Origin of the sequence: Microbacterium hibisci (assembly GCF_015278255.1) — a bacterium.
In the GTDB taxonomy this organism is placed as follows: domain Bacteria; phylum Actinomycetota; class Actinomycetes; order Actinomycetales; family Microbacteriaceae; genus Microbacterium; species Microbacterium hibisci.
This window is the reverse complement of the sequence record NZ_JADIJC010000011.1, coordinates 57,429-114,940: the sequence shown is the minus strand read 5'-3', so window position 1 is coordinate 114,940 and position 57,512 is coordinate 57,429. Positions and strand designations below refer to the sequence as shown.

The following is a 57,512-nucleotide window of genomic DNA, read 5'->3' as shown; positions in this document are numbered from 1 at the left end:
GAGCGCTCGCTGGACGTGACGACGCCAGGACCGGCCGAGCCGACCGGTGAAGCCGTCCAGGTCCCGCCCGCCCGGTGGGACGCGATCGTCGCAGACCTGGCGGCGCGCGGCGTGACCGCCGCCCCCGAGCTCGTGTCGTCGCACGCGATCACGTGGAGCAACGGCGCCCTCGGCTGCCCGGAGCCCGGGTTCATGTACACGCAGGCGCTCGTCGACGGCATGCGCGTCGTGGTCGTCGTCGACGGCATCGAGTACGACTACCGCTTCGGCCGGGACGACACGCCGCGGCTGTGCACGCGCTGACCGCTTCTGCTGTGAGCGGAACGCCTCGCGGGCTGTGGACTCTCCGTTCTATCGTGACGCCATGGCCGAGATCATCCCGCTGCCGACGAAGGCACCGCGCCCCTCTCGTGAGCCCGAACCGCTCTGGCGCGACGCGCTCGGTGACCGCCTGCGCCGGCTCCGCCACGACCGCGGCGAGCGCCTCGCCGACACCGCGGACCGCGCCGGGGTCTCACCGCAGTACCTGTCCGAGATCGAGCGCGGCCTCAAGGAGCCCTCGAGCGAGATGATCGCCGCCGTCGCGGGAGCGCTTGAAGTGACGCTGATCGAGCTGACCGCGGGCGTCGTGGACGACCTCCGCTCGCGCGCGACCGAGCGTGCGGCGGCCGGATGCCGCGCCGCATTCGCCCTGGCCGCGTGAGCCGCCCTGCGCTCTCCGGGTGAGCGCCGCCCCCTGGCCGATGTCGCAGGGCATCGCTAGCGTGGGCGGGGTGACGCCCGCGAAGTCGGAAGCAGAGATACTCGAGATCGACGGACAGGAGGTGCGCATCTCGAGCCCGACGAAGATGGTGTTCCCCGAGCCGGGCCTCACGAAGCTCGACGTCGTGCGCTACTACCTCTCGGTCGCCGACGGTGCGCTGCGGGGCGCCGGCGGGCGCCCGATGGTGCTCAAGCGCTTCCCCAAGGGCATCGACGCCGAGCCCTTCTTCCAGAAGCGCGTCCCCGAGAACCACCCCGCGTTCATCGACACCGCGACCCTGCACTACGCGCGGGGCACATCGGCCGAAGAGGCGGTGATCCGGGATGCCGCGGGCCTGGCGTGGGTGGTCAACCTCGGCTGCCTCGACCTCAACCCGCATCCCGTGCGCGCCGAGGATCTCGACCGCCCCGACGAGCTGCGCATCGACCTCGATCCGATGCCCGGCGTCGACTGGTCGCAGATCGTCGATGTCGCGTTCGTCGCCCGCGAGGTGCTCGACGACGTCGGCCTGGTCGGCTGGCCCAAGACGAGCGGCTCGCGCGGCATGCACATCCTCGTGCGCATCGCCCCGCAGTGGGACTACAAGCAGGTGCGGCTGGCGGCCGAGACGCTCGCGCGCGAGGTGGAGAACCGCGCGCCCGGCCTCGCCACCGCCCGCTGGTGGAAGGAGGAGCGCGGCGAGAGCGTGTTCGTGGACTTCAACCAGAATGCGAAGGACCGCACGGTGGCGTCGGCGTACTCGATCCGTCCGCTTCCCGACGCGCGGGTGTCGACGCCGCTCGGCTGGGATGAGGTGCGCGATCGGCGCCCCGAGGAGTTCACGGTGCTGACGGTGCCGTCGCGGTACGCCGAGCTCGGCGATTCGCACGCCGGTATCGACGACGCGGTCGGCACCCTCGACGGACTGCTGCGACTCGCCGACGAGCTCGGGCCGGCCGAGAAGCCGCCGCGCGGCGGCACGGCGGACGGTCGCCGGCAGTCGACCATGCCACTCATCGAGGTCGCACGCACGAAGACCAAGCCCGAATCCGTCGCGGCTCTCGACGAGTGGAAGCAGCGGCATCCGTCCGTCGCCGAGCAGCTCCATCCGGCCGACGTGCTCATCGACGGCATGCGGGGTTCGAGCTCGCTCTGGTACCGGGTGCGCGTCAACCTGCAGCACGTGCCCGAGGCCGAGCGCCCGCCGCAGGAGGACCTCATCGCCGACTACGACCCGTGGGAGGGCAAGGTCTGGCCCGGCGCCCCCGCCCGCTGATCCCGCCGCCCGCCCGGTGAGCGGCGAGGAACGAGCGAGACGCCCCCAAGCCGGCGCGCCCACGCCCCCGGCCGTTGAGCGAGCGAGGAACGAGCGAGACGAAACGCCCCCAACCCGGCGCAGTCCCGGATCTCGACGCGTTTCGACTGCGGGCGCCAGAGCGCCCTCCGCTCAACGACCGGGGGTCCGCCGTTACGAGCCCCCACGCCCCGGCCGTTGAGCGAGCGAGGAACGAGCGAGACGAAACGCCCCCAACCCGGCGCAGTCCCGGATCTCGACGCGTTTCGACTGCGGGCGCCAGAGCGGCCTCCGCTCAACGGCCGGGAGTCGCCGCTACGAGCCCCCACGCCCCGGCCGTTGAGCGAGCGAGGAACGAGCGAGACGAAACGCCCCCAACCCGGCGCAGTCCCGGATCTCGACGCGTTTCGACTGCGGGCGCCAGAGCGCCCTCCGCTCAACGACCGGGGGTCCGCCGTTACGAGCCCCCACGCCCCGGCCGTTGAGCGAGCGAGGAACGAGCGAGACGAAACGCCCCCAACCCGGCGCAGTCCCGGATCTCGACGCGTTTCGACTGCGGGCGCCAGAGCGCCCTCCGCTCAACGGCCGGGGACGCGGTCGAGGACGTGGTCGGCGAGGCCGTACGCGACCGCGTCGGCCGCGGTGAAGACGCGGTCGCGATCGGTGTCGGCGCGCAGCTTCGCCGGGTCCTGGCCCGAATGGCGGGCGAGGATCTGCTCCACCTCGCCGCGCACGCGCACGAGCTCGTCGGCCTGCAGGATCAGGTCGGGGATCGCTCCTCTCCCCTGACCCGCGGGCTGGTGCAGGACGACGCGGGCGTGCGGCAGCACCGAGCGCTTGCCGGGCGCGCCGGCGGCGAGCATCACCGCGCCGACGCCGATGGCCTGGCCCACGACCGTGGTCGCGACATCCGGTCTCACGTGCTGCATCGTGTCGTAGACCGCGAGCATCGCGGACGGGTCGCCGCCCTCGCAGTTGATGTACAGCTGGATGTCGCGGTCGGGGCTGTCGGCGTCGAGGTGCAGCAGCTGCGCGATGAGCGCGTTGGCGACGCCGGCGTCGATCCCGGTGCCCAGGTAGACGACGCGCTCGGCCAGCAGATGCGAGTAGACGTCCATGATCCGGTCGCCGCGAGGATGCTGCGCGACGACGTTGGGGATCGTGTACGAGGTCATGCCGCCACCTCCGCCGGTCCGAGGCCGAGACCCGCGGGGCGGCGGCGGCGCGGCACCACCTGGGCGAAGTCGTCGACGATGCCGTCGATGAAGCCGTAGTCGCGGGCCTGCGCGGCCGTGTACCACCGGTCGTGCAGCGAGTCCTCGAAGACCCGCTCGACGCTCTGCCCGGTGTCGGCGGCGATGAGCCCGAGCACGGTGTCGCGCGTGTGCCGCAGGTCGTCGGCCTGCACCTCGACGTCGACCGTCGACCCCCCGATGCCCGACGAGCCCTGGTGCATGAGGATGCGCGCGTGCGGCAGCGCGCGGCGCTTGCCCCGGGCCCCAGCCGACAGCAGGAACTGCCCGGCGCTGCACGCGAGGCCGAGCGCGAGCGTGGCCACGTCGTTGGGGATGAGGTTCATGACGTCGCGGATCGCGAGCATGGACGGAACCGAGCCGCCCGGCGAATGGATCCAGAGCGCGATATCGGATGCCTCGTCCTCCGCCGCGAGTGCCAGCAGCTGCGTCGCGATGAGGGTGCCGTTGTCGTCGTCGAGCGGACCGTCCAGCACGAGCACGCGCTGGTGGAACAGCTCGCGCCGCGCCTCGGCACCGAACTGCGGGATCTTGCCTTCTTCTGCCATGACCTCAGCGTGCGCGATCGCGGCGGTCGCGGCATCCGTTTCCGCTTCCGGCGGCTCTGCTCACGGCGGAGCGTCCGTCCCGCTCGCCCGACCGCCCAGGCCCGAGCCTGCGCTCTCGTCGTTCTCGACGGGTGCGCGCTCTTGATCGTTTGCGGTGGGCGAGGCGGATCGCGTCCGACACTGTCAGCGCACCTGCCGGAGGTGCGTCACCGTTTCGAGGAGGAGATGGATGAAGATCCAGAAGCGTCCCACCAGACGTGCGACCATCCGCAGCCTGGCTGCGCTGTCCGCTTGCGCGATCGCGGGATCGGTGCTGTACGCCGCGCCCGCGGTCGCATCGACGACCACGGAGGAGCGACCCGCACCGGCGCCGTCGACATCTTCCGCCCGCGTCATGGAGTGGCTCGACCGCGGCATCGTCGCCGTGCGCGCGTCGGAGACGACCGTGCATGTCAGCTGGCGTCTGCTGGGTCTCGACCCTGCCGACACCCGCTTCCTCCTGGAGCGCTCGGCCGACGGCGGCCCGTTCATTCCCGTGGGCAAGCCGCTCAGCGGCGGCACGAGCTTCATCGACGACTCGGCCGACCTCAGCGTGACGAACAGCTATCGCGTGCGGCCCCTCGGCTCGAAGCCCGAGTTCGCGCCCGGCGACACGTTCACGCTCCCTGCCGATCACCCGGTCGAGCCGGTCGTGCGCGTGCCGCTTCGCGAGGGCGGCCCGATCAAGTTCGTGTGGGTGGGCGACCTCGACGGCGACGGCGCGTACGACTACGTGCTCGACCGTCAGACCAGCCCGCAATCCATCGAGGCCTACCGCAGCGACGGGACCTTCCTGTGGTCCATGGACCTCGGTCCCAACAGCATCGATCAGAACAACATCGAGGGCGGCTCGTCCACGGTGGACGTCGGGCACAACGACGGCGTGACGGTCTACGACCTCGACAGCGACGGCCGCTCGGAGGTCGCGATCCGGATCGCCAACGGCGTCACTTTCGGAGACGGCGAGGTCTGGAGCGGCGGGGCGACGAACGTCGACCAGCACATGGCCGTCCTCGACGGCGAGACCGGCGCGCTGCGCGCGGCCGCTCCCGTGCCGGCCGACTACCTCCGCGACGGCCCGATGTACGCGCGCCTCGGCGTCGGCCATCTCGACGGCGAGAAGCCGAGCCTCGTGGCGTACATGAAGAACCGCATCGGCGGCTCCGGCAGCGCGTTCAACCTGATGCAGGTGGCGTGGCAGTTCGACGGCTCCGCGCTGAACCAGCAGTGGAAGTTCCTGCGCGGCAGCCAGGATCTGCCCGACGGCCACAACACCCGCATCGTCGACGTCGACGGTGACGGGCGCGACGAGGTGGGCGAGATCGGCTACGTCCTCAACGGCGACGGCACGCTCCGCTACAGTCTCGCGCCGCAGGACATCATCCACGGCGACCGGTGGTTCATCGCCGACATCGATCCCGCGCGTCCGGGCCTGGAGGGCTATGGCATCCAGCAGGACCACCCGCGAAAGCTGCTCGACTACTACTACGACGCGGCGACCGGAGAGATCCTGTGGAAGCACTTCTCGGACCGCCCGCTCGCGGACGCCGGACGCGGCATGGTCGCCGACATCGACCCCCGGTTCCCCGGCATGGAGACCTGGTCCAACGACGGCGAGGTGAACTACCACCAGAGCGTTCCCACCGGGGTGTACAACGCACCGACGAACACGCTCGCCGAGCCCGACACCACGAAGCAGCCGTGGCCGCACATGGGCGTCTGGTGGGATGGCGACCCGCTGCGGGAACTCTTCGACAACAACCCCGTGCCGGCCGATCGCGACGCGCGCATCACGAAGTGGGATCCCGCGAACCCCACAGACCGCGAGTCCGTGCCGCGTGTCCTCACGTTCGGCGACTACGGCGCCGTGACGGCGCTGGGCAACTCCGTCTACCCGACGATGATCGCCGACATCCTCGGTGACTGGCGCGAGGAGGTGGTGCTGCCGAGCGCGGACTTCGATGAGCTGCTGATCTTCACGACCGACCAGGCCACCGACCAGCGGCTCTACACGCTGGCTCACAACCCGGCCTACCGCAACGGCATGACGCTGAAGGGGTACCTGCAGTCGAGCAACGTCGACTACTTCCTCGGCCACGGCATGGAGCAGCCGCCCGCGCCGAACATCCGGTATGCCGGCGAGCCGAAGCCGGGTAGCGGCCGCCCGTAGGCGCCCGACGGCCCCGACCTCTCTCGGCGGCCTGGCCCACCTGGCGGGTCACACGGATGCGGTGGGTCGCGCGGAGACGCGCGACCCACCGCATCACGTGCGCACAGGACTCAGGCGCGACGCGAGGGGCTCTCGACCGCCGAGCGCAGGGCGCCGACCAGGAGGGGCTGCACCGCCTCCGGAGTGAATGTCGCAGCCGCCGCACGCGCCCGCGACGACAGCTCGGCGCGCCGGACGTCGTCCTGCAGGAGGTCGATCACCGCCGCCGCGAGCGCATCGACATCGCCGGGCGGCACGAGCACACCGGCGCCGTCGACCGCCTCGCGCGGACCGTACCGGGCGTCGGTCGAGACGACGGGCAGTCCGCGGGCGAGCGCCTCGGCGATCGACAGTCCCTGGCCCTCGAAGGCCGTGGACGTCACGAACAGCGCGGCGCGGTCGAAGATCGCGTCGCGGTCGGCGGTGGCCCCGTGGAGGGTGACGGATGCCGCCACCCCGAGCTCATCGATCAGCCCCTGCAGCTCGTTCCGCAGCGGGCCGTCGCCGTAGATGTCGAGCCGCGCGTCGGTCACCGCCGCGAGGACCGCCGGCCACGCGCGCACGGCGAGGTCCACCCGCTTCTGCGGCGCCAGCCGGTTGAGCATCACCACGCGGCGCGGGTCGCGCGACGCGGCTCCGGGTGGCTCGGAGCCGAGGGCGATGGTGTTCGGCACGACGTGGAACGTTCCGGGATCGCCGAAGCGCGCGGCGATCTCGTCGCGCTGTGCCGCGGTCGGCCACAGCACCGCGTCGTACGCGTCGAGCGTCGGCAGCCACCGCGCCCACAGGCCGCTCACCGGCGCGGCCGGGTCGTCGTACGGCGCCGGCAGGTGCGAGTTGTGCACGGTGTGCACGACACGAACCCGCGGATCGGCCCAGCCGACAAGCGCCTCGCCGAGCTGGCGCGACTCGCACACCACGACGAACAGCCGCTCGGGGTCGCCCGCCGCGTCGCGTCGCGCGGCGGCGATCGCCTCGAGCCACGCGACGTACAGGCCGCGGAAACCCTGGACCACGCGGTCGCCCTCCGGAGCGTGCACCACGACGTTCGCATTGCGCAGGTGCCACTCGGGATCGTTCTCGAAGACCGGGAGCGACACGATCGGGCGGGCCGCGGCATCCGTCACCGTCCGATACGTCACCCCCGGAGTCGCCGCGCCCGGCTCGCCCGCCTCGAGCAGCCAGGTGGCATCGGCGGAGAGCTCATCGAACAGGTTGCGCACCCGCGACGCCGATGGCACGTGGCCGCCGTCGACGAAGGCCTGCCGCTGCGCCGCGTGGGCCCCGACCGACTGGCCGTCGACGCTCAGCATGAGCGGCTCGGGGGCGCCCGCGGCCTCCAGCAGCCGCAGCCGCGCCGGCACCGCGACCGCGAACCCGCCGTCGAGCCCGAGTGCGACTCGGCTGCCGATGACGACGTAGTCGGCGGGCGGAAGCGTCGTCTCGGAGGTCACCCGTCCATCCTCCCGCACCACGACGAAGACGACGGATGCCGCGGACCCAGGTCCGCGGCATCCGTCACAGCGATCCCCGATCGGGCACCGCCACCCCTCTCGGGGTCACTCCCACTCGATCGTCCCCGGGGGCTTCGACGTGACGTCGAGCACGACCCGGTTGACCTCACGCACCTCGTTCGTGATGCGGTTGGAGATGCGCGACAGGACGTCGTACGGCAGGCGCGTCCAGTCGGCGGTCATCGCGTCTTCGGACGACACCGGGCGGAGCACGATCGGGTGCCCGTAGGTGCGGCCGTCGCCCTGCACGCCCACCGAGCGCACGTCGGCCAGCAGCACGACCGGGCACTGCCAGATCTCGCCGTCCAGGCCGGCGCGGGTCAGCTCTTCGCGGGCGATGGCGTCGGCATCGCGCAGAATCTCGAGGCGGTCAGCGGTGACCTCACCCACGATCCGGATGCCGAGGCCGGGGCCCGGAAACGGCTGGCGGGCGACGATCACCTCAGGCAGGCCGAGTTCGCGGCCGATCGCGCGCACCTCGTCCTTGAACAGCGTGCGCAGCGGCTCGACGAGCTCGAACTGCAGGTCTTCGGGGAGGCCGCCGACGTTGTGGTGCGACTTGATGTTCGCCGTGCCGGTGCCGCCGCCCGACTCGACCACGTCGGGGTAGAGCGTGCCCTGCACGAGGAAGCGGATGGGCTCGCCATCGGCCTCGGCTTCGGCGACGAGCTCGGCCTCGGCCTGCTCGAAGGTGCGGATGAACTCGCGGCCGATGATCTTGCGCTTCTGCTCCGGGTCGCTCACGCCGGCGAGCGCCGTGAGGAAGCGCTCGCGCGCGTCGACCGTGACCAGGCGCACGCCCGTGGAGGCGACGTAGTCCTGCTCGACCTGCTCGCGCTCGTCCTTCCGCAGAAGCCCGTGGTCGACGAAGATGCACACGAGCTGGTCGCCGACGGCCTTGTGCACGAGGGCGGCCGCCACCGCGGAGTCGACGCCGCCCGACAGACCGCAGATCACGCGGCCCGAGCCGACCTGCGCCTGGATCTTGGCGACCTGCTCGGCGATGACGTTGTCGGGGTTCCAATCGGCCGGAAGCCCCGCAGCCTTGTGCAGGAAGTTCTCGATGACGTTCTGGCCGTAGTCCGAGTGCTTCACCTCGGGGTGCCACTGCACGCCGTAGAAGCGGCGCTCGTCGCTGCCGAACGCGGCGACCGGCGTGGCCTGCGTCGAGGCGAGCACGTCGAAGCCCTCGGGCGCCCGCGACACCTGATCGCCGTGGCTCATCCACACGTTCTGGTCGACCGGCTGTCCGCCGAGCAGCACGCCGCCGTCACCCGTGACCGCGGCATCCGTCGCTCCGTACTCGCGGAGTCCGGTGTGCGCGACCTCGCCGCCGAGCGCCTGCGCCATGACCTGGAAGCCGTAGCAGATGCCCAGCGTCGGCACACCGAGGTCGAAGACCTCGGTGTCGAGCGCCGGCGCGCCCTCTTCGTACACCGACGAGGGGCCGCCCGACAGGATGATGCCGACCGGGTTCTTGGCGGCGATGTCGGCCGCGGTCGCCGTGTGAGGGACGATCTCGCTGTAGACGCCGGCCTCGCGGACGCGCCGGGCGATCAGCTGCGCGTACTGCGCGCCGAAGTCGACGACGAGGACGGGGCGCTGCGAGGTTTCGGTCCCTGCTTCTGAAGGGCTCTGGGTCAACGCTTGTTCTCCGTCGGGATCGAGTGGGTGAGGGACGAGTGCTCGGCGCGCGAGTGCAGCTCGGCGGCCTCGCGTTCGTCGAGGTACTTCTTGACGTCGCGGCCGACGCGGGCCTCCATGAAGAACGACAGCAGCGGCACGATGCCGCCCGCCGCCAGCATGGCCAGGCGCAGGAGGTTCCAGCGCATGAGGCTCCACACGCGGAAGCACGAGATGAGGTAGACGACGTAGAACCAGCCGTGGGCGACGAGGATGCCGAGCGACAGGTTGAACCCGTCGCCGGTGGACTCGAGGCCCGAGGCGGTCTCGACGACCGGCGCGAACCAGAGGAACCCGCCGGAGCCGCCCAGGAACAGCTCGTAGCCGAGCCAGTACTTGGCGATCATCTCGGCGACCAGGAGCAGCAGCATCGTGCCCGTGATGATCGAGCAGACCTGGTAGAACCGCAGGGCTCCGCGGATCGCCGGAAAGGAAGCGAGCTTCGGGGCGCGGGGCATGGCCCCCAGTCTACCCGCGCGTCTCCGCGGGGCCTTCCGCGTCAGGATGCCGCGGGCGCGGGTCCGTCGGGCGACCGCCGGCGTTCGTCCTCGTCGTCTTCGAAGTCCTCGAGCTCCTTCTCCCACGCGTCCTTGGCGAGGCGGTACCAGAGGTAGAACGCGAAGCCCGCGAACACCGCCCACTCCACGGCGTAGAAGATGTTGAGCCAGTTCAGGCCGCTGCCGTCCTGCGGCGCCGGCGACGAGATGGCGTCGAGGCCGGCGAAGGCGTCGATCGACGCGATGTACGGGCGGTACACCGACAGCCCGTCGACCTCGTGCCACTGCCCGAGCAGGGCGGCGGGCGACATGCGCGTCATGGTCTGCGGGTCGGCGTCGGCGGGCGGGGGCACCGGACCCTCGTCCGAGATCAGGCGGCCGGTCACCTCGACCTGTTCGACAGCGGATGCCGCGGCCTCGAGCTCCTCGATCGCCGCACGCGCGTCGGCCTCGGTGGCGGCCCACCCGAGCGCGACCGCGACAGAGGTGGGGGCATCCGTCCCGCTCTCCGACGGGTTGATCCGCAGCTGACCGGTCACCCAGTGGCCTTCGACGCCGTCGTTGAAGCGGCCCTCGACGATCAGGAAGTCGCCGGGAACCCAGCGGCCCACGGTCTCGACCCGTTGCCCCACGAGGGGCTCGGGCAGGTACTCGCCCGGCGCGGCCACGTCGGCGAGCGGCTGCACCTCCTCGGTGGCTCCCGGCGGCACCGGGTTGGACACGAGTGCGCGGCCGAGCTGCCACTGGCCGAGCCACGCGAAGACGCCGGCGACGACGAGGCACAGCAGAAGCATGCCGATCCACTGCGGCCGCAGCATGACCTCGCGGAGCGTCGGCGGGAAGGCTTCGACAGGCTCAGCAACCGTGGGGTCGGGTTCCCCGGGGGCGCCGGCCCCCGGGCCTTCGTCCCGCCCGGTCCCTGAGCTCGTCGAGGGGTCGGTCATGGCATCCGTCATCCCGCGGCGTACGGTGCGACGACGACCTCGACGCGCTGGAACTCCTTGAGGTCGGAGTATCCGGTCGTGGCCATCGACTTGCGCAGAGCCCCGATGAGGTTGGCGGTGCCGTCGGCGACCGGCGCGGGACCGTACAGGATCTCCTCGAGCGAGGCAACCTGGTCGACCTTCACGCGCTTGCCGCGCGGCAGCTTGGCGTGGTGGGCCTCGGGACCCCAGTGGAAGCCCTGGCCCGGGGCATCCGTCGCCCGCGCCAGCGCCACGCCGAGCATGACGGCGTCGGCGCCCATCGCGATCGCCTTGACGATGTCGCCCGACGTGCCCACGCCGCCGTCGGCGATGACGTGCACATAGCGACCGCCCGACTCGTCGAGGTAGTCGCGACGTGCGCCGGCGACATCGGCGACTGCGGTCGCCATCGGAGCGTGGAGGCCCAAGGTCGCGCGCGTCGTGGACGCCGCTCCCCCGCCGAAGCCCACGAGCACGCCGGCCGCCCCGGTGCGCATGAGGTGCAGGGCCGCGGTGTAGGTCGAGGCGCCGCCCACGATCACCGGGACGTCGAGGTCGTAGATGAACTTCTTGAGGTTGAGCGGCTGGTCGACGCTCGAGACGTGCTCGGCCGACACGGTGGTGCCGCGGATCACGAACAGGTCGACGCCCGCCGCGACGACCGTCTCGTACAGCTCCTGCGTGCGCTGCGGCGTGAGGGCGCCGGCAACGGTGACACCGGCGGCGCGGACCTCGGCGAGGCGGTCGCGCACGAGCTCGGGCTTGATGGGCTCGGCGTACAGCTCCTGCATGCGGCGGGTCGCGGCGGCCTTCTCGAGGCCGGCGATCTCGGCGAGCAGCGGCTCGGGGTCGTCGTAGCGGGTCCAGAGGCCCTCGAGGTCGAGCACGCCCAGGCCGCCGAGCTGGCCGAGCATGATCGCCGTGCGCGGGCTGACGACCGAGTCCATCGGTGCACCCAGCACCGGGATGTCGAAGCTGAACGCGTCGATCGTCCAGGTCGTCGAGACGTCCTCGGGGTTGCGCGTGCGCCGCGAGGGCACCACCGCGATGTCGTCGAACGTGTAGGCGCGACGCGCCCGCTTGGCCCGGCCGAGTTCGATGTCCATGCTCACGCACCCAGCCTACCCGGCGGGCCTCACGCGCCCGATCCGGCTCCTCACCTCTCGTTCCCGGTTTCGAATCGCGCACTTTGCACCGCGAACGGGCGATTTCCACCAAGTGCGCGGTTCGAAAGGGAGAAGGCGGATGCCTCGGGCCGAGGCATCCGTCGTCTCCTCAGCGTGCGCGCGCGACGCGCGCTTCGTCCCACACGGGTTGATCGGACTCGAAGACCCGCCCGTCGGCACCGAAGACGAGGAAGCGGTCGAAGGACTTCGCCAGCCAGCGGTCGTGCGTGACCGCGAGCACGGTGCCCTCGAATCGCGCGAGGGCGTCCTGCAGCGCCTCGGCCGACACGAGGTCGAGGTTGTCGGTGGGCTCGTCGAGCAGCAGCAGGGTCGCGCCCGACAGCTCGAGCAGCAGGATCTGGAAGCGCGCCTGCTGCCCGCCCGACAGGCTGTCGAACGTCTGCTCGGCCTGGGCCACGAGCCCGTACCGGTCGAGGGCGCCCGACGCAGCCTCGCGCGGCAGCCCGGCGCGCGCGTCCTCGCCGCGGTGCAGGATGTCGAGCAGCGTGCGGCCGTCGAACTCCGGATGCCGATGTGTCTGCGCGAACCAGCCGGGCACGACGCGCGCGCCGAGGGTTCCGCGACCCGTGTGCGCGACGGGCTCGAGCCCGGCGCCGGTGGTGGTGACGTGCCCGAGGCGTCCGTCGGGGTCGGACCCTCCGCGCGCGAGCAGCCGCAGGAAGTGCGACTTGCCCGACCCGTTCGAGCCGAGCACCGCCACCCGGTCGCCGAACCACACCTCGAGGTCGAACGGCTTCATGAGGCCGGTGAGCTCGAGCCGCTCGGCGATGACCGCACGCTTGCCGGTGCGCGCGCCGCGCAGGCGCACGTCGAGGTCCTGCTCGCGCGGCCGCTCCTGCGGCGGGCCGGCCTCCTCGAACTTGCGGAGACGCGTCTGGGCGGCGCGGTAGCGCGAGGTGAAGCTGTCGTTCGCGGTCGCCTTGACCTTGAGCGTCGCCACCAGCTCCTTGAGCTTCGCGTGCTGCTCGTCCCAGCGGCGCCGCAGCTCGTCGAGGCGCGCCATCCGGTCCTCCCGCGCGCGGTGGTACGTGCCGAAGCCGCCGCCGTGCACCCATGCCGTGCTGCCGGCGCCTCCGGCCTCGAGCGTCACGATGCGGTCGGCCGCGCGTGCCAGCAGCTCGCGGTCGTGCGAGACCAGCAGCACGGTCTTCGGCGTCTCGCGCAGTCGCTCCTCGAGCCAGCGCTTGCCGGGCACATCGAGGTAGTTGTCGGGCTCGTCGAGCAGCAGCACCTGGTCGGGGCCCCGCAGCAGCGCTTCGAGCGCGAGCCGCTTCTGCTCGCCGCCCGACAGAGTGGTGAGCTCGCGGAACCGTGCCCGCGAGAACGGGATGCCGAGGGCCGCGGTCGTGCACGTGTCCCACACGGTCTCGTACTCGTACCCGCCGGCCTCGGCGTAGTCGGCGAGCGCACCGGCGTACCGCATCTGGGTGTCGAGGTCGTCGTGCTCGATGATCGCGGCTTCGGCATCGTCGAGCTCGCGCGCCGCCCGACGAACGCGGTCGGGGGCCACGCGGATCAGCAGATCGTGCACCGTCTGCCCGGGCTCGCCGTGGCCGACGAACTGGTCCATGACGCCCAGGCCGCCGTCGATCTGCACGACGCCCGACAGCGGCGCGACCTCGTCGCGGATGATCCTCAGCAGCGTCGTCTTGCCCGCGCCGTTCTGGCCGATCAGCGCGGTGGTCGACCCCTCGCCCACGCGGAACGAGACCTCGTCGAGCAGCGGCCGCCCGTCCGGCAGCGCGTAAGAGACGGCGGCGATGTCGATGTAGCCCACGATTTCCCTGTCTGCTCCGGTGCCGCACTTGCGCTGAGCGAGGAACGAGTCGATGCGTCCGTCGCCGTTCAGGGAGCCGACCAGACTACCTCACCCGCGCCCGGCCGTTGAGCGAGCGAGGAATGTGGTCGTCGAGCGAGCTTGCGAGTCGAAACGCCCCGGACCCGGCCGGTGAGCGAGCTTGTGAGTCGAAACGCCCCGGACCCGGCGTCGACCGTCGGCTGCAGGCGTTGCGCGCCAGAGCGCGCTCCGCTCATCGAGCGGGACGCAGACTCAGGCGGCCGGCGCCGCGTAGCGGCCGGACTTGATGGCGCGCTCACGCGCCTTCGCCGCCTCGACCTCGCGGTTCTTCGGCGGAGAGGTCGCGACGAGGTCGTCGAGCAGGTGCTGGGTGAGGTGCGCGATCTCGTGGACGGCGTGGTCGAACGCCTCCTGGTTCGCCTTCGAGGGCTTCGTCGTGCCCGCGATCTTGCGCACGTACTGGAGCGCGGCGGCGTGGACCTCGTCTGACGTCGCGGCGGGCTCGAAGTTGTGGAGCGTGTGGATGTTCCGGCACATGCCCCCGACCCTACGCCGCGCCTCGGACGGCGGCCAGGGCGCGGCATCCGTCGTCCTCCTCGCACGTCCGTCGCACGTGATGTCGTCGAGGCGACGCGTCGTGAGCACCAAGAGCGGGTGCACTCGGTGCGAGCACGTGATGCGAACGGATGCCGTGTGCCTCGGCACCGGCGCACCGCGGCGACCGAAGGGCTAGAAGCGGTCGGTGCCGCGCGGGAGCACCTCGAGCACGTGCGGCAGCTCGGTCGGGAAGCACGCCCGGAAGAGCTCGGTGATCTGGGGGTCGGACCCGTAGTCGTCGACGATGCGCAGGCCGATCATCGTGCTGATGAGCATGCCCTCGGCCATGAAGGAGCGGGCCTCGTCGGGGTCGAGCCCCATCTCGTCGCGGAAGAAGCGCCACACCGTCGCGAACCCCTGGCGTGCGGCGGCGCCGATGACCGGGTGGCTGCCGAGCAGGTAGGCGTGCGCCAGCGTCTGGTGCAGGCCGCGCACCTCGATCAGGTCGACGTAGGCCTGCCCGATGCGCTTGGCCGCCGCCTTCTCCGCGGTGATCTCGGGGTCCGGCTCGGTCTCGGTCTCGGCGAGCGCCGCGCGGAACCCGGCGAGCATGCGGGCGAGGGCGTCCTCGATCGCCGCGAGGAACAGGTTCTCCTTCGACCCGAAGAGCCGCACGACGTACGGCTGGCTGACGCCGGCGGCGCGGGCCACTTCGTCGGTGGTCGCACCCTCGTATCCGCGGGCGCCGAAGACGGCGAGCGCGGCCTGGATGATCTGGCGCCGACGCTCGTCCGACGACAGGCGCTTTCCGACGCCTTCGGCCACGTCGCCGACGGCGATGGCCGCCCTGCCATCCGTTCCCGCAGAAGTCATCTCGCCAGGTTATCAGCGAATGACTTGACTTTGTAATCAGTCGATTACTACATTTCAGTAATCATTCGATTACAACCGGAGCCCTTCATGACTGACACGACTCTCGCGCCGCCGTCGCGGCGCGCCCGGCCCTTCGCGCTCGTGCTGGCCGCGGCATCCCTGCCGATGTTCATGGCCACCCTCGACAACCTGGTCATGACGAACGCTCTGCCGGTGCTGCACCGCGAGATGGGCGCGAGCGTCGAGGAGCTGCAGTGGTTCGTCAACGCGTACACCCTGGCCTTCGCCGGTGCGATCCTCATCGCATCGGCGCTCGGCGACCGCTTCGGCCGCCGCACGCTCTTCACCATCGGGATCGCCGTCTTCGGCGCGGGATCCGTGTTCGCCGCGCTCAGCACCGATCCCGGGCAGCTCATCGCGGCCCGCGCCGTGCAGGGTCTCGGGGCCGCCGCCGTCATGCCCCTGTCGCTCGCGCTGCTCAGCGGTGCGGTCGCGCCGGCACGCCGCGCGCTGGCGATCGGCATCTGGGGCGGCGTCTCGGGCCTCGGCGTCGCCGTCGGTCCCCTCGTCGGCGGGGCGATCATGGAGGGCTGGGACTGGCAGGCCATCTTCTGGATCAACGTTCCCGTCGCCCTCATCGCCATCCCCCTCGCGCTGATCGTGCTGAACAACGACTTCGGCGCCCGCGCGCGCATCGACGTGCCCGGCGCCCTGCTCGCCGCCGCCGGGGTGCTCGCGCTCGTGCACGCGATCGTGCGCGGCAACGACGACGGCTGGGACTCGGTCGGCGTCGTCGCCGAGATCGTTCTCGGCGCGGTGCTCGTGGCGGCGTTCCTCCTCTGGCAGACCCGCGCGAAGGCGCCGCTCGTTCCGCTGCGACTGTTCCGTGACCGCTCGTTCTCGATCACCAACATCGTCGGCTTCGCGTTCAGCTTCGGCACCTTCGGCGCGGTCTTCATCCTCATCCAGTATCTGCAGGTGGTGCAGGGCTCGACCCCGTTCGAGGCCGCGCTGCAGACCACCCCGTGGACGCTCGCCCCGATGGTCGTCGCGCCGATCGCCGGCATCCTCGCCCCGCGCGTCGGCACGCGCATCCTGCTGGTGCTCGGCCTCGCGCTGCAGGGCGTCGCCCTCACCTGGATCGCCGCGGTCATGTCGATCGACCTCGAGTACCCCGTCCTCATCGCGCCGTTCGTCATGGCCGGCGTGGGAATGGCGCTGGTGTTCGCGCCGTCGGCGACGGCGCTCCTGGCCACACTCGGCCTCATCGATCACGCGAAAGCGTCGGGCGTCAACTCGACCGTCCGCGAGCTCGGCGTCGCCCTCGGCACGGCCGTGATGACCGCGATCTTCGTGAGCGCCGGCGGCGAGCTGCTGCCCGACCTCTACGTCGACGCCGCGCGCCCCGCCGTGTTCACCGGTGCGGCCGTGCTGTTCGCCGCCACCGTGGTGGCGCTGTGGCTCCCCTCCGGAAAGGCGACGGATGCCGCAGCCGCCGCCTCCGCGAGCGACGAGGCGTCAGAGGCCGAGGCCGAGGCATCCGTCTCCCGAGAAGCCGTGTCGGGCGAGCCCACCGCGGCCGAACCGCAGCCCCAGCTCGCCGGACGCTCACGGGCCGGCCGCTGACTCCGCCGTGACAGTGCCGAAAACCTGGCCGGTGACCCGACACGCCGCGAACGGATGCCTCATCCCGGCGCGTCGTCGTCCCCGGCCGGGCTTTCGGACGCCACCTCTTGGCGCCTCGCGCGCCTTGGGGTGCGGCATCCGTTCGGCGATGGGCCGGACGCTGTCAGGCGCCCTTGCCGCGCAGCAGGCGAGTGAGGAGTCCGTCGAGGAAGAACAGCAGGAACGCCGCCGAGCCGATCCACGGGGCGAGGAGCACGACGCCGGCCGAGATCAGGAGGGCGCTGAGCGACGCACGGCCATAAGCGATGGCCTCCTCGCGGCCCATGTCGGGGAGCATCACGTCGCGGCGGCGGACGGCCCAGCCCCACTGCAGCCAGCTCACCAGGATGGCGAGGAAGAACGTCACCGGCATCGCCAGCCGTCCGGCCAGCCATTCCGAGTACTCGGTCGTCAGTCCGGTCGCGAACGGCACCAGCACGATGAACACCAGGCGCACGTTGTTGAGCCAGACCATCGTCGCGTCGACGCGGGCGATGTGCTCGAACTGCTGCACGTGCACCATCCACATCAGGCACAGCAGCACGAAGCTCAGCAGGAAGTTGACGAACAGCTCGTTCATGTCCCACAGCGCGGCCCACATGGCGCCCTCGGAGTCGACCTCGCCGAGCGAGTGCGAGGTGAGGTCGAGCACGAGGAGCGTCGCCGCGATCGCGAAGACCCCATCGGTGAACGCCTCGAGACGCGTCGTGCGCTGCGTCGCCGCCGGATGCCGCCGCTGCCTGATCATGGCGCCAGGTTAGCGAGCGGGCGGGCTTCGTGGCCGGAATCCGTCAGCGCTCCCGCGCGGAGCTCCGGCGTGCGGGAGCGGATGCGAGCCGAGTGACGGATGCCGCGGCCCGGCGCAGTGCGCGGGGCCGCGGCATCCGTCTGCCGAAAGGCTTACTTCTTGTAGTTGGGCGCCTCGACGACGATCTGGACGTCGTGGGGGTGCGACTCCTTGAGTCCGGCGGCGGTGATGCGGACGAACTTGCCCTTGGCCTTGAGCTCGTCGATCGTGCGCGCGCCGACGTAGAACATCGACTGACGCAGACCTCCGACGAGCTGGTAGGCCACGGCCGAGACGGGGCCGCGGTATGCGACCTGGCCCTCGATGCCCTCGGGGATGAGCTTGTCGTCGCTGGGCACGTCGGCCTGGAAGTAGCGGTCCTTCGAGTACGAGGTCTTCTTGCCGCGCGTCTGCAGTGCTCCGAGCGAGCCCATGCCGCGGTACTGCTTGAACTGCTTGCCGCCCTGGAAGACGATCTCGCCCGGCGACTCGTCGGTGCCGGCGAGGAGCGATCCCAGCATGACGGTGTCGGCGCCGGCGACGAGCGCCTTGGCGATGTCGCCCGAGTACTGCAGGCCGCCGTCGGCGATGATCGGGATGCCGGCCTCGCGCGCGGCCAGATAGGCCTCCCAGATCGCGGTGACCTGCGGCACGCCGACACCGGCGACGACGCGGGTCGTGCAGATCGAGCCCGGTCCGACGCCCACCTTGACGGCGTCGACGCCCGCGTCGATGAGCGCCTGCGCGCCCTCACGGGTCGCGACGTTGCCCCCGATGACGTCGATGTGCGCGAAGGACTCGTCGGCCTTCAGACGGCGCACCATGTCGATGACGCCCGCGGACTGGCCGTTCGCGGTGTCGACGACGATCACGTCGACACCGGCGTCGCGCAGGGCCTCGGCGCGCTGCCAGGCATCGCCGAAGAAGCCGATCGCGGCGCCGACCCGGAGGCGGCCCTGCTCGTCCTTGGTGGCGAGCGGGTACTTCTCGCTCTTGTCGAAGTCCTTGATGGTGATGAGGCCGGCCAGCTTGCCGTTCTCGTCGATGAGAGGAAGCTTCTCGACGCGGTGCTGGGCGAAGAGCGCGATGACCTCGCCCGCGCTGATGCCGACGCGACCCGTCACGAGGCCGTCGGTCGTCATCACGTCGCGGACCTTCGTGGTCTGGCGCTCGAAGCCCGACACGAAGCGCATGTCGCGGTTGGTCACGATGCCGACGAGGCGGTCGTCCTCGTCGACGACGGGGAGACCCGAGATGCGGTACTGCGCACAGAGCCCGTCGACCTCTTCGATCGTGGCGTCGGGCGTGGTCGTGATCGGGTCGGTGATCATGCCCGACTCGCTCCGCTTGACGCGGTCCACCATCGAGGCCTGCTCCTCGATGGAGAGGTTGCGGTGGATGATGCCGAGACCGCCCTCGCGTGCGATCGCGATGGCCAGGCGCGCCTCGGTGACGGTGTCCATCGCCGCCGACAGCAGGGGCGTCGCAACCGTGATGCGCCGTGTCACGCGGGACGACGTGTCGGCCTCGCTGGGGATCACGTCCGTGTGGCCGGGCAGCAGCAGCACGTCGTCATACGTCAGTCCGACGAAGCCGAAGGGGTCGTTGTGCTCCATGAGGTCTCCTCGCGCGCGGCGCGTTCTGTTCGGGGTGGACGACGACGGCCGGTGCGCTCGTGACGCTCCGTACTCGATTCTAAGCGTCGGGCGGGCGTGATTTGTTCCCGCGTGAACGGCACGCGTGCGCGCCGCGCGCCCGTGCGCGGGCGCGCACGCGAGGGGCAGCGCTGTCCGGTTTCGATCGGATCACTTATCCACACCTGACGGTAGGCGAAACACCGGCGACACATTACAGTCGTAGCGTCGTTCATCACGGCCGATGCGACCCGAGCTTCGGTGTCCGCGTGGTGCCGAACTGGAGGTTCTGTGGGTCCTACGACTGCGACCGCGATCAATAGCCGCCGCTGGCTCGTTGTGCTCTTCGGAATGGTGCTCGCCCTGCTGGGCATCTTCGCCACCGCAACGCCCGCTCTGGCTGACGAAGACGATCCGTACCGGATCAGCGGCAACGTGCAACTCGACGGCGAGCCCCTCGAAGGCGTCGTCCTCACCGTCGACGGCCCCGGGGGTGAGCAGGAGGTCGAGACCGACGAGAACGGCCAGTGGCGCGTCGGCGTCCCCGAGCGGGGCGAGACCTACGTCGTCACGCTCGATGAGGAGACGCTGCCCGAGGGCATCGCCGTCGTCGAAGAAGGCGTCGAGAACCCCAACGTCAAGGAAGTCGAGATGGGGCAGGGCGGCCGCGTGACCGTCAACTTCTTCATCGGCGAGGGCGAACGCAACGTCACCAGCTTCTTCGACCAGTTCATGCAGCGCCTGGTGCAGGGCGTCAGCTTCGGGCTCATGCTCGCGCTGGCGGCGATCGGCCTCACGCTCGTGTACGGAACGACGGGCATCTCGAACTTCGCCCACGGTGAGATGGTGACCTTCGGCGCGATCGCCGCGTTCTTCCTCGTCGGGCCGGCGACGCTCGCGCTGCCATGGTGGCTGGGCTATCCCATCGCCGTGGTCCTGAGCGCCGTACTCGGGCTCATCCTCGACATGATCCTGTGGCGTCCGCTGCGAAGGCGCCGCGTCGGCGTGGTGCAGCTGATGATCGTCAGCATCGGCCTTTCACTGGCGCTGCGCTACACCTACCAGCTGTTCATCGGCGGTGGCACGCTGCAGCTCCCGCCCCTCGGCGGCGAGGCCATCCCGCTGTTCGGCGCCGTCCGGATGACGGTCACCGACATCGCGTCGCTCGGCATCTCGATCGTCGTCATCGTGGCCTTCGCGCTCTGGCTCACCCGCTCCCGCATCGGCAAGGCGACCCGGGCGATCTCCGACAACCCGTCTCTGGCATCGGCCTCCGGCATCGACGTGGACGCGGTGGTGCGCGTGGTCTGGATCGTCGCGGGCGCCCTCGCGGGCCTCGCGGGCATCCTGTACGCCTACTACCGCCCCGGCATCAAGTGGGACATGGGAGCGCAGATCCTGCTCCTCATGTTCGCCGCGGTGGTGCTCGGCGGCCTCGGGACGGCGTACGGCGCACTCGTCGGCGCACTCATCGTGGGCGTCCTCGTCGAGGTGTCGAGCCTCTGGATCCCCGCCGACCTCAAGTACGCCAGCGCACTGTTCATCCTCATCGTGATCCTCCTGTTCCGACCACAGGGCATCCTCGGACGACGCGAGCGGATCGGTTAAGGACACACTCATGGACTGGCTTCAGATTCTCTCCAACACCGCCTCGTCGATCCTGAGCCCGGCGACGATCGGGTACGCCCTGGCGGCCCTCGGTCTCGCCGTGCACTTCGGCTACGCGGGCCTGATCAACATGGGCATCGCGGGCTTCATGGCCATCGGCGCCTACGGCTACGCGATCTCCGTGCTCTCGTTCGGCTTCCCCTGGTGGGCAGGCGCACTGGTCGGCCTCGCGGGCGCGGCGATCTTCGCGCTCATCCTCGGTATCCCGACGCTCCGCCTGCGCGGCGACTACCTCGCGATCGTGACGATCGCGGCCGCCGAGGTCGTGCGACTGCTGTTCCTCACGACGGCGTTCGACGAGTTCACCGGCTCCGCGGACGGGTTGAGCGGCTACCACGGCAGCTTCCGCGCCTCGAACCCGATCCCGCCCGGCGAGTACGGCTTCGGGCCGTGGATCTACAACGAGACCCAGTGGTGGGTGCGCATCATGGGCCTCGTGACCCTCGGCATCGCCGCGCTCGTCGTGTGGATGCTGACGCGCAGCCCGTGGGGCCGCACGCTCAAGGGCATCCGTGAGGACGAGGACGCCGTGCGGTCGCTCGGCAAGAACGTCTTCTCGTACAAGATGCAGGCCCTCGTGCTCGGTGGCGTCCTCGCCGCTGCGGGCGGCGTGGTCTACGCCCTCCCGTCTGCCGTCAACCCCGGCGTGTACGTCACGTCGCTCACGTTCTTCGTCTGGACCGCACTGCTGCTCGGCGGCGCTGCCACGGTCTTCGGCCCGATCCTGGGCTCGATCATCTTCTGGGCGTTGCAGACCTTCCTCTCCAACATCCTTCCCGCGATGGCGCAGGCCGGCTGGCTGCCGGGCCTGAACTCCATCCAGGCGGGCACGCTGCGCTTCATCCTCGTCGGCGTCGCGCTCATGCTGCTCGTGATCTTCATGCCGCAGGGTCTCCTCGGCAACAAGAAGGAGCTGACCTTTGTCAAGTAACGCTGCTCACCCCGAGACCGGGTCGGCGCCCGTCGCCCGCCCGAAGACCACGGGCCTTCACCGCGGCGAGGCGGTCCCCGGCGTCGCCAAGGTCGACCCGATCATCGTCGCCGACGGCGTCCACCGCGCGTTCGGCGGTGTGACCGCTGTCGACGTCCAGCACCTCGAGATCCCCCGCGGGGCGATCACCGCGCTCATCGGCCCGAACGGCGCCGGCAAGACGACACTGTTCAACCTGCTGACCGGGTTCGACAAGCCCGACCACGGCACCTGGACCTTCGACGGCAAGTCGCTGTCGGGTGTTCCGGCGTACAAGGTCTCGCGCATGGGCCTGGTCCGCACGTTCCAGCTCACCAAGGCGCTGGGCCTGCTGACCGTCATGGAGAACATGAAGCTCGGCGCGCCGAATCAGCGCGGCGAGAAGTTCTGGGCGGGCATGATCCCCGCACTGTGGCGATCGCAGGATGCCGCGCTCGAAGACCGCGCCATGGAGCTGCTGACGAAGTTCAAGCTCGACGCGAAGGCCGACGACTTCGCGGCCAGCCTGTCGGGCGGTCAGCGCAAGCTCCTCGAGATGGCCCGTTCGCTCATGACCGAGCCCACTCTGGTGATGCTCGACGAGCCGATGGCCGGCGTGAACCCCGCGCTGACGCAGTCCCTCCTGGATCACATCCTCGATCTCAAGGAGGAGGGTATGACCGTCCTCTTCGTCGAGCACGACATGCACATGGTGCGTCACATCGCCGACTGGGTCGTCGTCATGGCCGAGGGCCGCATCGTCGCCGAGGGCGACCCCGACTCGGTGATGAAGAATCCCGCGGTGATCGACGCCTACCTCGGCGCGCACCAGGAGCTCGACCTGGGTGTCGTCACCGGACGCATCGACGTGATCGAAGCTGACCCGACGACGGATGCCGACGCCTCCGCGTCGGTCACCGCCGAGGCGCTTGCCGACGAGGGCCTCGCCGAGGAACAGAAGGAGGACGGAAAGTGACCGCTCCCACCACGACCGGAACGCCCGTCGTCGTCGTCGATGACGTGCACGCCGGCTACCTGCCGGGCGTCAACATTCTCAACGGCTGCAGTCTGGTCGCCCACCAGGGCGAGCTGATCGGCATCATCGGCCCCAACGGCGCCGGCAAGTCGACCCTGCTGAAGGCCATCTTCGGGCAGGTCAACGTCCGCAGCGGCACCGTCACCCTCGAGGGCGACGACATCACGGGACTCAAGGCGAACAAGCTCGTCGCCCGCGGCGTCGGCTTCATCCCGCAGACCAACAACGTCTTCCCCAGCCTCACGATCGCCGAGAACCTCCAGATGGGGCTCTACCAGCGCCCCGGCGTCTACAAGGAGCGCCTGGAGTTCGTCACGGGGATCTTCTCCGAGCTGGGCAAGCGGCTGAAGCAGCGCGCGGGCTCGCTCTCGGGCGGTGAGCGGCAGATGGTCGCGATGAGCCGCGCGCTCATGATGGACCCGAAGGTGCTGCTGCTCGACGAGCCGTCGGCCGGCCTCTCCCCCGTCCGCCAGGACGAGGCGTTTATCCGGGTCTCCGAGATCAACAAGGCCGGCGTGACGTGCATCATGGTCGAGCAGAACGCCCGTCGCTGCCTGCAGATCTGCGACCGCGGCTACGTCCTCGACCAGGGTCGCGACGCCTACACCGGTTCCGGCCGCGAACTCCTCAACGACCCGAAGGTGACCGAGCTCTACCTGGGCACGCTCGGCAAGTAGGCCTTCCACAGAGCGAAGCGGGGGACGGATGCCGCGGCATCCGTCCCCCGCTTTCTTCGTGCCCGCGCGGCCAGGCGCCGCCGCACGCCCCCCGCGCACACGACGGAGCGCCACCGCGCCCGCTTGCTGCCGCGACCGGCGGAGACACGCCCGCCCGCAGAAACGGGAACGCCCCCGGGTCCGAAGACCCGGGGGCGTTCCGTGGAGCGAGGGGGCTCAGCCCTCGTACGGGGCGAAGGTGTTGTCCGCTCCGTACTGGTAGATGTTGATGAAGCCCTCGGTGGGGTCACCGACCTCGTCGAACGTCACCGGGCTGGAGACGCCGTCGTAGTCCGCCACGTCACCGGCGAGGATGATGTCGGCGCACGCCTCGAACGTCTCGCACTTCTCGCCGTCGCCGGAACCGCCCGAGACCTCGATCAGCTTCTCGGCGATCTCGGCCGGGTCGGTCGACTGAGCGGCCAGCGCCGCCAGAGCGAGCAGGACGGTCGCGTCGTACGACTCGGGGGCGTAGGTGTAGTCGGACAGCGCGGCGTCGCCCGACTCCTCCACGAACGCGTCGAGACCGTCGATGAAGTCCTGCACCTGCGCGGGAGTCGGACCCGGGTAGGTGCCCTTGGCGCCCTCGAGCAGACCAGGCGCGAAGTCCTCGCTGTAGTTGGCCACGTTGCCGTCGACCAGGTAGAGGTTGTTCGGGTCCCATCCGGCGCCGACGAGGGCCGGCAGGATCGTCTTGGCCTCGTCGAAGCTGATCACCGTGATCGCGTCGGGGTCGGCCGCGAGCACCTCGGAGATCTGCGCGTCGAAGGACGTGTCGCCCTGGTTGTAGGTCGGCTGTGCGACGACCTCGCCACCGGCGGCCTCGAAGGCCTCCTGGATGTACTTCGCGAGACCGGTGCCGTACGCGTCGTTCAGCACGATCATGCCGAGCGTCTGGTGGCCCTCCTCGGCGACGAAGTTGCCGTGGACCTCACCCTGGAGCACGTCGGACGGAGCGGTGCGGAAGTAGAGCCCGTTGTCTTCGTACGTCGTGAACTGGTCGGAGGTGTTGGCCGGCGAGAACTGGATGACGCCTTCGCCGACGACCTGGTCGATGAACTGCAGCGAGACGCCCGACGACGCGGCGCCGATGATCGCGGCAACGTCCTCGGCCAGGACGCGAGGCACCTCGGTCTCGTAGGCCTTGTTGTCGAGGTCGCCCGAGTCGCCCCAGACGACGTCGACGTCGAGACCCGTGGTCTCGGCGTACTCGTTGATCACGGACTGCGCGTAGGCGACACCGGCCTCCTCCGGCGGGCCGAGGAAGGCGAGGTTGCCGGTCTGCGGCAGGGCCGTGCCGATCTTGAGGGTCAGGTCCTCGACGGCGCCAGTGGTTTCGGTCGGCTCGTCGCCGCCGTCACCGTCGCCGCCGCCGGCGCAGCCGGCGAGGACCAGGGCGCTTGCGCCGATGAGCGCAAGACCGCCGAGCACGGTGGACTTGCGCGAGCGGGTGAAGACGCTCATGTTGCTCCTTGCTGTGTGGTTACCACGGGAACGGCTCGGGCGCCGACCCAGTGCACTAAACCTAACCGCGTTCACGCGTCGGCAATGTTGCCGTTCGTTAACGATCTGTAACAGCTTGAAATACGTGGTCGGGAGGCATTTTTCACGCCCTCTCCGACGCTCCGGCTGTGGATAAGTCGTCGCGTCTCGGCGACTACGCCGCAGCCCGGGCGCGTCGCGCGTGCAGGAGCGAGTCCACCGTGAGCACCGTCAGCGCGACCCACACCAGCCCGAAGCCGATCCAGCGCTCGAGCGGCATGGGCTCCTGGAGCACCAGCCAGCCGATGAGGAACTGCAGGATCGGCGCCACGAACTGCAGCAGCCCGATCGTCGTGAGCGACACCCGCCGAGCGCCGGCCGCGAAGAGCAGCAGCGGCACCGCCGTGATGACGCCCGCGAGGCTCAGCAGCACCGCGTGGCCCCAGCCCGCGGCGCCCATCGTGAGTCCTTCGGAGACGCCGACGACGACCAGCACGACGACGGCGATCGGCGTCAGCCAGAGTGTCTCGAGGGTGAGACCGCTCACGGCGTCGACGGAAGGCCCCACCTTCTTCTTCACCAGGCCGTAGCAGCCGAACGACGCCGCAAGGGTCAGCGCGATCCACGGGAATGCGCCGTAGCCGATCATGATGACGAGCACAGCCACCGTGGCGATGCCGATCGCGACCCACTGCGTCGGCCGAAGTCGCTCGCGCAGCACCAGCACCGCGAGCAGCACCGTCGCGATCGGGTTGATGAAGTAGCCGAGGCTCGTCTCGATGACGTGGTCGTTCAACGCCCCGTAGATGAAGACCTGCCAGTTGACGTAGATCAGCAGGCCCGCGATCACGGTGAGGCCGAGCACCTTCGGCTGCCGGAAGATCGCGGCCAGGCGCGGCCACGTGCGGGTCACCGTGAGCAGCAGCGCGCAGAAGACCAGCGACAGCACGATGCGCCAGGCCACGAGCTCCCACGGCCCGGTCGGCACGAGCAGCAGGAAGTACAGCGGCAGGAACCCCCACAGCACGTACGCGCTGAAGGTGAAGATGCCCCCGAGGCTGCGCTCGCGCGCCTCCTCGGCGGTCTGCACCGCACGGGTGCTGCCGGTCGTCACACCGAGGGGAAGCGCCGTCGAGTCATCCAGGCACTCCGCTTCACCGCGTTCGGACCGGGACGGATGCTCGCGACTCACCGAGTCAGCCTACGCCCGCGCGGTGCGGCGCCCGGTCGCCGACGACGTGGCGCGGCATCCGTCTCCTGCCGTTCCTGCGTGCATTCCTGCCACCGCGGCGTCCGACGCCGGATACGGCGAGAGGGCCGGATGCCGAAGCATCCGACCCTCTCGGTACGCGCTGTGCGCGGAACTCAGCGAACGACGACCGCGAGGACGTCGCGAGCCGACAGGACGAGGAACTCGTCGCCGCCGAACTTGACCTCGGTTCCGCCGTACTTGCTGTAGATCACGCGGTCGCCGACGGCGACGTCGAGCGGGATGCGGTTGCCGTTGTCGTCGATACGACCCGGGCCCACCGCCACGACCTCGCCCTCCTGGGGCTTCTCCTTGGCGGTGTCGGGGATGACCAGACCGCTGGACGTGGTCTGCTCGGCCTCGACCTGCTTGATGACGATGCGGTCCTCGAGCGGCTTGATGGAAACCGACACGGTCTACCTCTTCTTTCTTGAGACTAAGACTCGTTAGCACTCTGACGTTGAGAGTGCTGACAGCAGTCTAGGCAACCGGCTGGCACTCATGCAACGTGAGTGCCAGCCACCGTCGTATTCGGACATCGCGCACTTCGACATCGCGACCTGCGGGCGCGGCATAGGCTGGCCGGATGGAGATGGCCGAGCTGACCGCGCTCCTGACCCCCGAAGGCCTGCGTCTGCTCGACGCGATGCCCCCGATCGACTCCGCCGACGACGTCGCGAAGGCGGTCTCCCGGCTGCGTCGCGACGGCCACTCCCCCGACCTGGTGTCGGCCGTCGTGGGTCAGGCGCGGCTGCGCACCCGCGCGCGCGCCAAGTTCGGCGACCTCGCCGAGCGCATGCTCTTCACCCGTGCCGGGCTCGAGCAGGCGACGCGCCTGCCGATCGCCGCCCGGCACGCGGCACGGTTCCGCGACGCGGGCTTCACGCGCGTGGCCGACCTCGGCTGCGGCATCGGCGGCGACGCACTCGGGCTCGCCGGTCTCGGGCTGCAGGTGCTCGCGGTGGACGCCGACGAGCTCACCGCCGCCCTCGCGGCCTACAACCTCGCCCCGTTCGGCGCCGACGCCGACGTGCGCCACGGCGCCGCCGAAGACACCGACCTCGACGGCGTCGACGCCGTGTGGCTCGATCCCGCGCGCCGCACCGCCGGGCACAGCGAGACCGCCCGCACGCGCCCCGAGGACTGGTCGCCGCCGCTGGACTGGGTGTTCGACCTCGCGCGCCGCATGCCCGTCGGCGTGAAGCTCGGGCCGGGCCTCGACCGCGACCTCATCCCCGACGACGTCGAGGCGCAGTGGGTGAGCGCCGACGGCTCGACCGTCGAGCTGGTGCTCTGGTCGGGCGCGCTCGCGCGCGAGGGGGTGCGGCGTGCGGCTCTCGTGATCCGCCGCGACGCCGACGGCGAGGAGAGGGCGCACGAGCTGACGGCGGAGACGGATGCCGCGGACGAGCCGGTGCGCGACCTCGGCGCCTTCCTGCACGAGCCCGACGGCGCCGTCATCCGGGCCAGGCTCATCGGCGACGTCGCCCGTTCGCTCGAGGCCGGCATGCTCGACGAGCACATCGCGTACCTCACGTCGGACGCGGCACTGACGTCGCCGTTCGTCTCGACGTTCCGCGTGCGCGAGGTGCTGCCTTTCGACGTGAAAGCCCTCGGCCGGGCGCTGCGAGAGCGCGACATCGGCCGGCTGGAGATCAAGAAGCGGGGGGTGGATGTCGACCCCGCCGTGCTGCGCACGCGCCTGAAGCTGCGCGGCTCGGCGTCGGCGACGCTGCTCCTCACCCGGATCGGCTCGCGCCGCACCGCGATCCTCGCCGACCGGGTCTGACGGCGCGGGCGCCTCAGCCGAAGAAGTTGAGCCGGAACCCGGCGTAGAGCAGCCACCCGGCGCTGTACAGGATCGACACCACGCCGAGCACGATGGCCCACACCGCGACGGCGCGGCTCTCGAGCGGCCGGCGCAGCGCGATGATGCCCGACACCACGGCGATGAGCCCGATCGGGAAGCCCCAGCCGACGAACAGTGAGACGATGAGGCCGACGATCGCGAACGCGAGCGCCCACACGCCGAGCCCGCGGTGGAACTCGGCCGGCTCGGCCGGTCGCCACTGGGTGTCGTCGGGCGTGAACTCGCCTCCGGGCTCGGCCGGAGCCGTCTCGACGGTGACGGCGACGGGCGCCGTCGGCAGCCGCGAGAAGCCCCCGCGGTGCGCGCCCGGCAGCGGGGTGGCGTCGTGGGTCAGGTCGACGTCCGGCGAGGGTGCCTCCACCGTCGGCCGGGCCGCCGCGGCCGGGGGGACGGATGCCGCGACCGGCGCAGGCTTCGGCCGGGCCGGCGGGGGCGGGACGGATGCCGCGGCCGGCGTCGGCGTCGGGCCGAGGTCGTTCGACTCCTCGGCGCGTTTCGTCTCGCTCGTTCCTCGCTCGCTCAACGACCGGGGGGCGCCGTCGCCATCCGGCGCGGGGGTCGGGCCGAGGTCGCTCAAATCCTCGACGCGTTTCGTCTCGCTCGTTCCTCGCTCGCTCAACGGCCGGGCGGCGCCGTCGGCATCCGACGCGGGCGTCGAAGGGGCGGACGGGGGCGGGACGGATGCCGCGACCGACGCGGGCGGACCGAGGTCGTTCGACTCCTCCACGCGTTTCGTCTCGCTCGTTCCTCGCTCGCTCAACGACCGGGCGGCATCCTCAGTCTCCGGCCGTTGAGCGGAGGGCGCTCCAGCGCCCGCAGACGAAACGCGTGCTGGACCCGCGGGCGGCGATTCGAGATCGGCCGCATCAGCCCGAGGCGCATCAGCCCCCGGCTTCTTCGAGGCGTCGGGCTGCGGCATCCGCTCGTCCGTCGTCATGCCGACTCCGCGACCTGGATCTCGGTGACCGGCAGGGTCGAATCGGCGCCGAACTCGAGCGTCGAGGGCGCACGGCCCGACATGATCAGCTCGGAGGTGAGCGCGGCGATCATCGCGCCGTTGTCGGTGCAGAGCGACAGCGGCGGGATGCGCACGGTGACGCCCTCCGCCTCGGCGCGCTCCAGCGCGACCTCGCGCAGACGCCGGTTGGCGATCACGCCGCCGCCGAGCAGCAGGCGCGGAACGTCGTGGTCGCGGCACGCCGCGAGCGCCTTCGTGACGAGCACGTCGACGACGGCCTCGCGGAAGCTCGCGGCGACGTCTGCGACCGGCACGGGCTCTCCCAGCGCCTTGCGCTGCTCGACCCAGCGAGCGACGGCCGTCTTGAGCCCCGAGAACGAGAAGTCGTAGCGGTGACGGGCCATGTCCGACGCGCGCGAGAGCCCTCGCGGGAACGCGATCGCCTTCGGATCGCCGGATGCCGCGGCCCGGTCGATCTCGGGTCCGCCCGGGTACGGCAGCCCGAGCAGGCGCGCGACCTTGTCGAAGGCCTCGCCGGCGGCGTCGTCCATGGTCTCGCCGAGCAGCTCGACGTCGGTCGTGAGGTCGCGGACGAGCAGCAGCGACGTGTGCCCGCCGCTGACGAGCAGCGCGACGGTCGGGTACTCCAGGGGCGCGGCCTCGGCATCGAGGATGTCGGCGGCGATGTGACCCACGAGGTGGTTGACGGCATAGAGCGGCTTGTCGAGCGAGACCGACAGGGCCTTGGCGGCGCCCACGCCGACCATGAGCGCGCCGGCGAGGCCGGGTCCGCTCGTCACCGCGACGGCGTCGAGGTCGGCGAGCTGAACGCCTGATTCGGCGAGCGCCGCCTCGATCGACGGCTGCAGCGCCTCGAGGTGCGCGCGCGCCGCGACCTCGGGCACGACACCGCCGTAGCGGGCATGCTCGTCCATCGAGCTGGCGATGGTGTTCGACAGCAGCGTGCGGCCGCGGACGATGCCGATGCCGGTCTCATCGCAGCTCGTCTCGATGCCGAGCACCAGCGGTTCCGCGCGGCTCACGTGCACACCCCTCCGTCCCATGCCCCCGGCGTCTCGGCGTGGGCCCATCCGCGCAGGTCGAGCTTCATCACCACGGCGTCGACGTCGTCGGGCTGGTAGTAGCGCGGCTTCCGCCCGATCTCGGCGAAGCCCTCCGAGGCGTACAGCGCCTGGGCCACGGGGTTGTCGGCGCGCACCTCGAGGAACACATCCGTCACGCGGCGCCGCGCGGCCTCCGCGAGCAGCGCGCGCAGCAGCGAGCGGCCCCGCCCGCGGCCCCGCGAGGCCTCGGTGATCGTGATCGTCTGGATGTCGGCATCCCGCGCCCCCGCGACCGCGCGCAGCCCCGCGTAGCCGAGCAGCCGCCCCGCCTCTTCGTCGACGACGTACCAGCCGTGCGGCGACGAGAGCTCTTCGCGCATCATCGCCTCGGACCACGCGTCGGTCGGGAACGAGGCGCGCTCGAGCGTCATGATCGCGGCGAGGTCGTCGCCGGTGGCCGTGCGGATCGTCACAGGTGCACCCGCTTCGGCGCGTGCGGCAGCGTCACGTCGGGCGAGCGCAGGTAAAGCGCATCGGCCGGTCCGATGTGCCGGCCGGCGGCGAGCGCCCGGGCCGCGGCGAGCGCGAGCATCGCGGCGGGGATGCGCTCGGCGTCGCGCCGTGCCGCGCCGGCCTCGGCGAGAACCGCGTCGAGGTCGTCGCGGGGCGTGAGGGCCGGCTCGGTCGCACGCAGCGGGAGCCCGTCGTCGTCGAGCCCGCGGTACAGCGTGTACGCGAACTCGCGCCGGCGCGCGTCGGTGACGACCGCGAAGGTCTCTTCGGCGTCGCCCTCGTACCCGGCAGCGAAGCCCCAGTCGGCGGTGAGCGCGCTGTGCAGCAGCAGCTCGAGCGCGACCGCGTCGTGGCTGACGATCGGCACAACGGGGACTCCTCGCCCGAGCGCGAACGTGCGCGCGGCGGCGATCCCCACGCGCAGCCCGGTGAACGGGCCCGGTCCCATGCCGGCGGCGACCTGCGTGATGTCAGACGCGGAGACGGATGCGTCGGCCAGCGCCCGCTCGATCAGCGTGCCGATCACCTCGGCGTGGCCGCGGGGGTCGGCGCTCTCGACCTGCGAGCGGATGACCCCGTCCGGCTCGACAACCGCCACTGCGGAGCCGAGCGACGTGTCGATGCCGAGGATCACCCCTCCAGGGTAGTCGGCGCGTCGCAACCCGAGCCCGCCTCGGCCGTTGAGCGAGCGAAGCGAGACGAAACGCGGTCGGCCGACCGTGTGCGCCGGGCGCGACGCGTTTCGTCTCGGTCGCTGGCGCTCCCTCGCTCAACGAGCGGGGCCGCGGCGGGTGATCTTCACCAGGCGCGGGGTGTCGGCGTCGAGGTCGGCCTCGTGGCCGATCGTGCCGCAGGCGTTGTCGACGCCGCGGCCGTGCCACTCGCGCTCGAGCTCGACGTCCCACCAGTGGTCGCGGATGCCGTCGACCAGGCCCCGGCCCCACTCGACGATCACGACGGAGCCGTCGAAGTCGATGTCGAGGTCGTCCAGCTCGGCGGCGGACCCCAGCCGATACGCGTCGACGTGCACGAGAGGTGCGCCGCCGTCGAGCGACGGGTGCGTGCGCGCGAGCACGAACGTCGGGCTCTGGATCGGGCCACGCACGTTCAGCCCGCGGCCGATGCCGCGCGTGAGGGTGGTCTTGCCCGCGCCGAGCGGACCGGTGAGCACCACCATGTCGCCGGGGCGCAGCATCCGCCCCATCTCCTCGCCGAGCGCCTCCATCGCCTCGGGGGAGGCGATCTCGCGCGTGCCGACGAGGGCGTCGATCCCCTGGGTGCCGGTGGTCGAAGTCATGCTGTCCACGTCGGGTGCAACAACCGAGCCGTCCTCCGCGTTCCCGCTCACTCCGCCACCTGCCGTCGCGGCACCCGGGGCCCGATCCGGGTGACGATGTCGTAGTTGATCGTGCCCGCGGCATCCGCCCATTCCGTCGCCGACGGCACGCCGAGGGTCGGGTCTCCGAACAGGACGGCCTCGTCGCCGACCGCGACCGGGGCGTCGCCGACGTCGACCACGAACTGGTCCATCGCGATGCGGCCGGCGATGCGGTAGCGGCGGCCGCCGATCGTCACCGCGCCGGCCCCCGACGCCTGCCGGGGCACGCCGTCGGCGTAGCCGAGGGGAACGAGGGCGAGCGTGGTGTCGCGGTCGGTGCGGTAGTCGTAGCCGTACGAGACGCCCTTGCCCGCGGGCACGCGCCGCACCGCGGCGACCGCGCCGTGCAGGGTCATCGCGGGGCGCAGGCCGAGATCGGCCGACGTGCGGTCGTCGAAGGGCGAGAGTCCGTAGAGCCCGATGCCGATGCGGACGCAGCCCAGGCGTGCCTCGGGCAGATCGATCGCCGCGTGGGTCGCAGCCAGGTGCCGCAGCGGTGGCGCGAGCCCGAGCGTGGCTGCGACGCCGACGCCCTCATCGAAGGCGCGCAGCGCAGCGCGGTCGTCCTCGTCCGAGGCGTTGGACAGGTGGCTGAAGAGCGCGATCACACGCACCCGGCCGATGCGCTCGAGCCGCGCCGCCTCGGCGAACACCACACGGTAGTCGGTGGGCGGAATCCCGTTGCGCGAGAGGCCGGTCTCAAGCTTCAGATGGATCCCGACGGGACGATCAGCGGATGCCGCGGCCGCCGCCTTCTGCAGCTGGTCGAGGCTCGAGATGCCGAGCTCGATTCCCAGGGCGGCCGCCTGGGCGAAGTCCGCGCCCGGCGCGTGCAGCCACGCGACGATCGGGGCGTCGATGCCCGCGCGGCGGAGCGCGAGCGCCTCGGTGATGTCGGAGACTCCCAGGCGCGTCGCGCCGCCGGCGAGCGCAGCGAGCCCCGACCGGACCGCGCCGTGGCCGTACCCGTCGGCCTTCACGACGGCGATGATCTCGGAGCCCGTGAGCCGGCGCAGGTGCCGCACGTTGTCGGCGATGGCGCCGACGTCGACGACCGCCTCGCGAAGAACCCCGGCGGGCGGCCGGCTCATGCGGCGCCTCCCTCGAATCGGGACGCGGCGGCGTCGCGAGACGCGGTGTTCGCGTCGAGACCGGGGACGCCGTCCTCGGTCCCGGCGGCGGTGCTCTGGTTCGCGTTGCCGGGCGGGACGGCCTCCAGGATCACATACGCCGTGGCGAGCCCCGCGTCGTGCGACAGCGACAGGTGCAGGGCGGTGATCCCACGCTCGGCGACGACTTCGGCGGTCGAGCCGCACAGCGAGAAGACCGGACGCCCGGATGCCTCGGATGCGATCTCGATCTCGGTCCAGTGCACCCCGTCCGAGCCGCCGAGGGCCTTGATGAGCGCCTCCTTCGCCGCGTAGCGGGCGGCGAGCGAGTGCGGCTTGAGCTGCCGCTCGGCGTCCGAGAACAGCCGCTCGAGCAGACGTGGCGTGCGCTCGATCGTCCGCTCGAACCGCGGGATGTCGACGAGGTCGACGCCGATGCCGACGATCATGTGGTCCTCCTGGATGCCGCGGCCGCGGCATCCGCCAGACTATCGCGGCCGTCCCGCCGGATCGCGCGCCTCACCTCCCGTCCGCGATGGCACACGCGCTGCCCACCCCGCTTCCGTCGAGATCGCAGTTCCTCGGCGAGCAACCCCGAAATGGGCGCCGACGACGTGGTGTTTCGCCGAGAAACCGCGATGTCGGCAAGGAGGCGGGAGGCAGATATCGCCGGAGTTCGGGCGGGGGTGCTGCTACTCGACGGTGACGGACTTCGCCAGGTTGCGCGGCTGGTCGACGTCGAGGCCCTTCGCCGTGGCGAGGCCCATCGCGAAGATGTGCAGCGGCACGACGGCCAGCAGCGGCTCGAAGAACGGACCGGCGAGCGGGATGCGCAGCACCTCGTCGGCCTTGGGCAGCACCGCGGCGTCGCCCTCTTCGGCGATCGCGATGACGCGGGCGCCGCGGGCGCTGATCTCTTCGATCGACGAGATGACCTTCTTGTGCATCTCGGCCGACCTGCGCGGCGAGGGCACGACGACGAAGACCGGCTGGCCGGGCTCGATCAGGGCGATCGGCCCGTGCTTGAGCTCGCCGGCGGCGAAGCCCTCGGCGTGAATGTACGCCAGCTCCTTGAGCTTGAGTGCGCCCTCGAGCGCGATCGGGTAGCCGACGTGGCGACCGAGGAAGAGCACCGAGCGGGTGTCGGCCATCCAGCCGGCGAACTGCTCGATGCGCGGCTGCTCCCGCTCGAGGATCTGCGAGATCTTCGCGGGAACCGCCTCGAGCTCGCGCACATGGTCGGCGGCGGTCGACGCGTCGATGACGCCGCGCACCCGGCCGATGTGCAGGCCCATCAGGTAGAGCGCGGTGATCTGCGCGACGAAGGCCTTGGTCGACGCGACGGCGACCTCGGGGCCGGCGTGCGTGTAGACGATGGCGTCGGACTCGCGCGGGATCGTCGCGCCCTGCGTGTTGCACACCGACAGCGTCTTCGCACCGTGCTCGCGGGCGTACTTGACGGCCATCAGCGTGTCCATGGTCTCGCCGGATTGGCTGATCGAGACGACGAGGGTGTCGGGCCCGATGACCGGGTCGCGGTAGCGGAACTCATGAGCCAGCTCGACGTCGACGGGAATGCGGGTCCACTGCTCGATCGCGTATTTGCCGACCTGCCCGGCGTAGGCCGCGGTGCCGCACGCGATCACGATGATGCGCGAGATGCCGAGGAAGAGCTCGTCGAGTCCGTCGAGCTCGGGGATGACGACCTCGCCGTCGCGGATGCGCCCGCGCAGAGTGTTGGCGACCGCCTCCGGCTCCTCCGACACCTCCTTCGCCATGAACGACGACCAGCCGCCCTTCTCGGCGGCCGCGGCATCCCACGTCACCTCGAACGGCTCCACCTCGACCGCGTTGCCGTCGAAGTCGGTGACGGTCACGGCCTCGGGCGTGATGGCGACGATCTGGTCTTGGCCGATCGCGAGCGCGTTGCGTGTGTGCTCGACGAACGCCGCCACGTCGGAGCCGAGGAAGTTCTCGCCCTCGCCCAGCCCGATCACCAGCGGGGAGTTGCGGCGCGCGCCCACGACGAGGCCGGGCTGGTCCTCGTGCAGCGCGAGAAGCGTGAAGGCGCCCTCGAGGCGCGAGACGACCGCCCGGAACGCGGTGACGAGGTCGCCGGTGCGGCGGTACTCGCGGCCGAGCAGCACGGCGGCGACCTCGGTGTCGGTCTCGCTGCGGAACGTGAAGCCGTCGGCGACGAGCTCGGACTTCAGCTCGAAGAAGTTCTCGATGATGCCGTTGTGGATGACGGCGAGCTTGTCGTCGTCGGCGAGGTGCGGGTGCGCGTTGCCGTCGGTCGGGCCGCCGTGGGTCGCCCATCGCGTGTGACCGATGCCGGTGGTGCCGTCGGCGAGGGGGCGCGCCGCGAGGTCGTCGCGCAGCACCTGCAGCTTGCCGGCCCGCTTGCGCATGCCGAGGTCGCCGTCACCGTCGATCACGGCGATGCCCGCCGAGTCGTAGCCGCGGTACTCGAGGCGCGAGAGCCCTGAGATCAGAACGGCCTGACTCTGCCGCGGGCCCACGTATCCGACGATTCCACACATGCGCCCCATGGTAGGCGCGCGCTTTCGCAAGGATCCCTTACGAATAGGTGGCGGGTCGCGGTGGGTGCGGCGGGCATGGGTGGGTGCAACGGCTCGCCGGCGCACGGCACGAAGTCCCCCGCCCGTTGAGCGAGCGAGGAACGAAGTCCCCCCGCCCGTTGAGCGAGCGAGGAACGAGCGAGACGAAACGCCCCGCACGCGGTCGCAACGCCTCGACCGCGGTCGCAACGCCCCGCACGCGGTCGCAACGCCCCGCACGCGGTCGCAACGCCCCGCACGCGGTCGCAACGCCCCGCACGCGGTCGCAACGCCCCGCACGCGGTCGCAACGCCCCGCACGCGGTCGCAACGCACACCGAGCCCGGCCGCGGCCTCGGCCGCGACCTGGCGAATCAGAGCTTGCGGAGGAGCACCGTCTCGACCGTGTGGTCGGCGGCCTTCTGCAGCACGAGGTTCGCGCGGTGGCGCGTGGGGAGCACGTTCTCCTCGAGGTTCGGGAGGTTGATCGAGTTCCAGAATCCGAGCGCGCGCTCCACGGCCTCGTCGTCGGAGAGCTGCGCGAAGACGTTGAAGAAGGAGTTCGGGTTGCTGAAGGCCGCCCGGCGCAGGGCGAGGAAGCGATCGACGTACCACTGCGCGATGTGCGAGGCATCCGCGTCCACGTAGATCGAGAAGTCGAACAGGTCGCTGACGGCGACGTCGTTCGGGGTGGGCGGCGGCTGCAGCACGTTGAGGCCCTCGACGATCACGATGTCGGGGCGGCGCACGGTGACGACGGCGTCGGGCACGATGTCGTACCGCATGTGCGAGTAGAACGGCGCCCGCACCTCGGGCGCACCGCTCTTCACCTCGGTGAGGAACGACACGAGCGAGCGGCGGTCGTACGACTCGGGGAAGCCCTTGCGCTCCATGAGGCCGCGCCGCTCGAGCTCGGCGTTCGGGTACAGGAAGCCGTCGGTCGTCACGAGCTCGACCCGCGGCGTGCCCGGCCAGCGCGAGGTGAGCTCGCGCAGCAGGCGGGCGATCGTCGACTTGCCCACCGCCACCGACCCTGCGACACCGACGATGAACGGCGTGGTCGCGTCGTTGTCGCCGAGGAACGACGACTCCTCGGCACCCAGCCGCTTCGTCGACTCGGCGTACAGCGACAGCAGGCGCGACAGCGGCACATACACCTGCTCGACCTCGGCCATGTCGAGCCGGTCGCCGAGCCCTCGGATCTGCACGATCTCGGTCTCGCTGAGAGGCTGCGTCATCCCGGCGGCCAGGCGCGCCCAGTCGGCGCGGTCGATCTCGCGGTACAGTGACAGGGCTGGGGTGACCATGGTGGCGTCATCGGCGGACATCGCGCCCCATCGTAACCGCTGATGCGAGGACGACGGATGCCGCGCCCGCGGCCGCAGCCGGGTGGCGCGCACCCTCACCCCGACCCCGCCCCCGTGCCACGCGCACCCGGCGGGGTCACGGCCACCCGCTACCCTGAGTCCGTGCGCCTGGGAGTCCTCGACATCGGCTCGAACACCGTCCACCTGCTCGTCGCCGACGTCCGGCCGGGCGGGCGGCCGCTCGCCACCACCAGCCAGCGCACGGTGCTGCGCCTCATGCGCTACCTCGCGCCCGACGGCTCGATCACGGAAGAGGGCGTCCACGCCCTCGTCGCGGCCGTGACCGAGGCGCGCAAGGTGGCCGCCTCCGAGCGCGTCGACGAGCTGCTGGCGACGGCGACGTCGGCGGTGCGGGAGGCGAAGAACGGCCCCGAGGTGATCGCGCTCATCGAGGAGGCCCTCGGCCAGCCGCTGCAGGTGCTCGGCGGCGAGACGGAGGCACGATACACGTTCCTGGCCGTGCGCCGCTGGTTCGGGTGGGCCGCCGGACAGATTCTGCTCTTCGACATCGGCGGCGGCTCGCTCGAGCTCGCGGCCGGAGGCGACGAGCTGCCCGAGGCGGCGGCATCCGTCCCCCTCGGCGCCGGGCGCATGACGGTGCAGTTCCTTCCCGACGACCCGCCGGGCGAAGAGGCGGTCGAGAAGCTGCGCCACCACGCCCGCAAGACGCTCGCCCCGGTCGCTAAGAAGTTCGGCAAACTCGCAGCGCCCGACCACGTCGTCGGCTCGTCGAAGGCGATCCGGTCGCTCGCGAAGCTCGTCGGCTACCCGGTGCCCGGCTGGTCGGGAATCGAGCGGATGCTGCTGCCCCGGGCGTCGCTCGGCTCGTGGATTCCGCGGCTCGCGCGGATTCCGGCATCCGCCCGTCAAGAGCTGCCGGGGATCACCGCCGACCGCACGTTCCAGATCGTCGCGGGAGCGGTCGTGCTGCACGAGGCGATGCGCGCGCTGGACGTCGACGAACTCGAGGTGTCGCCGTGGGCGCTGCGCGAGGGCGTGCTGCTGCGCTACATCGAGTCGCTCAGCTGGAGCACGCCCGGCGCCTGAGGCGAGCGCTTCCGCGACCCGTCAGGCGTCCGCGTCCTCGGTGAACGCTGTGTACACCCCGTAGACGGCGAGGCCCGCGAGGTGCCAGTCCCGGGGACCTTCCGGGCCGAACGTGACCCTGCGCGGCGCGTCGATCGTGTCGGGGTCGATGCGGCGGTGGTCGCCCATGCCGTCGATCATGGCCATGATCGCGACCGCAAGGTCTCGCTCGGTGAGCCCGCCGCGCATGCGCAGCCCGAAGGCGGCGTTCAGGCCGCGGTAGATCTCCGCCATCCGCCCGAGGTATTTCTCCTCGATCTCCGAGAGCAGCGCGCGGATGTCTTCGCCGCCGGGAACCGCGTCGCCGCTGGAGAGCGCCGCGGACATCGTCCGGTACGCCCGCCACGCGATGGTGTTCTCGACCGCGGACACGTTGTGCGCGACCGCCACACGGAGTGTGTCACGCAGCACCGCCTGCCTGCCCTCGGGGCTGCGCAGCGCCTCGGTGTTCTCGCCGAGCGCGACCTCGAGCATCCTCAGGGTCTCGGCGTCGAAGCCGGTGTCGAAGCCGGCGTCAGCCTCGAACAGCGCGCGCACAAGGTCGGCGACGAAGGCGACGCGATGCGGCCAGATCCGGAACACAGTCGAGCGCGGTACCCCGGCGGCGCGGATCAGATCTTCGAGTTCTATGTTCGCGTAGTCGAGCAGCAGGCCTTCGGCGCGGACGCGCTGGACGGCGACGTCGAGCATCAGCGCTCGCGTCTCGCCGGCCGGCCTCCGGGTTCGGTGTTCAGGCTGTTGCACCACTTGATTATCGCCTTCAACGCGCTGCCCGGCAGGCTCCCTCGCCCCCGGCAGAAAGTCGCGGTGCCGGGATCCCCAGAGCCCGGCACCGACCAGATCGAACGCGACGGCATGGGGCCGCCGGCAAGATCATCGTGCGCGAACCCCCCGACTCGCGCACAGTTCCACACTAGAGACTCGAAGTCTCATATCTCAAATCCCCCACTTCACTCCGTCTGACGTCATCGGCGGCAGCCGCCGACGGTTCGCCGACGCAGCACGGCGCCCCAGACCCTCTTGGCCCGGGGCGCCGTGCGGCAGGCGCAGAATCAGACGGTTTCGGACCGTCTCTTCCGTGCGATCACCACGGCGATCGCTCCCACCGCGACGAGGACGAGCGCGATCCCGGTGACGATGAACGGAATGCCGCCACCGCCCGTCGCCGGCAGCGACGAGGCGCTCGCGACCGCGCCCGCGGCGCTCGACACGGTGACCGCCTGGCTGGCGACGACCTGGCCGTCGAGAAGCACGACGACCGTGTGGGCGCCCGGGGCGACCGACGTGGGGATCGTCGTCTCGAGACGGATGGTGCCGTCCGCGGCCGTGGCCAGGGTGCCGAGCGTCTGCGGAGTCGAGCGGATCTCGACCACCACGCCCGGCGTGGAGGCCGGAAGGCCGGTGCCCGCCACGACGATCGAGCCGCCCGGACGCAGGTCGCCGGTGACGGTGATGCGCGGCTCGGCCGCGGGCTCAGGCTCGGGCTGGGATCCGGGTCCGGGCTCAGCGACCGCGATCTCGAAGGACTTCGCCGCCGAAGCCGGCGACGTGCCGAGGTAGTTCTTCGCGGCGAGGGTCACGGAGTGCGCGCCCGGTGCGAGGCCCGACAGTGTGTGGCTCAAGGCTTCCGGCGCCACGGCGATGGGTGCGCCGCCGTCGACGACGATCTGGTATCCGGTGAGCGCCGAGCCGCCGTCGGACGGCGCGGTCCACGTCACGGTGGCGTCGCTGCCGGCGACGGTCAAGCCGGGTGCCGCCGGCGCACTCGGCGCCGTCGCGAGACCGAAGAAGCCATCGAGCTTCGCGATCGCCTCGTCGGCGAAGGCCCACTGCTTGTTCTGCTCAGCCGCCCACGCCTCCGGGGTCGGATAGCGGTTCAGGTTGCGCTCGCCGGGCAGGTCTGCCACCCACCACCACTCCGTCATGTACTCGGTGAAGGTGCCGTTCCCGTTGTCGCGGATCCAGTCCTGGACGATCGGCGCCGACGCGTTGGCCTTGTTGTACTCGACGAGATAGGGAACCTGCAGCTTCTTCGCGGATGCGACGGCGATCGAGGTGTCGCCACCGGGGTAGTAGTCGACCTTCTGGCCTCCGCCCGCGGCGATCGAGTACTGAGTCCGGAGGTTCGGGAAGAACTGGGCGACCACATCGCCGTACAGGTAGGCGAGCGGCGAGGCCGTGTCGCGGATGTGCCAGGCGTTGCTGCTGTTGCCGTCGAGGCGCAGATCGAACTGGTACACGGTGCGCACACCGGCAGTCGCTGCCGCTCGATTGACGTCCTTGAACACCGCGCGGGTGTTGTGGCACCACGTTCCGCCGAACAGGATGACGTGGTCGCCGTCGGACTCGAGCAGCTGGACCAGCTCCGGATAGGTGATCTGCTGGATCTTCCAGTCGGCGCCGTCGGATTCTGTGAGGATGTCGCCGCCGTACAGCGCCGCATTCTTGTAGGTCGCGGTGTGCTTGCGGTTGACCTCGTTCTTGTAGAACGTGAACTGCGTCTGCGCGTCGACGTCAGCCGAGCCGCCCTCTGCGATCGCGTCGAAGACACCGGCGACCTGCGTGCGATACGCCGCAGCGCCCTCGTCCGTCGCGACGGCTGCGGCGTCCAGCGCCCCGCCGAGCGACGCCACGATGCGGTCCTCCGACTCCCCCGCCTTGTGCGTCTTGTCGTAGATGAAGAGGTAGGGGTCGTCCGCCGGGTCTCCGCCGAATGCCGGAGCGGTGTCCTTGTTGAGGAAGTCGGCGACCGCACCGTTCCACTGATCCTGGAGCACGGTGATGGACGACGTGCGGATATCGACCTTGTCGCCGTCGACGCGCGGGTCGAACACGTAGACCCGCTCGACTCCGTACTGCTGTGCCACCGCGTCGATGTGCGTGATGGCGGCGTTGGTCGTCGCATCGGCGGGACCGCCGATCAGGAAGGCATAGGTGCCCTCGCTCTGCAGCAGGTACTCGAAGCGCTCGAAGGTGACCGTTTCGAACACCGAGTCGTCCCGGAGGCCCGGGTACGCGTGCGAGAAGTAGTCCAGGTCGGAACCGACGGGTGCGGCGGCAGCGGCGGGTGCCGTCGCGACGCCGCCGGCGAGGGCGAGGGATGCCGCAGCGATGGTCGCGGCGACCTTGCGGCGTGTGCGGGTTGTCATGTGGGCGCTCTCTGTGAGGGGTTCGGGTTTCGTGGAGGGGTCGAGGTCGGGTGGACTCATTCGCCGTCAGCGACGTCCGTCGCATGGGCCGAGGCGGGCGGGGCGTTGCGGCGACGGAGCCACCACCACCCGAGCAGCGCTCCCGCCGTGAGCACGAGGCCGGCGATGACCGCCACTCCGGCAACCGGCGAGGCGGCCTCCGAGTCGGACGCGGTGACGGCGCCGGAAGCATCCAGCGTGGTGCGAGGCGTCGGGGTGGCCGAGGCGGTGCGGATCTCGATGTCCGCGAGCGCGGCCGACGGTGCCGAGTCGCCGACGCTGTTGGTCGCGATGAGCACGGCGTCGTACGACCCGTCTCCGAGTGCGATCTCGTACTCCGTCGCGTCCGCCGGGATGCCGATCGGGGTGCCGCTGTTGAGTACCAGCTTGTATCCGGTGAGCGCTGCGCCGCCGTCGGCGGGCGCCGCCCATGAGAGCGAGAGTGTCGTGCCCGAGACCGTGTAGGCGAGGGTGGGAGCGGTCGGAGCGGTGGCGACGACGGCGGCGCCGCCCTGCGTGACGGCCGTGCCCTCGGTCGTGGTGGACGCGGTGCCCTTGCTCGATGTCTGAGGGGCCACGGGCTGCGGAGCAGCCGGCTGCGGTGCGGCCGGCGCCGGTGCAGCCGGTGCCGGTGCGGCGGGTTGAGGCGCGGCCGGTGCGGGAGCCGGCTGCTGCGGGGCCGGCTGGGCGCCGCCCGCCACTGCGGGCGGCGGCGACTCGAGCGTCGAGTCGTAAGGCCAGCCGCCGATGGCGGCGCACGCAGTGGGGTCGAAGTTCAGCGAGCACAGATCGCACACGTCGCCGTCCGCGTATGCGGGCGCCGTGTGCGCACCGACGATCGGCGACAGCGCGCCCGCGAGCGCAGCGGCGGCGACGAGTGCGGCCAGACGGAGACGCAGGCGTCGCGGGCGGTCTGTCGTAGTGGTGCTCATGAGGTCCTCACGGTTTCGTCGAGTCGGGCTCCGGGCAGTTCGCACTGCCCGATGGGGATGTCGTCGGGGATCGTGTACGCGGGGTCCGGAGCCGACAGCACCCTCGTGTCGGCGGAGCGGGCGTCGTCGATGACCAAGGTCGGTGCGGTGCCTGGATCGGTCGCGCCCTCCTCGCCGGCGGCGGGAGCGGTGACGGATGCCGCGACCGACGCGTCCGCGCCCTGCGAGGTCGTCGGCACGCGGCCTCCACCGCCGCGCCGCCCGCGAGGGGTGCGGGCCGCCGCGGGGTCGAGGTCGTGGTCTTCACGGAATACCGCGTCGTCGAGGGTGCCAAGACGCCGCGCGACGATGGTCGCCGCCGTCGCCGCGGCGGTGACGTTGGCCATCGTGCTGGCCGTGCCGGCCACCGCGCTGACCGGGATGAGCACGACGAGGATCTCGACCGGCAGCCCCACGGCGGTCAGCACCGCCGTCGCCGTGATGATCGCGGTTCCCGGCACACCTGCGGTTCCGAGTGAGACGAGCATGCACAGCCCTGCGAGCGCCACGTAGTCCCACACCGAGTATTCGATGCCGAGCGCGTTGACCGAGAAGACGGCGACGATGATCGGCCAGATTCCCGCGCAGCCGGGCATGCCGATGGTCGTGCCCACCGGTGCCGCGAAAGTGGCGATGTCTTCGGGCACGCCGACCTTGCGGGTGAGGCTGGGGATCGTGATGGGGAGAGTGCCGACGCTCGACTGCGTCGTGAAGGCCGTGTATTGCGCGGCCGTCATGTGCCGGAACCATCGGATCGGATTCACGTCGGCGAAGACGCGCAGAAGCACTCCGTTCACCACATACGCATCGAGGAACGAGATGCCCAGCGCGAGAACCAGAATGCCGACCAGCGACAGCACGGTCTCGATGCGGGTGACGGCCGTCGCGGTGGTGGTCGCAACGAGGGCGAGCACCGCGTACGGAGTCAGCTCGATGATGAACCCGACAGCCGTCATCACGACCTTCTTGGCCCCGTCGACGACGTTCTTGAAGGACGCCAGCTGGGGGTCGGACCCGCGGTTGGCCACGAGGTACGCGACGGCGAAGAGGAGCGCGAACAGGATGATCGGGACGATGTTGTTGCTCACGAAGTCCCCCGCCAGATTCGCGGGGAAGAGTGCCAGCAGGACCTGATCGAGCGGCTTGACGAGGCCCACGAGGCTGTCGCCGCTGCCCTCCTCGGTCGCGAGCTCGACGCCGCTTCCCAGGCCGACGCTGATGACGATGGCGAGGGTCAGGACGATGGCGATGGCGTTGGTCAGCAGCAGCCAGAACGTGCTCGACAGCCCGATCGTGCGCAGCTTCGATGTCGAGCCCAGCGACGTGACGCTGGACAGGATCGAGACGAAGATCAGGGGCGCGACGATCGCGGTGATGACCTGCACGTAGAGGTCACCGAGAAACCCGACGTACCCGAGATGCCCACGGAAGACCACGCCGATTCCGACGCCGATCGCGAGGGCGATCAGGACGAGGGTCGTGAATCCGGCCCGCCGCACACGCAGCACGATGAGGCTGGCGAACGCCACGAGGGTGACGGCGAGAGAAGCGAGCGAAAGGAGGTCGACGCTGCCGTTCATGACGCCGACGCCTGCGAGGAGGGGAGCACCTCGCGAAGCTATCGACCGGCTGGGAGGCGCTTCAAAAGCGTGTACTCATGCGTCATGACGTGACGCGGAGTGTACGTGTGTGACGCCGTGTGTCGACGAGTCGGCGCGAGAATTCTCGCGCCATACCGCCGTCGAGGTACGGTGCGCCCGGTGAGCGCCGAGCCTTCAATGCCTCGGCCCCACCGCCGCGCCAGAGCGCCGCTGCGTCAGCGCACCACCGCAGTGGCCGTCGCGAGGCGCGCGAGCACCTCCTGGCTGATCGAGCCGAGCAGGAAGCGCGCGAGCGCGCCGCGGCCGTGCGAGCCGACCACCGCGAGCCGCGCCGTCGCGGCGAGCTCGTTGATGATCTGCGACGGATACCCGCGCTCGACGCGGCGCACGATCTCGAGGTCGGGGTATCGCCCGCTGAGGCCCGCGAGCGCAAGCGCCTGGGCCTCTTCGGTGAGCTTGGCCATGTTCTCGAGGTACTGCACCGGGTACGAGCCCATGTTGCGCGGCACCTCGAGCGGCGTCCACACCGACACGGCCACCAGCGGCTCGCCGAGGCGGTCGGCCTCGGCCGCGGCGAACGCGACGGCCTTCTCCGAGATCGGCGACCCGTCCACGCCGACGACGACCCCGCTCCGCTCGGACACATCGAAGTCGGGCACGACGACGACCGGCGAATGCGCGCCGGCCGCGACGCGCAGCCCGTGCGCGCCGCGCGCCGACTTCGACCCCGGGCCCTGGTAATCGCTGCCGATCACCAGGAGTGCGGCATCCGTCGACGCATCCAGCAGCTTCGCGACCGGATTGCCTCGCTCCACGCGCACGCGCACGTCCAGGCCGGCAGTCGCGACGCGGGACGCCTCGGCGTCCGCGCGCTCACGCGCCTGGCCGAGCGCCCCCTCGACAAGAGAGTCCTCGCCGACGGCGCCGATGGCGCCGCCCACGATTGCGAGCAGCTCGAGCGGCTGCCGCCTCTCGACCGCGCGCTGCGCGGCCCAGTCGACCGCGCGACGCGTGACCGCGGCATCCGTCACTCCGACAACGATCGCTTCACCCACGATGGCTCCTCTCGGATGCCCCCAGGCTAGCGGGGCTCACGCGCCCCGCGCAGGCCGTCGCGCCGTGGAAAATGCGCCGATGGAACGGCGAAAGGACGGATCCGCACCACGGGTGTGGGGGTCCGTCCTCTCGCGATTCCGGCGCGAACCAGCCCGGCGCGCGCATCCCGCGCGGCCGGAGCCCGGCCGGCAGGCCCGGCAGACGCTACAGCGCGAGGCGCTCGCGCACGACGCCGGCGAGGTGGTCGGCGTGGCGACGCGCTTCGTCCTCCGAGGAGGCCTCCACCATCACGCGCACCATCTCCTCCGTGCCCGACGGGCGCAGCAGCACGCGCCCCGAGAGGCCGAGCTGGGCCGACGCGCGGGCCACGGCGTCTTGCACGCCCTCGTCCGACGAGGCGCGCGTGCGGTCGACGCCGCGCACGTTGACGAGGACCTGCGGGTACACCGTCATGATCGACGCGAGCTCTTCGAGGCTCTTGCCGGTGCGGGCCATCTCGGCGACGAGGTGCAGGCCGGTGAGCAGGCCGTCACCGGTGGTCGCGTACTCGCTCATGATCACGTGGCCGGACTGCTCGCCGCCGAGCGAGAAGCCGCCTTCGTTCATGCGCTCGAGCACGTAGCGGTCGCCGACCGCGGTGGTCTCGACGTGGATGCCGTGCGCCGACATCGCCCGGTGCAGGCCGAGGTTGCTCATCACGGTGGCGACGAGCGTGTCGTCCTTGAGCTGCCCGCGGTTCTTCATCGAGACCGCGAGGATCGCCATGATCTGGTCGCCGTCGACGATCCGGCCGTTCGCGTCGACCGCGAGGCAGCGGTCGGCGTCGCCGTCGTGCGCGATGCCGACGTCGGCACCCACCCGCACCACGTGCTGCGCGAGCAGGTCGAGGTGCGTCGACCCGACGCCGTCGTTGATGTTGAGACCGTCGGGATCGGCGCCGATGACCGTGACCCGCGCGCCGGCGTCGGTGAACGTCTGCGGCGAGACACCGGATGCCGCGCCGTGCGCGCAGTCGAGCACGACGTGAAGGCCGTCGAGCCGGTGCGGCAGCGAGCCGAGCAGGTGCACGACGTAGCGGTCCTCGGCGTCGGAGAAGCGGCGGATGCGCCCCACGTCGGCGCCGGTCGGCAGCAGCTTCTCGCCCGCCATCGCGTGCTCGATGCGCTCCTCGACGACATCGGGCAGCTTCACGCCGCCTCGCGCGAAGATCTTGATGCCGTTGTCGGGAGCGGGATTGTGGGATGCCGACACCATCACGCCGAAGTCGGCGTCGATGTCGGCGATCAGGAACGCCGCGGCGGGAGTGGGCAGCACGCCGGCGTCGTAGACGTCGACGCCCGACGACGCGAGCCCCGCCTCGACCGCGGCGGAGAGGAACTCGCCCGACACGCGCGGATCGCGCGCGACGACGGCGGTGATGCGTTTGCCGGCCGCGCGGCGCGCGTCGGCAGAACGGCCCTGGCCCAGGACGACGGCGGTCGCCTGGGCCAGGGACAGTGCGAGATCGGCGGTGAGGGGGCCGTTGGCCAGCCCCCTCACCCCGTCCGTGCCAAAGATCGGCATACGGAGTGGAGGCCGATCAGCGCTTCGAGTACTGCGGAGCCTTGCGGGCCTTCTTGAGACCGGCCTTCTTGCGCTCGATGACGCGGGCGTCGCGCGAGAGGAAGCCGGCCTTCTTGAGGGTCGGGCGGTTGTTCTCGACGTCGATCTCGTTGAGCGCACGGGCGATGCCGAGGCGCAGCGCGCCGGCCTGGCCCGAGGGGCCGCCACCCGAGATGCGGACGATCACGTCGTACGCACCGGTGAGGTTGAGCACCGTGAACGGGTCGGTGATGAGCTGCTGGTGCAGCTTGTTCGGGAAGTAGTCCTCGAACGCACGGCCGTTGACGGTGATGGTGCCCGAACCGGGGATGACGCGCACGCGGGCGATGGCCTGCTTGCGGCGACCGACGGCCGCGCCCGACACCGAGAGCACGGGGCGCTCGGCGGCGACGACGGTCTCGTCGACGGTGGACTCGGTGGAGTAGCTCGTGGGGGTTTCTTCGATGTTCGCCATCAGTGTGTCCTTGTCTGTACGGCGCTTACTGGGCGACCTGGTCGAAAACGTACGCGGTGGGCTTCTGCGCGGCGTGCGGGTGCTCGGCACCGCGGTACACCTTGAGCTTCGACAGCTGGTTAGCGCCGAGGGTGTTCTTCGGGAGCATGCCGCGGACGGCCTTCTCGACGGCGCGGACCGGGTTCTTCTCGAGGAGCTCCGAGTAGGTGACCGACTTGAGGCCGCCCGGGTAGCCCGAGTGACGGTAGGCCTTCTTCTGCTCGAGCTTCTGGCCCGTCAGCGCGACCTTGTCGGCGTTGATGATGATGACGAAGTCGCCCATGTCGACGTGGGGCGCGAAGGTCGCCTTGTGCTTGCCACGCAGGAGCGCGGCGGCGTGCGAGGCGAGGCGGCCGAGGACGACGTCAGTCGCGTCGATGACCAGCCACTCGCGCTGGGCTTCGCCAGCCTTGGGGGTGTAAGTGCGCGTCACAGTAGTGCTGCTTTCTTGATTCGAACGGAGAGGTTCGTGAATCCCACTCCGGGGTGGTTCTGCTTCTCATTTCGGCCGTTGAGCGAGCGAAGCGAGACGAAACGCAGAACACGCCAGTGGAGGGCTCACGTTCGTGGTGCCGGGTCAGCTGAGCCGAACACCAAACATCAATACTACGACAGACGGATGCCGCAGCCAAATGCGCGCACTACCCTCCAGGGTCACCAGATCAGCAGCGCCACGCCGATCGCGCGGGGTCCCGATCATGGGCACCACCGCGACACCCGCCGTTCACTGCCGCGTGTACCGGCATCGGTACACAGTGCGCGTGAGGGTCTCTGTGATCGGCTGCGGCTATCTGGGCGCCGTCCACGCCAGTGCGATGGCCAAGATCGGGCACGACGTCGTCGGCATCGACGTCGATCTGCACAAGATCGGTACGCTCTCGCAGGGTGACGCGCCGTTCTTCGAGCCCGGACTGCCCGAACTCCTCCGCGAGGGCATGGCATCGGGGCGCCTGCGCTTCACCGGCGACATCGCCGAGGCATCCGGCGCCGCGGTCCACTTCATCGCGGTCGGGACACCCCAGGAGAAGGATGGGTATGCGGCCGATCTGACGTCTGTGAACGCCGCCGTCGACGCGCTGCTGCCGCACCTGGCGCCGGGCGACGTCGTCGCGGGCAAGTCGACGGTGCCCGTGGGAACGGCGGTCGATCTCGCCGCACGCATCGAGGCGACCGGGGCGACTCTGGTGTGGAATCCCGAGTTCCTGCGGGAGGGCTGGGCCGTCAAGGACACGATCGAGCCCGACCGTCTCGTCGTCGGGGTGCCGTTCGACCCGTCGACAGGCCACTGCAGCGAAGCGGGTGAGCGCGCCGCCGACCTTCTCCGCGAGGTCTATCATCCAGCGGTCGCGGCGGAGACGCCGTTCATCGTCACCGACTGGGCGACGGCTGAGCTGGTCAAGGTGGCCGCGAACGCGTTCCTCGCAACCAAGATCTCGTTCATCAACGCGATGGCAGAGATCGCCGAGGTCACCGGAGCCGACGTCACGCAGCTCGCCGACGCCATCGGACACGACGTGCGCATCGGCCGGCGCTTCCTCGGCGCCGGGATCGGCTTCGGCGGCGGATGCCTCCCCAAGGACATCCGGGCCTTCTCGGCACGCGCCGAAGAGCTGGGTCGCGGCGAATCCGTCACCTTCCTGCGCGAGGTCGACGCGATCAACCTCAGGCGTCGCGAACGGGCCGTCCAGCTGGTGGTCGAGGCGCTCGGCGGTCAGGTGTACAAGAAGAAGGTCACACTGCTCGGCGCCGCGTTCAAGCCGTACAGCGACGATATCCGCGACTCACCGGCGCTCGATGTCGCGGTGCGGCTGCGTGGGCTCGGGGCATCCGTCACCGTCACCGATCCCGCCGCCATCGACAACGCGCGCCGTCTGCACCCGCAGCTCGCGTACGTCGAGGACCGCGACGACGCCATCCGCGGGGCCGACGCGATCGTGCTCGTCACCGAGTGGGATCTGTACCGCCGCGACCTCACGCCCCCGCACGCGTCGAGGCTCACATCGGGTCGCGTCGTCGTGGACGGTCGGAACGGCTGGGATGCTGCTGCCTGGCGGGCCGCCGGCTGGAGGTACTACGGCATGGGGCGGCCGTGATCCGGAGCGATCCGGGTGAGCGGACGGCTAGCGTGGAGCCACACGACCGACTTCTGTCTCGCCACGGAGGACCACCATGACTCAGCGCCCGCTCGGCGTCACCCTCGTCTCGATCATCGCCTGGATCTCGGGCTTCCTGCAGATCCTCGGTTCGATCCTCGTCATCATCGCCGGCCTCTTCATCACCTGGCCCGCGATCCTCGGGTGGATCAGCCTCCTGATCGGCGCCATCACCCTGGGCGTGGGCGTGGGCCTGTGGCGCGGCAACCCCACCGCCCGCACCATCGCCATCGTCGTGTTCGTCATCACGATCGCGTTGCAGGTGCTCGGCCTCTTCAACGGCGCGATCCTGTGGTCGGTGATCGGCGGCTCGCTGCTCTCGCTCATCGGGCTGATCCTGCTCAACACCCGCGACGCGCGCGCCTATTTCGAACGCTGAAACTCCGCCGCTTCGCCGCCGCAGACAGTTCCTCCACGCCGCGGCGTCGCTCCGGCACCGTCGCGGGTGGCCGCTAGGGTGATCGCCATGTCCTCCCCCGCGGTCTCGACCTCGCTCGAGCGCACCTACCGCTACCTGCGCATCGGGATCGCCGGCACCGTCGTCGCGATCTTCGTCGCGATCGCCCAGGCCGCCACGACGTACGGCTGGCTCACCTCGGTGAGCGACTACTTCTACAGCCCGGCGCGCAACGTGTTCGTCGGCGCCCTCATCGCCGTGTCGCTGGCGCTCTTCGCTCTGTCGGGCCGGGGCGCGGAGCGCGCACTCCTCGACGCGGCCGCCCTCTTCGCTCCGCTCATCGCGCTGGTGCCGACGACGGTCGCCGCGGATGCCGTGCCCGGCGTGGATGTGACGTGCCCGGGTCGCTGCTTCCCCTCGGACTACGAGGCGGATGTCGCCAACGGCGTGAGCGTGTACCTCGTGCTCGGCGTGCTCGTGCTGATCCTCGCGCTCGTGCTGGGTGCGCTGGGGCAGGTCTCGCTCAGGACCGTCTGGCCGTCGCTGCTCATCGCCGCGATCGTGCTCGCGGTCACCGCGCTCACCTGGGCGTTCGCCCGCGATGCTTTCCTCGCGCAGGGGCACTTCGTCGCGACGACGGCGTTCTTCGCGTTGTTCGCGGCCGTCGCGATCCGGAACGCATTCCCGCGACGCGGGCCGCAGCCCTCGCCGGTGTTCCGCGTCCTCTACACCGCAATCTCGGTCGGGCTCGTTCTGCTGCTCGTGCTGTACGTGGTGCTGCTGCCGCAGGCCGATGCCTCCGGCATCCCCATCGTCCTCCTCGTCGAGGCCGCCGCGCTCGCGCTGTTCTTCGCGTTCTGGGTCGTGCAGGGCGTGGAGAAGTGGGCCGATCCCGACCCGACGATCATCGCGGCATAGGTCTTGGGCCCGGGTGGGAGGCGTTTCGTCTCGCTTCGCTCGCTCAACGACCGGAGGCCGGGTCAGCCGCGTTTCGTCTCGCTTCGCTCGCTCAACGACCGGAGACCGGGTCAGACGCGTTTCGTCTCGCTTCGCTCGCTCAACGACCGGGAACGCGGGACGAGGCGGGGCGTTTCGTCTCGCTCGCTCAACGACCGAGGCTCGGGTCGGGGAAGAGTGCGGCGCAGCTCGCATCGATCGTGACGGGGGTCGACGTCGCCGTGGGCGTGTGACGCAGCCGCAACGGGCCGAGGTCGCCGGCGGGCAGCGCGACCGTGAACGAGACCGTCTCGGTCTGCCCCTTGCCGACGAACACGGTTTTGCTCACCCCCGTGTGCCCCTTCTCGAGGCCGGTGCGCTCCCAGCGCGGGACGTCGCCGCGCAAAGGCACCGTCTGGGTGATCTGCGCCCCGGGTGGGGCGAAGAACAGCACGTCGAGGATCATCGTGGTGCGCGGCACCCCGAGCCGCGCGTTGCGGGCTCCCAGCGTGAACGAGCTTCGGATGCCGTCGGCGATGCCGTTCTGCAGGGTCATCGTGGTGGTGATCGTGCGCGCCGCGGCGTCGCAGGTCGCGGCGATCGACGACGACAGGTGGTACTCGAGCTTTCCGACGGACGAGTCGTTGAGATAGATGCCGATCTGGGTCTGCGTCGTGCTGTCGGCGGCGAGGGCGCCGTCGAGTCCGAACTCCACCGCGAGTGCCTGCGCCGCCGGATCATCGAACGCGAGGTAGATGCGCTGCTCGTCGGCGGATCGCTCGAGCGCCGCCAGCATCTGCAGCGGATCCCACACGGACGTCGTCAGATGGTCGAACACCTGCCGCGCGGCATCCGCGAAGAAGGCGTCCGAGTCGTCGCCGTCGGGGTAGCGCTCGTACGCATCGCTGAGCAGCACGCGCACCGCGTTGTCGGCGGTGAGCTGCTCCCCCGTGCCGAGCGTCACCGGCCCCGACACCGCGAGCAGGTACGACAGCACCACCGGATCGATCGAGACGACGCCGTCGAAGGTCGCGCCCGTCGTGTGGCTCCACAGCGCCTCGAACAGCTGCGCCGTCGTCGGGAAGTCGGGCGTGAACGTGAAGTCCTGCGAGTGCCGGGTCAGCGTCGGCAGATACAGCCGCGTCGTCTCGGCGGGAAGGGCGACATATTCCTCGCCCTGCGTGCCCGCCTGATAGAACGTCTGCGAACTGCCCTGGTCGACGTACCCGAGCCTGCCGTCGGCGAGCGTCACGATCATGCTCGCCGCGGGATTGCCGCCGGTGGCGCGGATCTCGGCGTTGTTCTGAAAGATCAGCAGGTACGTCTTGACGCCGCCCGACCCGGCCATGTCGAGCAGGGTCGGCAGGTACTTCTCCGCCACGCCGAGCGCCGGAGTCGCGACCTCGATGAGCTCGACGACGTCGGAGATCGACGCGCTCACCTCGGGCAGCAGCGCCGTCGTGTCGATGGGCGCAACGATCGCCTGCGCGTCGGCGAAGGCCGCGGCGATCTCGGGTATCGATCCCTGCACCTGCCGGAAGGGCTCGAGGTCGATCCCACCGCCTGCCACGGTGAGCTGGTCGAAGTCGGTCGCCGCCATCAACTGCAGACCCGGCGGCAGCGCGCGCTCGACGAGCACGTCGACGGCATGCGTCACACGCCGTACGGCATCGACGTTCCGCCCGATGAACGGCACGTTCGCGGCGATGTCCCACAGCGGCCCGTCGACGGTCCGGACGGCGAGCGTGACGTTCGCCTGGATCTCGTCGGTGGCCGCACGAACCTGCGCGGTATCGGCCGAGTCGAGGTTGTCGCGGAGGTCCTCCATCGCCACTGCCGCCCGCTCGACGGCGGCGCGGGCCCGCTGCGCCTCGGACCAGAACTGCATCCCGAACGCACCGGCGATGATGCCTCCCGCGAGCAGCAGGAAGATCAGCGAACCGACGATCCACGGCCACACGCGCCGCCGCGGGCGCGACGCAACAGGCGTCGCTTCAGCAGTGGAAGCAACCCCCCTTTGCGCATCCTCGGGTTCGATGCGCGTGACGGTCCCCCTCGCCACGTGTCCATGGTACGCCGCGGATCCGCCGGCGTCTGGGGTCGAGCCAGCGCGTTGATGCCGGGTGCAGGGCAGGGACGGGGTTGCTCGTGGCGCCGAGGCGTTTCGTCTCGCTCCGCTCGCTCAACGGCCGGGCGCCAGGGCGGGGGCGGGGTTTCTCGTGGCGCCGAGGCGTTTCGTCTCGCTCCGCTCGCTCAACGGCCGGGAGGAGGGGGCGGGGACGGGGTTGCTCGTGGCGTCGAGGCGTTTCGTCTCGCTCGTTCCTCGCTCGCTCAACGGCCGGGAAACACCGGGCGAGGTCAGGCGGCGCCGGCGCCGGCGACGGCGGCCGTCGTCGACTCGGTCACCTCGACCACGCGGCGCACTCCGGCGGCGGGGTGGGCGGTGACGAGGATCGGCAGGTGGTCGCTGAGGCCCTGCGGCAGCGTGCGCACGCGGTCGATCTCGAACCCGACCGACGTCGCGAAGTCGTAGTGCCCGCGGAAGAAGCGGTAGCGCGTGTAGGTCCGTGAGTCCGAGAGGTTCAGCTCGTAGCCCTGCTCGCGCACGTGCTGGCCGAGCCGCTCCTTGAACACCGGATAGTTGTAGTCGCCGACCATGAGCGCCGGAAGACCCTCGCCCAGCTGCTGCAGCTCGCCGAGCGCAGTGCGGATCTGGTGGCGCCGCAACGAGTTGAGGGCTGTGAGCGGTGCCGCGTGGAACGACGCCACGATGACGTCGACGTTCTCGTCGATGTCGTGCAGCCGGACGCCCAGCATCCGCTCCTCCGCCGGCTTCAGCACGCGATCGTGCAGCGACTTCTTGAGCGCCAGCGCCCGCACGTCGACCGCGCGATAGGTGTTCTCGCGGTAGTACACGGCGAGCCCGAGACGATTGCGCTGCGTGGACTCCGCCAGCCGCAGACCCGAGATCTCGTGCGGCAGGTCGGACGTGTCGGCTTCCTGCAGGCACAGCACGTCGGCGCCGTAGCGCTCCACCAGGTGGGCGAGCTCTCCGGCGGCGCGGTGCTTGCGCAGGTTGTACGAGATGACCTTCATGGCGACGCCAGCCTATGCCGCTCGCGTGGCCGTGACGTGGCCTTGACAAGTCCACATCGGGATCTCACAGCATCCGCTCAACGACCGATGTACGAAATCCGGATGCCGCGGCTCTGGAGTGTTGTGCCGGTTCACGGTGTTCGCACCGAACCCGCCGAGACCCGATCCAGGAGGACCCCATGGCCGTTTCCGCCATCCGCGCCGAACTCGCCGACGCGCGCACCGCCAGCCGCACCGCCCGTGAGACCGCCGAGCGCGAGCTGCGCGTCAGCGTGGTGGCACGCTCACGCGTCGCCGACGCCCTCGAGCGCACCGCCGCCCGTCCCGGCCTCGAAGAGTCCGAGCGCGCGCGCCTGCGCGCGGAGTACGCCGCCGCGGACCGTGTGGTCGCAGAGCGACAGGCCGCCGTCGACAAAGCACGCGAATTCGAGGCCGCCGCGGCGGTCGTCGCCGACGCCTTCGAGGCCGAGGCGACGTCAGCCAGCCCGCTCGCCGCTGCGCTGATCCAGCTCGTCGGTTCGAAGAGCAGCGCTACTCGCGGTCGCGCCGTGCCCGCGTCTGCTCGGCGCGTTGCGCCAGCAGTTCGTCTGCGGGGTACCCGACCTCGGTCAGCGTGAGGCCCCGCGCCGCGAGCACCTTGACCTCGGGCACGCGCTCCCGCGCGTCGCGGATGTCGACCACGTCATCGAGGTCGAGCCGGCCTTCGCCGACGGCGACGCACGCGCCCACCAGGGCGCGCACCATGCTGTGGCAGAACGCGTCGGCCTTCACGTTGGCGACGAGCACGCCGGCGTCGTCGCGGCGCCAGTCGAACTCGAGGAGCGTCCGGATCGTCGTCGCCTCTTCGCGAGGCTTGCAGTAGGCGGCGAAATCGTGGAGCCCGACGAGGGCGCGGGCCGCGGCATCCATCGCCTTCACATCGAGGGATGCCCGCACCGCCGTGGTGCGGTGCCGCTCGAGCGGGTCGTACCCGGTGTCGACGTCGCCGATCCGGTACTCGTACCGCCGCCACACCGCCGAGAACCGCGCGTCGAAACCCTCGGCAGCGAGCCGCGAACCGTGGACGGCGACGTCGGAGTACGCGCCGACGACCCCGGTGATGCGGGCGGAAAGCGCTGCGGCGCGATCCTCGGTCGTCTGCGGACCGGCCGAAGGGCGCGCATGCCGCGCGAGCATGCGCTGCTGCTGCGCCTCGTCGAGGTCGACGTGCGCCACCTGGCCTGTCGCGTGCACGCCCGCGTCGGTGCGCCCGGCGACCACGAGCCGCGGATCGCCGCCCACGACGCGCGCGAGCGAGGACTCGAGCGTCTCCTGCACCGTGCGGAGCCCGGGCTGCCGCGCCCACCCGCGGAAATGCGTGCCGTCGTAGGCGATGTCGAGGCGGATCCGCACGCGCTCCAGCCTACCGAGGCGCTGGACGCGGGACCGGCCGCGCGAGGCGCGAGGCTCGTCGCCCGGAGCGCGGAGCGCCGCCGAGGGGCGCCGCACACGGGCACGGACCGGGAACGCCCCGCAGACGCAGCGAGACCCGCCACCCAGTGGGTGACGGGTCTCGCGGTGCAAGGGTGGCCGGGCCCGAGGGCCCGGACCTGCCGGGCGTCGACGCCCGGCATCCGCTTACGCGGACTTCTCCTCGGCGGGAGCCTCGACGGCCTCCTCGGCAGCAGCCTCGGCGGCGGCGCCCTCCTCCTGCGACTCGGCGCCGGCCTCGGCGGCCTCGTCGTTCGCGGGCGTCTCGTCGGCGGTCTCCTCAGCCGGAGCCTCCTCGGCCGGAGCCTCGGCGGCGGCCGGAGCGGCGGCAGCGGCGGACTTCTTGGCCGACGGCTTCTTCGTCACGGGCTCGAGGACGAGCTCGATGACGGCCATGGGAGCGTTGTCGCCCTTGCGGTTGCCGACCTTCGTGATGCGGGTGTAGCCGCCCTCACGGTCCGCGACCAGCGGCGCGATCTCGGTGAACAGGACGTGCACGACTTCCTTGTCACCGATGACCGAGAGCACGCGACGACGCGCGTGCAGGTCGCCGCGCTTCGCGAACGTGATGAGACGCTCCGCGAGCGGACGCAGGCGCTTGGCCTTGGTCTCGGTCGTCTTGATCGACTTGTGGGTGAACAGCGCAGCGGCCAGGTTCGCAAGCAGCAGGCGCTCGTGTGCGGGGCCGCCTCCGAGGCGGGGACCCTTGGTGGGCTTGGGCATTAGTCAGTTACTCCAGGATGAAATTCGGTCGGGGGGATGCGGATGCCGGGACTCCCGGCATCCGATCACACGGTCTCGTCGTCGTAGCCGCCGTAGAAGTGCGCGCCGTCGAACCCGGGAACCGAGTCCTTCAGCGACAGGCCGAGCGAGACGAGCTTGTCGCGCACCTCGTCGACCGACTTCTGACCGAAGTTGCGGATGTTCATGAGCTGCGTCTCCGAGAGTGCGACGAGCTCCGACACGGTGTTGATGCCCTCGCGCTTGAGGCAGTTGTACGAACGCACCGACAGGTCGAGGTCCTCGATCGGCATCGACAGCTCGTTCGAGAGGACGGTCTCGACCGGCGCCGGGCCGATCTCGATGCCCTCGGCCTCGACGTTGAGCTCGCGGGCCAGGCCGAAGAGCTCGGTCAGCGTGCGACCGGCCGACGCGACGGCGTCGCGCGGGGCGATCGAGGGCTTGCTCTCGACGTCCAGCACGAGCTTGTCGAAGTCGGTGCGCTCACCGGCACGCGTCGCGTCGACGCGGTACGAGACCTTGAGCACCGGCGAGTAGATCGAGTCGACCGGGATCTGGCCGGCCTCGGCGTACTCGTTGCGGTTCTGCGTGGCCGACACGTAGCCGCGGCCGCGCTCGATCGTGAGCTCGAGCTCGAACTTCGCGGTGTCGTTGAGGGTCGCGATGACGAGCTCGGGGTTGTGCACCTCGACACCGGCCGGAGCCGAGATGTCGGCGGCGGTGACCTCACCGGAGCCGGTCTTGCGCAGGTACGCCGTGATGGGCTCGTCGCGCTCGCTGGAGACCACCAGCTGCTTGATATTGAGGATGATCTCGGTGACATCCTCCTTCACACCCGGGATGGTGCTGAACTCGTGCAGGACGCCGTCGATGCGGATGGACGTCACGGCCGCGCCGGGGATGGACGACAGGAGGCTGCGACGCAGCGCGTTGCCGATCGTGTAGCCGAAGCCGGGCTCCAGCGGCTCGATGACGAACCGGCTGCGGAACTCCCCGATCTTCTCCTCGGTCAGGGAGGGACGCTGTGCGATGAGCACTATGTGTTCCTTTCGATCACGTGCCCGCTATATGACACGTGCGGTGGGTGAGGTGTTGAGTTTTACTCGGGGATGCCTCGGAATGAGGCATCCGTAAAGCGTGCGGTAGCCGGGGCACCCGTCACGGGTGCCCCGGCTCCGGGATGTCAGACGCGGCGGCGCTTGGGCGGACGGCAGCCGTTGTGGGCCTGCGGCGTCACGTCCTGGATCGAGCCGACCTCGAGGCCGGCGGCCGTGAGCGAGCGGATCGCGGTCTCGCGACCCGAGCCCGGACCCTTCACGAAGACGTCGACCTTCTTGACGCCGTGCTCCTGCGCCTGGCGGGCAGCGGACTCCGCGGCCATGCCGGCGGCGTACGGCGTCGACTTGCGCGAGCCCTTGAAGCCCACGCCACCCGACGACGCCCAGCTGATGACGGCGCCCGACGGGTCGGTGATCGAGACGATCGTGTTGTTGAACGTCGACTTGATGTGGGCCTGGCCCAGCGCGATGTTCTTCTTCTCCTTGCGGCGCGGCTTGCGCGCGGCGGACTTGGCCTGTG

52 protein-coding genes and 1 pseudogene (2 of these 53 cut by a window edge) are annotated in these 57,512 nt (G+C 70.7%); 15 read left to right on the top strand and 38 right to left on the bottom strand.

The genetic code is table 11. The features are described 5' to 3' along the window. From IM770_RS17105 to ligD, 3 genes are all read left to right on the top strand, one after another. Positions 1-303, top strand: the 3' portion of a protein-coding gene (locus tag IM770_RS17105; RefSeq protein ID WP_203582351.1) for a DUF8738 domain-containing protein. It extends 39 nt beyond the left edge of the window; only the last 303 of its 342 coding nucleotides appear in the window; the start codon falls outside the window, past its left edge; its stop codon occupies positions 301-303. A 61-nt stretch (positions 304-364) separates the two neighbouring features. Then, the gene (locus tag IM770_RS17100; RefSeq protein WP_203582350.1) at positions 365-703 is read left to right on the top strand and encodes a helix-turn-helix domain-containing protein; all 339 of its coding nucleotides are present in this window, start codon (positions 365-367) and stop codon (positions 701-703) included. A gap of 70 nt (positions 704-773) precedes the next feature. Beyond that, entirely contained in the window at positions 774-2,018 is a 1,245-nt protein-coding gene (gene ligD / locus IM770_RS17095; RefSeq protein WP_203582349.1) for a non-homologous end-joining DNA ligase, read from the top strand. Between the two features lie 596 nt (positions 2,019-2,614). Here ligD and IM770_RS17090 read toward each other — a convergent pair. Together IM770_RS17090 and IM770_RS17085 are read right to left on the bottom strand one after the other, a co-directional pair. Further along, positions 2,615-3,211: a ClpP family protease gene (locus IM770_RS17090; RefSeq protein WP_203582348.1), complete on the bottom strand. Its 597-nt coding sequence runs from the start codon at positions 3,209-3,211 to the stop codon at positions 2,615-2,617. Beyond that, positions 3,208-3,837, bottom strand: coding sequence for a ClpP family protease (locus tag IM770_RS17085; RefSeq protein ID WP_203582347.1), 630 nt, complete (start codon positions 3,835-3,837; stop codon positions 3,208-3,210). Before IM770_RS17085 ends, IM770_RS17090 begins: the two co-directional genes overlap by 4 nt. Before the next feature lie 229 nt (positions 3,838-4,066). Between IM770_RS17085 and IM770_RS17080 the strand changes: the two genes are divergently transcribed. Then, positions 4,067-6,046, top strand: a complete 1,980-nt coding sequence (locus tag IM770_RS17080) for a rhamnogalacturonan lyase family protein (RefSeq protein WP_203582346.1) — start codon at positions 4,067-4,069, stop codon at positions 6,044-6,046. Between the two features lie 110 nt (positions 6,047-6,156). Here IM770_RS17080 and IM770_RS17075 read toward each other — a convergent pair whose 3' ends face one another. The 8 genes from IM770_RS17075 to IM770_RS17040 all read right to left on the bottom strand — a co-directional run bounded on the left by IM770_RS17075 (position 6,157) and on the right by IM770_RS17040 (position 15,139). Next, on the bottom strand, positions 6,157-7,539 hold the full coding sequence (locus IM770_RS17075) for a glycosyltransferase (protein WP_203582345.1): 1,383 nt from the start codon (positions 7,537-7,539) through the stop codon (positions 6,157-6,159). 105 nt (positions 7,540-7,644) lie between these two features. Further along, positions 7,645-9,243: a glutamine-hydrolyzing GMP synthase gene (gene guaA, locus IM770_RS17070; RefSeq protein ID WP_203582344.1), complete on the bottom strand. Its 1,599-nt coding sequence runs from the start codon at positions 9,241-9,243 to the stop codon at positions 7,645-7,647. Next, positions 9,240-9,740 carry a DUF3817 domain-containing protein gene (locus IM770_RS17065; RefSeq protein ID WP_203582343.1) on the bottom strand — a complete coding sequence of 167 codons (501 nt, stop codon included), beginning with the start codon at positions 9,738-9,740 and terminating at the stop codon, positions 9,240-9,242. Before IM770_RS17065 ends, guaA begins: the two co-directional genes overlap by 4 nt. A gap of 41 nt (positions 9,741-9,781) precedes the next feature. Then, positions 9,782-10,597 carry an SURF1 family cytochrome oxidase biogenesis protein gene (locus IM770_RS17060; protein WP_203582364.1) on the bottom strand — a complete coding sequence of 272 codons (816 nt, stop codon included), beginning with the start codon at positions 10,595-10,597 and terminating at the stop codon, positions 9,782-9,784. Between the two features lie 134 nt (positions 10,598-10,731). Continuing rightward, on the bottom strand, positions 10,732-11,850 hold the full coding sequence (locus tag IM770_RS17055) for a GuaB3 family IMP dehydrogenase-related protein (protein ID WP_203582363.1): 1,119 nt from the start codon (positions 11,848-11,850) through the stop codon (positions 10,732-10,734). 169 nt (positions 11,851-12,019) lie between these two features. Next, complete coding sequence (locus IM770_RS17050) at positions 12,020-13,708, bottom strand: ABC-F family ATP-binding cassette domain-containing protein (protein WP_203582342.1); 1,689 nt, start codon at positions 13,706-13,708, stop codon at positions 12,020-12,022. Positions 13,709-13,981: 273 nt separating this feature from the next. Beyond that, entirely contained in the window at positions 13,982-14,266 is a 285-nt protein-coding gene (locus tag IM770_RS17045; RefSeq protein WP_203582341.1) for a DUF2277 domain-containing protein, read from the bottom strand. A 192-nt stretch (positions 14,267-14,458) separates the two neighbouring features. Next, on the bottom strand, positions 14,459-15,139 hold the full coding sequence (locus IM770_RS17040; RefSeq protein ID WP_203582340.1) for a TetR/AcrR family transcriptional regulator: 681 nt from the start codon (positions 15,137-15,139) through the stop codon (positions 14,459-14,461). Between the two features lie 87 nt (positions 15,140-15,226). On the opposite strand from IM770_RS17040, the gene IM770_RS17035 reads away from it, so the two are divergent. Then, positions 15,227-16,765, top strand: a complete 1,539-nt coding sequence (locus tag IM770_RS17035) for an MFS transporter (RefSeq protein ID WP_239066371.1) — start codon at positions 15,227-15,229, stop codon at positions 16,763-16,765. A gap of 163 nt (positions 16,766-16,928) precedes the next feature. On the opposite strand, the gene IM770_RS17030 is transcribed toward IM770_RS17035, so the two are convergent. Continuing rightward, on the bottom strand, positions 16,929-17,552 hold the full coding sequence (locus tag IM770_RS17030; protein ID WP_203582339.1) for a TMEM175 family protein: 624 nt from the start codon (positions 17,550-17,552) through the stop codon (positions 16,929-16,931). A gap of 152 nt (positions 17,553-17,704) precedes the next feature. Next, complete coding sequence (gene guaB, locus IM770_RS17025) at positions 17,705-19,207, bottom strand: IMP dehydrogenase (protein ID WP_203582338.1); 1,503 nt, start codon at positions 19,205-19,207, stop codon at positions 17,705-17,707. A 369-nt stretch (positions 19,208-19,576) separates the two neighbouring features. Between guaB and IM770_RS17020 the strand changes: the two genes are divergently transcribed. The 4 genes from IM770_RS17020 to IM770_RS17005 are packed head-to-tail and all read left to right on the top strand — an operon-like array spanning position 19,577 to position 23,555. Continuing rightward, the gene (locus IM770_RS17020; protein WP_203582362.1) at positions 19,577-20,833 is read left to right on the top strand and encodes an ABC transporter permease subunit; all 1,257 of its coding nucleotides are present in this window, start codon (positions 19,577-19,579) and stop codon (positions 20,831-20,833) included. A 10-nt stretch (positions 20,834-20,843) separates the two neighbouring features. Beyond that, positions 20,844-21,824, top strand: a complete 981-nt coding sequence (locus IM770_RS17015) for a branched-chain amino acid ABC transporter permease (protein ID WP_203582337.1) — start codon at positions 20,844-20,846, stop codon at positions 21,822-21,824. Then, the gene (locus IM770_RS17010; RefSeq protein WP_203582336.1) at positions 21,814-22,818 is read left to right on the top strand and encodes an ABC transporter ATP-binding protein; all 1,005 of its coding nucleotides are present in this window, start codon (positions 21,814-21,816) and stop codon (positions 22,816-22,818) included. The genes IM770_RS17015 and IM770_RS17010 overlap by 11 nt, the downstream gene beginning before the upstream one ends. Then, on the top strand, positions 22,815-23,555 hold the full coding sequence (locus IM770_RS17005) for an ABC transporter ATP-binding protein (RefSeq protein WP_203582335.1): 741 nt from the start codon (positions 22,815-22,817) through the stop codon (positions 23,553-23,555). Before IM770_RS17010 ends, IM770_RS17005 begins: the two co-directional genes overlap by 4 nt. 216 nt (positions 23,556-23,771) lie before the next feature. On the opposite strand, the gene IM770_RS17000 is transcribed toward IM770_RS17005, so the two are convergent. The 3 genes from IM770_RS17000 to groES form a co-directional block, all read right to left on the bottom strand. Continuing rightward, on the bottom strand, positions 23,772-25,058 hold the full coding sequence (locus IM770_RS17000; protein WP_203582334.1) for an ABC transporter substrate-binding protein: 1,287 nt from the start codon (positions 25,056-25,058) through the stop codon (positions 23,772-23,774). Positions 25,059-25,251: 193 nt separating this feature from the next. Continuing rightward, entirely contained in the window at positions 25,252-26,166 is a 915-nt protein-coding gene (gene rarD, locus IM770_RS16995) for an EamA family transporter RarD (RefSeq protein WP_203582361.1), read from the bottom strand. 275 nt (positions 26,167-26,441) lie between these two features. After that, positions 26,442-26,738: a co-chaperone GroES gene (gene groES / locus IM770_RS16990; RefSeq protein WP_045275440.1), complete on the bottom strand. Its 297-nt coding sequence runs from the start codon at positions 26,736-26,738 to the stop codon at positions 26,442-26,444. A 173-nt stretch (positions 26,739-26,911) separates the two neighbouring features. On the opposite strand from groES, the gene IM770_RS16985 reads away from it, so the two are divergent. Further along, the gene (locus IM770_RS16985; protein WP_203582333.1) at positions 26,912-28,114 is read left to right on the top strand and encodes a THUMP-like domain-containing protein; all 1,203 of its coding nucleotides are present in this window, start codon (positions 26,912-26,914) and stop codon (positions 28,112-28,114) included. A 13-nt stretch (positions 28,115-28,127) separates the two neighbouring features. Here IM770_RS16985 and IM770_RS16980 read toward each other — a convergent pair whose 3' ends face one another. The 9 genes and pseudogenes from IM770_RS16980 to coaA all read right to left on the bottom strand — a co-directional run bounded on the left by IM770_RS16980 (position 28,128) and on the right by coaA (position 37,105). After that, positions 28,128-28,922, bottom strand: a complete 795-nt coding sequence (locus IM770_RS16980) for a DUF4190 domain-containing protein (RefSeq protein ID WP_307785494.1) — start codon at positions 28,920-28,922, stop codon at positions 28,128-28,130. A gap of 206 nt (positions 28,923-29,128) precedes the next feature. After that, complete coding sequence (gene tsaD, locus IM770_RS16975) at positions 29,129-30,217, bottom strand: tRNA (adenosine(37)-N6)-threonylcarbamoyltransferase complex transferase subunit TsaD (RefSeq protein WP_203582332.1); 1,089 nt, start codon at positions 30,215-30,217, stop codon at positions 29,129-29,131. Next, the gene (gene rimI / locus IM770_RS16970) at positions 30,193-30,690 is read right to left on the bottom strand and encodes a ribosomal protein S18-alanine N-acetyltransferase (RefSeq protein ID WP_203582331.1); all 498 of its coding nucleotides are present in this window, start codon (positions 30,688-30,690) and stop codon (positions 30,193-30,195) included. The genes tsaD and rimI overlap by 25 nt, the downstream gene beginning before the upstream one ends. Continuing rightward, positions 30,687-31,364: a tRNA (adenosine(37)-N6)-threonylcarbamoyltransferase complex dimerization subunit type 1 TsaB gene (tsaB, locus tag IM770_RS16965; protein ID WP_203582330.1), complete on the bottom strand. Its 678-nt coding sequence runs from the start codon at positions 31,362-31,364 to the stop codon at positions 30,687-30,689. The genes rimI and tsaB overlap by 4 nt, the downstream gene beginning before the upstream one ends. A 135-nt stretch (positions 31,365-31,499) precedes the next feature. Then, positions 31,500-32,027 (bottom strand): tRNA (adenosine(37)-N6)-threonylcarbamoyltransferase complex ATPase subunit type 1 TsaE, encoded by a 528-nt coding sequence (gene tsaE / locus IM770_RS16960; RefSeq protein WP_203582329.1) that lies wholly within the window; start codon positions 32,025-32,027, stop codon positions 31,500-31,502. Positions 32,028-32,074: 47 nt separating this feature from the next. Next, positions 32,075-33,199, bottom strand: coding sequence for an alanine racemase (gene alr, locus IM770_RS16955; RefSeq protein WP_203582328.1), 1,125 nt, complete (start codon positions 33,197-33,199; stop codon positions 32,075-32,077). Between the two features lie 119 nt (positions 33,200-33,318). Further along, positions 33,319-33,666: pseudogene (locus IM770_RS16950) on the bottom strand (holo-ACP synthase); the annotation flags it as partial. A gap of 243 nt (positions 33,667-33,909) precedes the next feature. Then, positions 33,910-35,760, bottom strand: coding sequence for a glutamine--fructose-6-phosphate transaminase (isomerizing) (gene glmS, locus IM770_RS16945; RefSeq protein ID WP_203582326.1), 1,851 nt, complete (start codon positions 35,758-35,760; stop codon positions 33,910-33,912). 391 nt (positions 35,761-36,151) lie between these two features. After that, a complete protein-coding gene (coaA, locus tag IM770_RS16940; RefSeq protein WP_203582325.1) occupies positions 36,152-37,105 on the bottom strand; it encodes a type I pantothenate kinase in 954 nt (317 codons plus the stop codon). 141 nt (positions 37,106-37,246) lie between these two features. Here coaA and IM770_RS16935 point away from each other — a divergent pair, with 141 nt between their 5' ends. Next, a complete protein-coding gene (locus tag IM770_RS16935; RefSeq protein WP_203582324.1) occupies positions 37,247-38,191 on the top strand; it encodes a Ppx/GppA phosphatase family protein in 945 nt (314 codons plus the stop codon). A 21-nt stretch (positions 38,192-38,212) separates the two neighbouring features. Here IM770_RS16935 and IM770_RS16930 read toward each other — a convergent pair whose 3' ends face one another. From IM770_RS16930 to rplM, 8 genes are all read right to left on the bottom strand, one after another. Continuing rightward, positions 38,213-38,920 carry a hypothetical protein gene (locus tag IM770_RS16930; RefSeq protein WP_203582323.1) on the bottom strand — a complete coding sequence of 236 codons (708 nt, stop codon included), beginning with the start codon at positions 38,918-38,920 and terminating at the stop codon, positions 38,213-38,215. A gap of 362 nt (positions 38,921-39,282) precedes the next feature. Continuing rightward, complete coding sequence (locus IM770_RS16925; protein WP_203582322.1) at positions 39,283-41,379, bottom strand: fibronectin type III domain-containing protein; 2,097 nt, start codon at positions 41,377-41,379, stop codon at positions 39,283-39,285. A 56-nt stretch (positions 41,380-41,435) separates the two neighbouring features. Next, positions 41,436-42,350 carry a fibronectin type III domain-containing protein gene (locus tag IM770_RS16920; protein ID WP_203582321.1) on the bottom strand — a complete coding sequence of 305 codons (915 nt, stop codon included), beginning with the start codon at positions 42,348-42,350 and terminating at the stop codon, positions 41,436-41,438. Then, positions 42,347-43,969, bottom strand: coding sequence for a dicarboxylate/amino acid:cation symporter (locus tag IM770_RS16915; protein WP_203582320.1), 1,623 nt, complete (start codon positions 43,967-43,969; stop codon positions 42,347-42,349). Before IM770_RS16915 ends, IM770_RS16920 begins: the two co-directional genes overlap by 4 nt. Before the next feature lie 236 nt (positions 43,970-44,205). Further along, positions 44,206-45,045, bottom strand: coding sequence for a universal stress protein (locus tag IM770_RS16910; protein ID WP_203582319.1), 840 nt, complete (start codon positions 45,043-45,045; stop codon positions 44,206-44,208). A 205-nt stretch (positions 45,046-45,250) separates the two neighbouring features. Beyond that, positions 45,251-46,609 (bottom strand): phosphoglucosamine mutase, encoded by a 1,359-nt coding sequence (gene glmM, locus IM770_RS16905; RefSeq protein ID WP_203582318.1) that lies wholly within the window; start codon positions 46,607-46,609, stop codon positions 45,251-45,253. A gap of 16 nt (positions 46,610-46,625) precedes the next feature. After that, entirely contained in the window at positions 46,626-47,102 is a 477-nt protein-coding gene (gene rpsI / locus IM770_RS16900; RefSeq protein WP_203582317.1) for a 30S ribosomal protein S9, read from the bottom strand. 25 nt (positions 47,103-47,127) lie between these two features. Continuing rightward, positions 47,128-47,574, bottom strand: coding sequence for a 50S ribosomal protein L13 (gene rplM, locus IM770_RS16895; protein ID WP_109210436.1), 447 nt, complete (start codon positions 47,572-47,574; stop codon positions 47,128-47,130). A gap of 328 nt (positions 47,575-47,902) precedes the next feature. Here rplM and IM770_RS16890 point away from each other — a divergent pair, with 328 nt between their 5' ends. From IM770_RS16890 to IM770_RS16880, 3 genes are all read left to right on the top strand, one after another. Beyond that, on the top strand, positions 47,903-49,234 hold the full coding sequence (locus IM770_RS16890; protein WP_203582316.1) for a UDP-glucose dehydrogenase family protein: 1,332 nt from the start codon (positions 47,903-47,905) through the stop codon (positions 49,232-49,234). 76 nt (positions 49,235-49,310) lie between these two features. Continuing rightward, entirely contained in the window at positions 49,311-49,673 is a 363-nt protein-coding gene (locus IM770_RS16885) for a hypothetical protein (protein ID WP_203582315.1), read from the top strand. A gap of 87 nt (positions 49,674-49,760) precedes the next feature. After that, positions 49,761-50,609, top strand: coding sequence for a hypothetical protein (locus IM770_RS16880; protein WP_203582314.1), 849 nt, complete (start codon positions 49,761-49,763; stop codon positions 50,607-50,609). A gap of 187 nt (positions 50,610-50,796) precedes the next feature. On the opposite strand, the gene IM770_RS16875 is transcribed toward IM770_RS16880, so the two are convergent. Further along, positions 50,797-52,587 (bottom strand): DUF4012 domain-containing protein, encoded by a 1,791-nt coding sequence (locus IM770_RS16875; RefSeq protein WP_203582313.1) that lies wholly within the window; start codon positions 52,585-52,587, stop codon positions 50,797-50,799. A gap of 398 nt (positions 52,588-52,985) precedes the next feature. Then, positions 52,986-53,723: an endonuclease/exonuclease/phosphatase family protein gene (locus tag IM770_RS16870; RefSeq protein WP_203582312.1), complete on the bottom strand. Its 738-nt coding sequence runs from the start codon at positions 53,721-53,723 to the stop codon at positions 52,986-52,988. Positions 53,724-53,902: 179 nt separating this feature from the next. Between IM770_RS16870 and IM770_RS16865 the strand changes: the two genes are divergently transcribed. Further along, positions 53,903-54,340 (top strand): hypothetical protein, encoded by a 438-nt coding sequence (locus IM770_RS16865; RefSeq protein ID WP_203582311.1) that lies wholly within the window; start codon positions 53,903-53,905, stop codon positions 54,338-54,340. Here the strand turns inward: IM770_RS16865 and truA are convergent. The 4 genes from truA to rpsK all read right to left on the bottom strand — a co-directional run. Then, complete coding sequence (gene truA / locus IM770_RS16860; RefSeq protein ID WP_203582310.1) at positions 54,255-55,115, bottom strand: tRNA pseudouridine(38-40) synthase TruA; 861 nt, start codon at positions 55,113-55,115, stop codon at positions 54,255-54,257. The two genes, IM770_RS16865 and truA, sit on opposite strands and share 86 nt — an antisense overlap. A gap of 225 nt (positions 55,116-55,340) precedes the next feature. Next, positions 55,341-55,916, bottom strand: coding sequence for a 50S ribosomal protein L17 (gene rplQ / locus IM770_RS16855; RefSeq protein WP_203582309.1), 576 nt, complete (start codon positions 55,914-55,916; stop codon positions 55,341-55,343). 65 nt (positions 55,917-55,981) lie between these two features. Then, positions 55,982-56,971, bottom strand: coding sequence for a DNA-directed RNA polymerase subunit alpha (locus IM770_RS16850; protein ID WP_203582308.1), 990 nt, complete (start codon positions 56,969-56,971; stop codon positions 55,982-55,984). 146 nt (positions 56,972-57,117) lie between these two features. Continuing rightward, positions 57,118-57,512, bottom strand: partial view of a 30S ribosomal protein S11 gene (gene rpsK, locus IM770_RS16845; RefSeq protein WP_018171470.1) — the 3' portion only. The gene runs 4 nt beyond the window's last position; the window shows 395 of its 399 coding nt (coding positions 5-399); its start codon lies beyond the right edge, outside the window; it ends in the stop codon at positions 57,118-57,120.

Bases quoted from the DNA above. Each gene is read 5' to 3' on its own strand.
- glmM (WP_203582318.1), bottom strand. From the start codon at position 46,609: ATGCCGATCTTTGGCACGGACGGGGTGAGGGGGCTGGCCAACGGCCCC.
- IM770_RS17100 (WP_203582350.1), top strand. From the start codon at position 365: ATGGCCGAGATCATCCCGCTGCCGACGAAGGCACCGCGCCCCTCTCGT.
- IM770_RS17080 (WP_203582346.1), top strand. From the start codon at position 4,067: ATGAAGATCCAGAAGCGTCCCACCAGACGTGCGACCATCCGCAGCCTG.
- tsaE (WP_203582329.1), bottom strand. From the start codon at position 32,027: ATGACTTCGACCACCGGCACCCAGGGGATCGACGCCCTCGTCGGCACG.
- IM770_RS16915 (WP_203582320.1), bottom strand. From the start codon at position 43,969: ATGAACGGCAGCGTCGACCTCCTTTCGCTCGCTTCTCTCGCCGTCACC.
- IM770_RS16885 (WP_203582315.1), top strand. From the start codon at position 49,311: ATGACTCAGCGCCCGCTCGGCGTCACCCTCGTCTCGATCATCGCCTGG.
- IM770_RS17015 (WP_203582337.1), top strand. From the start codon at position 20,844: ATGGACTGGCTTCAGATTCTCTCCAACACCGCCTCGTCGATCCTGAGC.
- IM770_RS17035 (WP_239066371.1), top strand. From the start codon at position 15,227: ATGACTGACACGACTCTCGCGCCGCCGTCGCGGCGCGCCCGGCCCTTC.
- rpsI (WP_203582317.1), bottom strand. From the start codon at position 47,102: ATGGCGAACATCGAAGAAACCCCCACGAGCTACTCCACCGAGTCCACC.
- alr (WP_203582328.1), bottom strand. From the start codon at position 33,199: ATGAGCCGGCCGCCCGCCGGGGTTCTTCGCGAGGCGGTCGTCGACGTC.
- IM770_RS16930 (WP_203582323.1), bottom strand. From the start codon at position 38,920: ATGCTCGACGTCGCCGTCCAGCGCGTCCGCGCCGAAGGCCTGCTGCTC.
- guaB (WP_203582338.1), bottom strand. From the start codon at position 19,207: ATGGAGCACAACGACCCCTTCGGCTTCGTCGGACTGACGTATGACGAC.
- IM770_RS16880 (WP_203582314.1), top strand. From the start codon at position 49,761: ATGTCCTCCCCCGCGGTCTCGACCTCGCTCGAGCGCACCTACCGCTAC.
- IM770_RS17045 (WP_203582341.1), bottom strand. From the start codon at position 14,266: ATGTGCCGGAACATCCACACGCTCCACAACTTCGAGCCCGCCGCGACG.
- IM770_RS16865 (WP_203582311.1), top strand. From the start codon at position 53,903: ATGGCCGTTTCCGCCATCCGCGCCGAACTCGCCGACGCGCGCACCGCC.
- IM770_RS17085 (WP_203582347.1), bottom strand. From the start codon at position 3,837: ATGGCAGAAGAAGGCAAGATCCCGCAGTTCGGTGCCGAGGCGCGGCGC.
- IM770_RS16925 (WP_203582322.1), bottom strand. From the start codon at position 41,379: ATGACAACCCGCACACGCCGCAAGGTCGCCGCGACCATCGCTGCGGCA.
- IM770_RS17065 (WP_203582343.1), bottom strand. From the start codon at position 9,740: ATGCCCCGCGCCCCGAAGCTCGCTTCCTTTCCGGCGATCCGCGGAGCC.
- tsaD (WP_203582332.1), bottom strand. From the start codon at position 30,217: ATGGGACGGAGGGGTGTGCACGTGAGCCGCGCGGAACCGCTGGTGCTC.
- IM770_RS16870 (WP_203582312.1), bottom strand. From the start codon at position 53,723: ATGAAGGTCATCTCGTACAACCTGCGCAAGCACCGCGCCGCCGGAGAG.
- IM770_RS16985 (WP_203582333.1), top strand. From the start codon at position 26,912: ATGGAGATGGCCGAGCTGACCGCGCTCCTGACCCCCGAAGGCCTGCGT.
- IM770_RS17055 (WP_203582363.1), bottom strand. From the start codon at position 11,850: ATGGACATCGAACTCGGCCGGGCCAAGCGGGCGCGTCGCGCCTACACG.
- IM770_RS17020 (WP_203582362.1), top strand. From the start codon at position 19,577: ATGGTGCTCGCCCTGCTGGGCATCTTCGCCACCGCAACGCCCGCTCTG.
- coaA (WP_203582325.1), bottom strand. From the start codon at position 37,105: ATGTCCGCCGATGACGCCACCATGGTCACCCCAGCCCTGTCACTGTAC.
- IM770_RS17000 (WP_203582334.1), bottom strand. From the start codon at position 25,058: ATGAGCGTCTTCACCCGCTCGCGCAAGTCCACCGTGCTCGGCGGTCTT.
- IM770_RS17060 (WP_203582364.1), bottom strand. From the start codon at position 10,597: ATGCTGCGGCCGCAGTGGATCGGCATGCTTCTGCTGTGCCTCGTCGTC.
- IM770_RS17090 (WP_203582348.1), bottom strand. From the start codon at position 3,211: ATGACCTCGTACACGATCCCCAACGTCGTCGCGCAGCATCCTCGCGGC.
- glmS (WP_203582326.1), bottom strand. From the start codon at position 35,760: ATGTGTGGAATCGTCGGATACGTGGGCCCGCGGCAGAGTCAGGCCGTT.
- IM770_RS17040 (WP_203582340.1), bottom strand. From the start codon at position 15,139: ATGACTTCTGCGGGAACGGATGGCAGGGCGGCCATCGCCGTCGGCGAC.
- rplQ (WP_203582309.1), bottom strand. From the start codon at position 55,916: ATGCCCAAGCCCACCAAGGGTCCCCGCCTCGGAGGCGGCCCCGCACAC.
- IM770_RS16920 (WP_203582321.1), bottom strand. From the start codon at position 42,350: ATGAGCACCACTACGACAGACCGCCCGCGACGCCTGCGTCTCCGTCTG.
- IM770_RS17030 (WP_203582339.1), bottom strand. From the start codon at position 17,552: ATGATCAGGCAGCGGCGGCATCCGGCGGCGACGCAGCGCACGACGCGT.